Origin of the sequence: Parapedobacter brassicae (genome assembly GCF_051400755.1) — a bacterium.
Lineage (GTDB): Bacteria > Bacteroidota > Bacteroidia > Sphingobacteriales > Sphingobacteriaceae > Parapedobacter.
The window spans coordinates 346,029-394,981 of sequence record NZ_JBLFFL010000002.1; the positions used below are offsets into that span (position 1 = coordinate 346,029).

Annotated in this window: 46 protein-coding genes and 1 tRNA gene (1 of these 47 only partly in view); 32 read left to right on the plus strand and 15 right to left on the minus strand. The window is 51.2% G+C overall.

The genetic code is table 11. The features are described from left to right. From ACMGDE_RS06850 to ACMGDE_RS06895, 10 genes are all read left to right on the plus strand, one after another. On the plus strand, window positions 1–1,395 hold the end of the coding sequence (locus ACMGDE_RS06850; protein ID WP_436832027.1) for a GH92 family glycosyl hydrolase. 2,088 nt of this gene lie to the left of the window's left edge; the window shows 1,395 of its 3,483 coding nt (coding positions 2,089–3,483); the start codon falls outside the window, past its left edge; the stop codon is at window positions 1,393–1,395. A 31-nt stretch (window positions 1,396–1,426) separates the two neighbouring features. After that, on the plus strand, window positions 1,427–4,594 hold the full coding sequence (locus tag ACMGDE_RS06855; RefSeq protein ID WP_436832028.1) for a SusC/RagA family TonB-linked outer membrane protein: 3,168 nt from the start codon (window positions 1,427–1,429) through the stop codon (window positions 4,592–4,594). A gap of 25 nt (window positions 4,595–4,619) precedes the next feature. After that, the gene (locus ACMGDE_RS06860; RefSeq protein WP_436832029.1) at window positions 4,620–6,533 is read left to right on the plus strand and encodes a RagB/SusD family nutrient uptake outer membrane protein; all 1,914 of its coding nucleotides are present in this window, start codon (window positions 4,620–4,622) and stop codon (window positions 6,531–6,533) included. Between the two features lie 18 nt (window positions 6,534–6,551). Continuing rightward, the gene (locus ACMGDE_RS06865; protein WP_436832030.1) at window positions 6,552–7,766 is read left to right on the plus strand and encodes a DUF5000 domain-containing lipoprotein; all 1,215 of its coding nucleotides are present in this window, start codon (window positions 6,552–6,554) and stop codon (window positions 7,764–7,766) included. A gap of 8 nt (window positions 7,767–7,774) precedes the next feature. Continuing rightward, a complete protein-coding gene (locus ACMGDE_RS06870) occupies window positions 7,775–8,980 on the plus strand; it encodes a DUF4998 domain-containing protein (protein ID WP_436832031.1) in 1,206 nt (401 codons plus the stop codon). After that, window positions 8,980–9,660, plus strand: coding sequence for an SGNH/GDSL hydrolase family protein (locus ACMGDE_RS06875; RefSeq protein ID WP_436832032.1), 681 nt, complete (start codon window positions 8,980–8,982; stop codon window positions 9,658–9,660). Before ACMGDE_RS06870 ends, ACMGDE_RS06875 begins: the two co-directional genes overlap by 1 nt. 220 nt (window positions 9,661–9,880) lie before the next feature. Beyond that, complete coding sequence (locus ACMGDE_RS06880; protein ID WP_436832033.1) at window positions 9,881–10,543, plus strand: DUF6266 family protein; 663 nt, start codon at window positions 9,881–9,883, stop codon at window positions 10,541–10,543. 86 nt (window positions 10,544–10,629) lie between these two features. After that, window positions 10,630–11,562, plus strand: a complete 933-nt coding sequence (locus ACMGDE_RS06885) for an OmpA family protein (protein ID WP_436832034.1) — start codon at window positions 10,630–10,632, stop codon at window positions 11,560–11,562. Between the two features lie 205 nt (window positions 11,563–11,767). Then, entirely contained in the window at window positions 11,768–14,896 is a 3,129-nt protein-coding gene (locus tag ACMGDE_RS06890) for a SusC/RagA family TonB-linked outer membrane protein (protein WP_436832035.1), read from the plus strand. A gap of 10 nt (window positions 14,897–14,906) precedes the next feature. Continuing rightward, window positions 14,907–16,397, plus strand: a complete 1,491-nt coding sequence (locus ACMGDE_RS06895) for a RagB/SusD family nutrient uptake outer membrane protein (protein ID WP_436832036.1) — start codon at window positions 14,907–14,909, stop codon at window positions 16,395–16,397. 45 nt (window positions 16,398–16,442) lie between these two features. On the opposite strand, the gene ACMGDE_RS06900 is transcribed toward ACMGDE_RS06895, so the two are convergent. The 5 genes from ACMGDE_RS06900 to ACMGDE_RS06920 all read right to left on the minus strand — a co-directional run bounded on the left by ACMGDE_RS06900 (window position 16,443) and on the right by ACMGDE_RS06920 (window position 21,917). Beyond that, complete coding sequence (locus ACMGDE_RS06900) at window positions 16,443–18,569, minus strand: response regulator (protein ID WP_436832037.1); 2,127 nt, start codon at window positions 18,567–18,569, stop codon at window positions 16,443–16,445. A 106-nt stretch (window positions 18,570–18,675) separates the two neighbouring features. Then, window positions 18,676–19,668: a YihY/virulence factor BrkB family protein gene (locus ACMGDE_RS06905; RefSeq protein ID WP_436832038.1), complete on the minus strand. Its 993-nt coding sequence runs from the start codon at window positions 19,666–19,668 to the stop codon at window positions 18,676–18,678. Between the two features lie 8 nt (window positions 19,669–19,676). Continuing rightward, the gene (locus ACMGDE_RS06910; RefSeq protein WP_436832039.1) at window positions 19,677–20,084 is read right to left on the minus strand and encodes an acyl-CoA thioesterase; all 408 of its coding nucleotides are present in this window, start codon (window positions 20,082–20,084) and stop codon (window positions 19,677–19,679) included. After that, the gene (gene mltG, locus ACMGDE_RS06915) at window positions 20,084–21,127 is read right to left on the minus strand and encodes an endolytic transglycosylase MltG (protein ID WP_436832040.1); all 1,044 of its coding nucleotides are present in this window, start codon (window positions 21,125–21,127) and stop codon (window positions 20,084–20,086) included. Before mltG ends, ACMGDE_RS06910 begins: the two co-directional genes overlap by 1 nt. A 31-nt stretch (window positions 21,128–21,158) precedes the next feature. Next, a complete protein-coding gene (locus ACMGDE_RS06920) occupies window positions 21,159–21,917 on the minus strand; it encodes a PASTA domain-containing protein (protein WP_436832041.1) in 759 nt (252 codons plus the stop codon). 195 nt (window positions 21,918–22,112) lie between these two features. On the opposite strand from ACMGDE_RS06920, the gene ACMGDE_RS06925 reads away from it, so the two are divergent. Then, on the plus strand, window positions 22,113–23,117 hold the full coding sequence (locus ACMGDE_RS06925; RefSeq protein WP_436832042.1) for a D-alanine--D-alanine ligase: 1,005 nt from the start codon (window positions 22,113–22,115) through the stop codon (window positions 23,115–23,117). 21 nt (window positions 23,118–23,138) lie between these two features. On the opposite strand, the gene ACMGDE_RS06930 is transcribed toward ACMGDE_RS06925, so the two are convergent. After that, window positions 23,139–24,239 (minus strand): MBL fold metallo-hydrolase, encoded by a 1,101-nt coding sequence (locus ACMGDE_RS06930; protein WP_436832043.1) that lies wholly within the window; start codon window positions 24,237–24,239, stop codon window positions 23,139–23,141. Window positions 24,240–24,325: 86 nt separating this feature from the next. Then, window positions 24,326–25,162, minus strand: coding sequence for an alpha/beta fold hydrolase (locus tag ACMGDE_RS06935; RefSeq protein WP_436832044.1), 837 nt, complete (start codon window positions 25,160–25,162; stop codon window positions 24,326–24,328). 158 nt (window positions 25,163–25,320) lie between these two features. Between ACMGDE_RS06935 and ACMGDE_RS06940 the strand changes: the two genes are divergently transcribed. The 3 genes from ACMGDE_RS06940 (at window position 25,321) to obgE (ending at window position 27,043) form a co-directional block, all read left to right on the plus strand. Further along, window positions 25,321–25,394: transfer RNA gene (locus ACMGDE_RS06940), tRNA-Arg, on the plus strand. Window positions 25,395–25,457: 63 nt separating this feature from the next. Next, entirely contained in the window at window positions 25,458–26,042 is a 585-nt protein-coding gene (locus ACMGDE_RS06945) for an adenylate kinase (RefSeq protein WP_436832045.1), read from the plus strand. Window positions 26,043–26,044: 2 nt separating this feature from the next. Then, the gene (obgE, locus tag ACMGDE_RS06950; RefSeq protein WP_436832046.1) at window positions 26,045–27,043 is read left to right on the plus strand and encodes a GTPase ObgE; all 999 of its coding nucleotides are present in this window, start codon (window positions 26,045–26,047) and stop codon (window positions 27,041–27,043) included. Here obgE and ACMGDE_RS06955 read toward each other — a convergent pair. Further along, entirely contained in the window at window positions 27,040–28,512 is a 1,473-nt protein-coding gene (locus ACMGDE_RS06955) for a S10 family peptidase (protein ID WP_436832047.1), read from the minus strand. The two genes, obgE and ACMGDE_RS06955, sit on opposite strands and share 4 nt — an antisense overlap. Window positions 28,513–28,531: 19 nt before the next feature. Then, on the minus strand, window positions 28,532–29,347 hold the full coding sequence (gene panB / locus ACMGDE_RS06960; RefSeq protein WP_436832048.1) for a 3-methyl-2-oxobutanoate hydroxymethyltransferase: 816 nt from the start codon (window positions 29,345–29,347) through the stop codon (window positions 28,532–28,534). A gap of 89 nt (window positions 29,348–29,436) precedes the next feature. Here panB and ACMGDE_RS06965 point away from each other — a divergent pair, with 89 nt between their 5' ends. From ACMGDE_RS06965 to ACMGDE_RS07005, 9 genes are all read left to right on the plus strand, one after another. After that, the gene (locus tag ACMGDE_RS06965) at window positions 29,437–30,267 is read left to right on the plus strand and encodes a universal stress protein (RefSeq protein ID WP_436832049.1); all 831 of its coding nucleotides are present in this window, start codon (window positions 29,437–29,439) and stop codon (window positions 30,265–30,267) included. A 10-nt stretch (window positions 30,268–30,277) separates the two neighbouring features. After that, window positions 30,278–31,162, plus strand: coding sequence for a methylisocitrate lyase (gene prpB, locus ACMGDE_RS06970; RefSeq protein ID WP_436832050.1), 885 nt, complete (start codon window positions 30,278–30,280; stop codon window positions 31,160–31,162). Window positions 31,163–31,227: 65 nt separating this feature from the next. Next, on the plus strand, window positions 31,228–32,382 hold the full coding sequence (prpC, locus tag ACMGDE_RS06975) for a bifunctional 2-methylcitrate synthase/citrate synthase (RefSeq protein ID WP_436832051.1): 1,155 nt from the start codon (window positions 31,228–31,230) through the stop codon (window positions 32,380–32,382). Between the two features lie 34 nt (window positions 32,383–32,416). Then, window positions 32,417–33,877 (plus strand): bifunctional 2-methylcitrate dehydratase/aconitate hydratase, encoded by a 1,461-nt coding sequence (locus ACMGDE_RS06980; RefSeq protein WP_436832052.1) that lies wholly within the window; start codon window positions 32,417–32,419, stop codon window positions 33,875–33,877. 67 nt (window positions 33,878–33,944) lie between these two features. Continuing rightward, entirely contained in the window at window positions 33,945–34,148 is a 204-nt protein-coding gene (locus ACMGDE_RS06985) for a hypothetical protein (protein WP_436832053.1), read from the plus strand. Then, window positions 34,145–34,579 carry a PIN domain-containing protein gene (locus ACMGDE_RS06990; protein ID WP_436832054.1) on the plus strand — a complete coding sequence of 145 codons (435 nt, stop codon included), beginning with the start codon at window positions 34,145–34,147 and terminating at the stop codon, window positions 34,577–34,579. The genes ACMGDE_RS06985 and ACMGDE_RS06990 overlap by 4 nt, the downstream gene beginning before the upstream one ends. Before the next feature lie 120 nt (window positions 34,580–34,699). Continuing rightward, a complete protein-coding gene (locus ACMGDE_RS06995; RefSeq protein ID WP_436832055.1) occupies window positions 34,700–35,395 on the plus strand; it encodes an RluA family pseudouridine synthase in 696 nt (231 codons plus the stop codon). A gap of 33 nt (window positions 35,396–35,428) precedes the next feature. After that, window positions 35,429–35,707, plus strand: coding sequence for a hypothetical protein (locus ACMGDE_RS07000; RefSeq protein WP_436832056.1), 279 nt, complete (start codon window positions 35,429–35,431; stop codon window positions 35,705–35,707). Window positions 35,708–35,714: 7 nt separating this feature from the next. Continuing rightward, window positions 35,715–36,113 (plus strand): DUF983 domain-containing protein, encoded by a 399-nt coding sequence (locus ACMGDE_RS07005; RefSeq protein WP_436832057.1) that lies wholly within the window; start codon window positions 35,715–35,717, stop codon window positions 36,111–36,113. A gap of 12 nt (window positions 36,114–36,125) precedes the next feature. Here the strand turns inward: ACMGDE_RS07005 and rfbC are convergent, their stop codons facing one another. Both rfbC and ACMGDE_RS07015 read right to left on the minus strand, forming a co-directional pair. Then, a complete protein-coding gene (rfbC, locus tag ACMGDE_RS07010; protein ID WP_436832058.1) occupies window positions 36,126–36,674 on the minus strand; it encodes a dTDP-4-dehydrorhamnose 3,5-epimerase in 549 nt (182 codons plus the stop codon). Window positions 36,675–36,694: 20 nt separating this feature from the next. Continuing rightward, the gene (locus ACMGDE_RS07015; RefSeq protein ID WP_436832059.1) at window positions 36,695–36,988 is read right to left on the minus strand and encodes a DUF4286 family protein; all 294 of its coding nucleotides are present in this window, start codon (window positions 36,986–36,988) and stop codon (window positions 36,695–36,697) included. Window positions 36,989–37,155: 167 nt separating this feature from the next. Between ACMGDE_RS07015 and ACMGDE_RS07020 the strand changes: the two genes are divergently transcribed. The 9 genes from ACMGDE_RS07020 (at window position 37,156) to ACMGDE_RS07060 (ending at window position 45,979) form a co-directional block, all read left to right on the plus strand. After that, window positions 37,156–39,042, plus strand: a complete 1,887-nt coding sequence (locus tag ACMGDE_RS07020; protein WP_436832060.1) for a S9 family peptidase — start codon at window positions 37,156–37,158, stop codon at window positions 39,040–39,042. Further along, the gene (locus tag ACMGDE_RS07025; protein WP_436832061.1) at window positions 39,039–40,706 is read left to right on the plus strand and encodes a sensor histidine kinase; all 1,668 of its coding nucleotides are present in this window, start codon (window positions 39,039–39,041) and stop codon (window positions 40,704–40,706) included. The genes ACMGDE_RS07020 and ACMGDE_RS07025 overlap by 4 nt, the downstream gene beginning before the upstream one ends. Before the next feature lie 113 nt (window positions 40,707–40,819). Further along, window positions 40,820–41,512, plus strand: coding sequence for a winged helix-turn-helix domain-containing protein (locus ACMGDE_RS07030; RefSeq protein ID WP_436832062.1), 693 nt, complete (start codon window positions 40,820–40,822; stop codon window positions 41,510–41,512). 132 nt (window positions 41,513–41,644) lie between these two features. Further along, entirely contained in the window at window positions 41,645–42,118 is a 474-nt protein-coding gene (greA, locus tag ACMGDE_RS07035; RefSeq protein WP_436832063.1) for a transcription elongation factor GreA, read from the plus strand. Window positions 42,119–42,263: 145 nt separating this feature from the next. Further along, complete coding sequence (locus ACMGDE_RS07040) at window positions 42,264–42,677, plus strand: HIT family protein (RefSeq protein ID WP_436832064.1); 414 nt, start codon at window positions 42,264–42,266, stop codon at window positions 42,675–42,677. Between the two features lie 40 nt (window positions 42,678–42,717). Then, window positions 42,718–43,371: a DedA family protein gene (locus ACMGDE_RS07045; protein ID WP_436832065.1), complete on the plus strand. Its 654-nt coding sequence runs from the start codon at window positions 42,718–42,720 to the stop codon at window positions 43,369–43,371. A 23-nt stretch (window positions 43,372–43,394) separates the two neighbouring features. After that, a complete protein-coding gene (locus ACMGDE_RS07050; RefSeq protein ID WP_436832066.1) occupies window positions 43,395–43,946 on the plus strand; it encodes an inorganic diphosphatase in 552 nt (183 codons plus the stop codon). Continuing rightward, window positions 43,946–45,259, plus strand: coding sequence for a hemolysin family protein (locus tag ACMGDE_RS07055; RefSeq protein ID WP_436832067.1), 1,314 nt, complete (start codon window positions 43,946–43,948; stop codon window positions 45,257–45,259). The genes ACMGDE_RS07050 and ACMGDE_RS07055 overlap by 1 nt, the downstream gene beginning before the upstream one ends. Window positions 45,260–45,271: 12 nt before the next feature. Further along, entirely contained in the window at window positions 45,272–45,979 is a 708-nt protein-coding gene (locus ACMGDE_RS07060) for a 16S rRNA (uracil(1498)-N(3))-methyltransferase (RefSeq protein WP_436832068.1), read from the plus strand. A 14-nt stretch (window positions 45,980–45,993) separates the two neighbouring features. Here ACMGDE_RS07060 and ACMGDE_RS07065 read toward each other — a convergent pair whose 3' ends face one another. From ACMGDE_RS07065 to ACMGDE_RS07080, 4 genes are all read right to left on the minus strand, one after another. Beyond that, window positions 45,994–46,476, minus strand: a complete 483-nt coding sequence (locus tag ACMGDE_RS07065) for a hypothetical protein (protein WP_436832069.1) — start codon at window positions 46,474–46,476, stop codon at window positions 45,994–45,996. A gap of 4 nt (window positions 46,477–46,480) precedes the next feature. Continuing rightward, window positions 46,481–47,845 (minus strand): ABC transporter permease, encoded by a 1,365-nt coding sequence (locus tag ACMGDE_RS07070; protein WP_436832070.1) that lies wholly within the window; start codon window positions 47,843–47,845, stop codon window positions 46,481–46,483. Then, complete coding sequence (locus tag ACMGDE_RS07075) at window positions 47,842–48,504, minus strand: ABC transporter ATP-binding protein (protein WP_436832071.1); 663 nt, start codon at window positions 48,502–48,504, stop codon at window positions 47,842–47,844. Before ACMGDE_RS07075 ends, ACMGDE_RS07070 begins: the two co-directional genes overlap by 4 nt. 167 nt (window positions 48,505–48,671) lie before the next feature. Further along, the coding region (locus ACMGDE_RS07080; RefSeq protein WP_436832072.1) for a hypothetical protein at window positions 48,672–48,953 on the minus strand (282 nt) is incomplete at its 5' end.

Genomic DNA, 48,953 nt, shown 5'->3' on the forward strand with positions numbered 1-48,953 from the left:
GATTATTATCCAGGAAAAACATTTACCATCACTACGAAGAACAATGCACCTGAAAACCGATATATCCAATCCGCACGGTTGAATGGCAACATACTGGAACAATGCTGGTTCCATCAAGATGCGTTGAAAAAGGGCGGAACACTGGATTTGGTTTTAGGACCGCTGCCGAATGAATCATGGGGCTTGAAAAATCCACCACCTTCAGAAACCAAAGGCAATCCGGATTTTGTGTTATCTGAATTGTCCTATCCCAAAGAAGTCGGGGCTGGCGAGGCCGTAAATATTACCTATAAGGTCCGGAACACTGGCAGTGTGGGCACCTACTTTGGAAAAGTTATGCTAGGGCAACGGGTTATTGATCATCAGGAACAGATCATTCGGCCAAATGAAGAACACCAAATTAACTATGCGCTCCGATTGTACAATCCGGGCAGGCAGGAGCTTGTTATTGATGGTCAGATTTACCCCATCCGCATCGCGCACCGCAAAAGCAGTTTGGATTTGCAGCGTGTCGACCTGTACAATATAGGTGAGCAGATCTATGGAAGCGGCTGGCTATTAAATACGGGAAGTGATACGCTCGACAGAACGGTTGATGTCAAATCCAATAACGTTGTTGTCCGCCAGGAACGGATAAGACTGTTGCCCGGAGAGTCTAAAGAGCTATCGTTTACATATAACGCGCCAGCTTCCGGTATATATCGGATTATGATCAACGAGCAGGAACAGCCACCCCTTACAGTGGTGATTCCCGAGGAAAAACCCCAAGCCGGTATGGTCTTACACTACGATTTCGATAACTCGTCAACGCCATTGCTAGACCTCTCCGGCAACAAACATCATCCACAGCGGCAGCGTTTGCCTGACGTTGCAGATACCGACTTCAAGGGGGTTAAGTTTGAGAAAAATAACCACCTGAAAATAGGCAGTTCGGCTGACTTGAATGCGGATAATGCCATAGCCATCAGCTTGGTGCTGTATCCAACCAATTGGTATAGTTTCGGCCGTGTGCTGCAAAAAGGGGCATCAGATGACCAATTTATGATCTACCGAAACGGTGGAGAGGACCTGGAATTTAAACTCACCGGCGTCCATCAGGGGACAATTGCTGCAAAGCTACCAGCGGTCAACCGAGTGACACATTTGGTTTGCCAATACGATGCAAAAAAAGGCACGATCGAAATTTGGTCGAACGGCGAATTGGTCGCTCAAAAAGCGGCATCAGGAGCCATCCATCGGACAGATGACCCATTATACATCGGGGTGAAAAATGAGCGTACTGGTCTTGAAGATAGTTTCAGCGGCATCATGCAAGATCTCCGGATTTACAACCGAACGCTTTCCCAAGACGAAATAAAGGCCATTTACCGCATGGTGCAGGTCCCCAGAAAATAACTAAGGTTACGCAAATCCAATTATAAGCGATATGAAAAATACAGCGTTATTTTTAATAACATTTTGCCTGTCCGTGTTGTGTGTCTGCGGTGCCAATGCAACAGGATTTCACCAAGTGGACACCATTACCGTGGAGGGGCAGGTCACCGGACTGGAAGGCCCGTTGATGGGGGTCTCTGTTTTGCAGGAGGGAACCGATTATGGAACCAAAACCAATGAAGAAGGTCGCTTTTCAATAAAGGTGCCCGGAAACAGCAATTTAATCTTCAGCTCAGTGGGCTATCTTAGCCAGACGATTTCCGTAGAATACCGGGTATTGATCGATGTGCGGCTTGAACCGGGAGATCAGGCGTTGGACGAGGTCGTGGTAGTGGCATTCGGAAAGCAAAAGAAAAAAGAGTTGGTCGGAGCCTCCACCACCATTAGTCCGTCGGAACTTAAAGTGCCGTCGAGCAACCTTACCACCGCGTTAGCTGGTCGGTTGGCTGGCATGGTAGCCTACCAGCGCAGTGGCGAACCTGGCAGCGACAATGCCGAATTCTTTATCCGCGGGGTGACGACGTTTGGCTACAAGAAAGACCCACTCATCCTGATCGATAATGTGGAGGTTACCCCCACCGACCTAGCCAGAATGCAGCCGGATGATATTGCAAGTTTCACCATCATGAAGGATGCTACTTCAACCTCCTTATACGGCGCCAGGGGTGCAAATGGCGTTATCCTCATTACCACCAAGGAGGGCAAGGAAGGAGCTGCAAAAGTTTCCTTCCGTTTGGAGCAATCGCGGTCGACAAATACCCGTCAGATCGACCTGGCCGACCCGATCACGTACATGAAGCTATCCAACGAGGCCGTACTTACCCGCAATCCAATAGGGCGCCTCCCATATTCGCAAAATAGGATTGATGCCACCGCGGCTGGCGTAAATCCTTATCTCTATCCGGCTAACGACTGGATGGAACAGCTGCTCAACAAAACCGCGCTGACGCAGCGTGCTAACCTCAATGTGAGCGGTGGCGGTAAAGTTGCGCGTTATTTCATCGCGGGCTCCTATAATCAGGATAACGGTATTCTAAAGGTCGATAAGCGCAATAATTTTAACAACAATATCAATCTCCAAAATTTTCAACTTCGTTCAAACGTCAACATCAACATGACTTCCACTACTGAAGCCATTGTGAGGCTTTCTGGTGTTTTTGACGATTATAACGGGCCGATTGACGGGGGGGCGGGGATGTTCCGTAAGATCATCTCTTCCAATCCGGTGCAATTCCCGGCTTTCTATCCCTCCAGTGCGCTCTCCAGCGCCCGCCATATTTTATTTGGCAACAGCAGCGAAAGTCCAACAGGCGGCGGTACCAGCGGCATCCCGTCGGCCAATTATATCAACCCATATGCCGATATGGTGAAAGGGTATAAGGATTACACAAGGTCGCAGATGTATGCCCAGTTTGAGTTGAAGCAAAATCTAGGATTCGTCGTGCCGGGCCTATCGGCACGCATGCTTTTCAATACCTCGCGTTATTCTTATTTTGATGTTTCGCGGGCCTATAGCCCCTTTTTCTATAATGCAAACCCCATTGATCAATCGCATAGCCAGTATCGGCTGAGCCTGCTGAATGAAGCCAGTGCACGAGACTATCTTGACTATTCAGAAGGCGAAAAAGAAATCCGTACCATCACTTACTATGAGGTGGCTGTGGACTATAATCGTGCATTTGGTGACCATACCATCTCAGGATTGCTGGTTGGCATACGGCGCAACCAGTTGCTGGCCAATCAGGGTACGTTGCAGAAATCACTCCCTTACCGCAATGAGGGGGTTTCGGGTCGGCTTAATTATGGCTATAAAAGCCGTTACCTTGTCGAATTTAATTTTGGCCTCAATGGATCTGAGCGATTTTATAGGTCACAACGCTACGGCTTCTTCCCTTCAGCAGGCTTGGCATGGAACGTATCCAGCGAGCCCTTTTGGGAGCCGTTGAAAGATGCCGTGTCCGAACTGAAAGTCCGTGCTACTTACGGACTGGTAGGTAATGATGCCATTGGAAGTGCGGACGACCGCTTCTTTTATCTATCGGAAATCAATGCGGATAACGTCGACCGGGCCATGTATTTCGGTACGCTTTATAATTACGGCAGACCCGGCTTTACTGTATCCCGCTATGCCAATAACGATATTACATGGGAAGCAGCCCGAAAGTTGAACCTTGGAGTGGATGTTCAGGCCTTTAACGCATTTACATTTACAGCAGATTTCTTTACCGAAAGCCGGAGCAATATTCTGATGACACGTTCTTACATTCCGAGTACCATGGGATTAGCGGCATCCGTTAGGGCAAATGTCGGCGAGGCAAAGGCCTACGGCGTCGATGCCTCATTGGATTATAATAAAGCCTTCGGTAGTAATTGGTGGCTACAGGGGCGTCTTAATTTCACATACGCGCACAGTGAGTACTTATATTATGAAGAACCTGAATATCCGGATAATCTGAAACACCTCTCTAGAAACGGACAGCCCCTCAATCAGACCTGGGGGTATATTGCTGAGCGTTTGTTCATCGATGAATATGATGTCGTTAATTCGCCGCGGCAGAACTTTGGCGAGTATGGCGCGGGGGATATCAAATACCATGACGTAAACGGGGATAATGAAATTACGGAATTAGACCGTGTGCCCATTGGTTTTCCGACGGTACCTGAAATTATTATTGGTCAAGGCCTTTCGATAGGGTACAAGGCGCTCGATTTCTCGTTCTTTTTCCAAGGGTCTGCGCGTTCCTCATTTTGGATCGATCCGGTACGTACTGCTCCTTTCGTTCCAAACCCTGATTTGGGCAATGGCTCCCAAAATGCCCTTCTACAGGTATATGCAGACGATTACTGGTCGGAAGATAGTCGCAATTCCTATGCGCTATGGCCACGATTGAGCAGTACACAAAGCAACAACAATTCGCAGACTAGCACCTGGTTTATGCGCAATGGATCTTTTCTGCGGCTTAAATCCGTCGAATTGGGATACAGCATTCCTTCGCGTCTGCTGGATCGGATCCAATTGGACGGCATGCGGATTTACCTAAGTGGCACCAATCTGTTAAGTTTTAGCGGCTTTAAATTATGGGATATTGAAATGGGAGGACAAGGATTGGGATATCCCATTCAACGCGTATTTAACGCGGGCATCAATATAAATTTATAACAAGAGAACCTAGTCAAGTATATCGATGAAAACGATCAAACTTTTCTCACTGACGGTTGCGTTGGCCATGGTGGCCTCCTGCAACTACCTGGATGTCGTGCCGGATAACATCGCGACCATCGACAACGCATTCAATAGCAGGGCTGAAGCGGAGAAATTCTTGTTTACCTGCTATTCGTTCCTTCCCAAAGATGATCATCCCGAAGCTAATCCCGGTTTCAATGCCGGTGATGAATTTTGGATTTATTGGCCTATTCATATTCCGGATCGTTACGCACTCGATCCCTACAACATCGCGCGGGGCCTCCAAAATAAGGTCAACGTAAACCTCAATTATTGGGATGGAGGATTCGTGCCATCGCTTTGGCAGGGTATCCGGAATTGCAATATTTTTCTGGAAAATATCGATCGGGTGCCTGATCTGGATCCCTACATGAAAGACAGGTGGAGAGCGGAGGCCATTTTTTTGAAGGCTTATTATCACTGGTGTCTTTTCCGAATGTATGGGCCCATACCCATTATTGACGTCAATTTGCCCATCTCTGCCACGACGGACGAAGTACGCGTGAAACGGCAGCCGGTGGACTCCGTTGTCAACTATATCGCTGGTCTGATAGACCAAGTTACCGTAGGTGAACACCAAGATGCGCTTCCCAGCGTAATCACCAACGAAGCTATTGAGTTAGGCCGCATTACACGTCCCGCTGCACTGGCCATTAAGGCGCGTGTATTGGTGACAGCCGCCAGTCCGCTTTTTAATGGCAATCAGGATTTTGCCAATTTCAACAATAAAGATGGTGTGCCACTGTTTAATACCACGCCGGACCCGACCAAATGGGCAATGGCTGCCGAGGCCTGCCGAATAGCGATCGAAGCGTGCCACGCCGCGAATATTGAATTGTATGAATTCAATGCAGGTGTAATGGAGGTGAATGAAGCAACCGAAACCGAGATGAGTATCCGGAATGCGATCTGCGAGCCATGGAACAGCGAATTAATCTGGGGTTATACGTATTCAGGCGCAGGCGACCCGCTATTGCCATCCAAACTGTTGCAATTGTATACCTGTCCGCAACTCGACCCCAATAATATCAGCTTGAATCTGCGGGGACAGATGGTTCCCACATTGAAAATGGCCGAACTGTTTTATACGCGCAATGGCGTGCCGATTGAAGAGGACAAGGATTGGGATTACAGTAATCGGTATAACCTGCGCACCACGACTGCGGCAGACAGCGCAATGCAAACCGGGTACACCACCGTGGAATTGCATTTCGACCGGGAGCCCCGCTTTTATGCTGATTTGGCATTTGACGGCGCCAAGTTTTTCATGAAAAATGGTGTCTGGCCCATCCAAAACAAATCCGGTCAGACTTCTGGTATCAAGCAAAGTCGATTATATTCCATAACAGGGTACTACGCGAAAAAATTGATCAATTGGAATCTAATTCCCTATACAGGAGGGTTTGTGGCCATGGAGCTGTACCCTTGGCCGGTTATGCGCCTGGCTGATTTGTACTTGCTTTACGCCGAAGCATTAAATGAGTCCGGTCAGTCTGCTGAAGCCATACCTTATCTAAACCTGATCAGGGAACGTGCTGGCCTTCCTACAGTTGAGACCTCGTGGACCAATCATGCTAAAAATCCGGGCAAATATACCAACCAAGCCGGTTTACGCGCCATCATCCAACGTGAACGGCTTATCGAAATGGCGTTCGAAGGCAGCCGTTTTTGGGACTTGAGGCGATGGAAAGAAGCCGTTACGACGCTGAATCAACCAATCTATGGATGGGATGTGCTGGGAGAGGATTATGCGACCTACAATCGGAAAGTACTGCTTTTCGACCAACGCTTTGTGAGCCCGCGCGATTACCTCTGGCCGATAGCAGACAATTCCATCACGGTCAACCCGAATCTCGTGCAAAACCCAGGATGGTAACCTTACTCAAACTAGATTATGAATCACATCATTGAAAACAGGGATAGCATGAAACAGTTTAAGCTGATCACGATAGTGGGACTGAGTTTCATTATGGCCGTGGCCTGCCGCCAAGACAAATTGGAACCGATCGAAAATGATGGTAATCCACCAGGCGCGGTAAAACATGCGGAGGCCGAGCCACTGCCGGGGGCTGTTACCATTACTTATACACCGCCTGAAGACCCTGATTTGCTATACGTCAAAGCTACATATGCTACTAAGCAAGGAGTTATACGGGAAACCAAAGCATCCTATTATACCAACGAAATAACCGTCACCGGTTTCGCAGATACCAGCGTTTATGACGTTATGCTTTATGCGGTGGACAAGGGGGAGAATGTTTCTGAACCATACACCATTCAGGTAAAACCGCAGAAGCCACCATACCTGATTGTGCGTGACAGCATTAAGGCGCTTGCAGACTTCGGCGGGATCAATGTGAGTTTTGTCAATGAGCTGAAAGACAATATCGCTATCATCACCTTAGGCAATGACTCCCTTGGCAATTTCGTTCCACTAAACACCTTTTATACCAATGTAGAACGGGGCAACTTCTCTACCCGTGGATTCCCCGCCGAGCCGGCGACTTTCGGCGTCTGTGTGCGCGACCGTTGGAATAACGTGTCAGATACCGTGCTGTTCGAACTCACGCCTTACTTTGAAATGCGGCTAGACAAAAGCAACATAAAACCGCTGACATTGCCCAACGACGCGCCGCTGGGATATGGCGGAGATGTCGTCTATCTTTTTGACGATGTGTTTGGCAATGCCGGTTGGTACCATACTTCAGACCAATCGCGTATGCCGCAATGGTTTACGTTTGACTTGGGAGCGAAAGCTAAGCTCAGCCGTTTGGTATGGCGTATGCGCGATGGCGAATTTTACAATCTCCATAATCCGCGTACCGTAGAGATTTGGGGTTCGAATAATCCGTCACCCGATGGCAATTGGGATAATTGGATACTCCTTAAAGAACACGAACAGATTAAACCCTCGGGCCTCCCTCCGGGACAGCTTAGCCAAGCAGATACCGAGGCAGGGCTTGCAGGAGAAACCGTTACCTTCTCCTTGGATGTGCCGGAAGTACGTTACATCCGGTTTAAAACAGTTCGGAACTGGTCAAATGGAACGTATGTCAATTTTAATGAAATCACCTTATTTGGATCACCGGAACAGGCTCCAACCAATTGATTAAAGAAATGAAAACTGTCAAATTTTTCCTTAGCCTGTCATTGCTTTTTGCCGGAATGCTGTGGTTCTCGTGCAGTAAAATGGATGACTACAAAAAATACATAACGGACCGTAAATATACGGGGAAAGTGGATACCGTTATCGTTCAACCGGGTTATAAGCGTTTACAATTGTCAATGGTACTCAATAGCGATCCTTCCATCACGAAGGTATTGGCATATTGGGCCAATCGCAGTGATTCTCTCGAAATTGCAGTTCAGCCTACGTTGAACGCCGATACAGTGCGTATGATCATCAATGATTTGGAAGAAGGTAACCACAATTTCGAAATCATGACCATGGACGGTGCCGGTAACCGATCCATCGCTACGTCTGCATCCGGTCAGGTTTTTGGGGATAACTACGCGAGCACACTCAACAACCGTGTGCTTCGCAGCACATCCCTCACGGATGATGGCAGTAAGGTAATCCTGCAATGGTCGTCGCCATCGTCCGGTGAAATTGGTGTCGAAGTTCAATATCAAGACCAACAAGGGGTATCGCATAACATGACTGTTCCAGGTGATCAGCTAACGAGCGAGATACCGGACTGGAAAGAAGCCAGTACAATACGCTATCGGTCTGTTTACCTCCCAACCGTACTTGCTATTGACACGTTTGCCTCCAGCTATGCGACAGCTACGCTACCGTTATTTGAACGTAAAATGGATAAACGCCAGTTCAGACCCTTGGTGTTACCTACCGATGCGCCCGATGCATACGGTTGGGCAATGCCTTTTCTTTGGGATGAAAATTATGGGGAGCCGGGCTTCCATACCCCTCCTGGTGGGGGATTGCCCCGTTGGTATACCATTGATATGGGTGAGTCGACCAAGCTACATCGGATGAAATTCTGGCAACGGGTTGAAGGCAACTTCGTATTCGATCGGGGGAACCCCAAGCGATTCGAAATCTGGGGAAGTAACGATCCTGACGCCGATGGCGGGTGGAACCATTGGACCAAGCTGTTGGACGGCGAATCCATCAAGCCTTCGGGACTACCTTTGGGCACGGTCACCGATGCCGATATTGCGTATGCACGTGATGGAGATGAGTTTCTGTTTGAGGGGCAAATACCCGCTGTCCGGTATATCCGGTTCAAGGTGGTAGAAACCTGGAGCGGCGAGGACTTTACTCATTTACTTGAACTTTCGCTGTGGACAAGAGACAGGTAATGATATATGTTGTCAGTTGCGCATTAGGGGTTATCCTCTCCTTGTCGGCCGCATTTGGCCAATCGCGGCTTGTCCGCAACTTACGGCAGGGGAAGCCACAGGTACTTGTCGTGTATGGTACGAGCCTTTCGGCGGGCGAAGGGGGCAAAGTCTGGGTAGACACTATAGCCGATCAACTGAATAAGCGATACGGCAATCGACTTTCCTGCTATAATACAGGAAAGTCCGCAATGTGGTCCACCTGGGGCGTGCAACACCTTGAAGACAGTGTCGTCAGCAGGAAGCCTGATGCAGTGCTCATCGAATTTGCTATCAATGATGCCTTTATCCACTACCATACGTCACCGCAACTCGCGCAGCTTAACCTGGAATATATGATCCAGCGGCTGATGTTGGACAACCCCGACTGTGAAATCATCCTACAGATCATGAATCCGCCTATCGGCCAGCATGCCGCAGATCGGCCGGGATTAGCCGACTACAACGCTATCTACCGGAAGATAGCAAAGAAATATAAGCTCCTGCTCATCGACCACGAAGCATATTGGCAGGATATCCTGTTAGCCGGAACCGACGCTTTCCTTATCCAAGTGCCGGATGGCATACATCCCAATGCCGAGAGTGCCCAGTCGCTTATCGCACCTCATATTCTACGGGCATTGGAGAATACGAATCCTTAAATATGAGAAGACATCTATCCATCTCCTACTCTTCTCCGATACTGCTTTATGCTATTCACAAAAATAGTACGGAAATAAAACGTAGTTTATTCGGGGTTTGTTCGGAGATTATTCGATAAGCACTGAATCATCTCCAAATAATCTACAAATAATTTGACGCTAAATTTAAAATAATAATTAAATTTGGGTTAAAGAAGTTACAAATCAAACGTAAATCAATATGGGAAAACTAACAGATGGAATCCATGGTCATGTGCACGGAAAGGTAGGCGGCGTCGTTTTCTACACGGCGAACGGACAGAACATTGCACGTTCATTACCGCGTGCCACTCGGAAAAAACGCAAGCCGACGGCGCTGCAAGCGTTGCAGCGTGAACGCTTTAAAGTCATGCAGGATTGGCTCCGGCCACTGCTCAGGGTGGTTAAAGTCGGATTTGGCAAGTATGCGCCGCCCCGAACGGGGCACAATGCAGCGATGTCGTATAACCTCACCCACGCGGTGGTCTATAACGAAGAAGCATCCCGGTACGAAGTCAATCCCGAGGCATTTGCGTTCAGTGGCGGCCCGCTTGCGGCACCCCTGAATGCCAGTGCCGTGCAGGATGGAAATACCGTGCGGTTTTCTTGGGAGAATCCCGGCGGCCGGGATATCCGATATACCACGCGGACGATGCTGCTCCTGTGTAAGCCCGGCAGCGGCACCTGCCACTACAAAACCTATGGGAATGCCGCTGGCGTGGGCATGGATACCTTGGATGTCCGGGGATATTACCTGCCGGGGGATACCTGCCATGCCTATATGGCCTTCATCGATGAAGAAACCGGAGCGGTATCCGATAGCGTCTATGCCGGCAGCTTTGTGTTGGGGGATTTTGAAGCATGATCGGGCTGTTGCTCCCGCTAAAATGAGGAAAAAGTATTTTTGGCATAAAGTTAGCATAGTATTACTTGAAAAAAGTAAAAACTATTATGAAACGATTGTCAATATACGCAGGAGTGGCCTTTATGGCTGCGGCGTTGTTTTTGTCTGGGTGTGTGAGTAACAGGAAATTCAAGTCACTGCAGGCAAATTATGATGAGTTGAGCAAAAAAGAACAGGAGCTCAACCAGCGCTATCAGGATGCGCAGCAACAACTATCTTCTTCGGGTACTCGTGTAGAGAGCCTCGAAGATCAGATTGCCTCGGAGCGTGAAAATGTGAAAGCATTGCAGGATGCGCTCGACAAGTGTCTGGCGTCATCCAACCAAGGTGGCCTGAACATTTCGAAGCTGGTGGACGAGATCAATGCGTCTAACCGCTACATCCAGCACCTGGTGAACGCTAAAAACAAGAGTGACTCGCTCAACATGGTGCTGACCAACAACCTTACCCGCTCTCTGAGCCGGGAAGAGATGCAGGATGTGGATGTGCAGGTGCTGAAAGGGGTGGTCTATATTTCCCTTTCGGATAACATGTTGTACAAGTCCGGAAGTTACGAAATTTCGGAAAGGGCAGGGGAGACACTTAGCAAGATCGCGAAGATCATCATGGATTACAGCGATTATGAGGTGCTCGTAGAGGGTAATACCGATAATGTGCCCATATCACAACCCAACATCCGCAATAACTGGGACTTGAGTGCGCTGCGGGGCTCATCGGTCGTGCAAGCCTTGCAAACGCTGTATGGCGTGGATCCCAAGCGGCTTACCGCTGCCGGACGGGGGGAATATAATCCCATCGAGACCAACGACAGCGAAAGTGGACGGACGCGTAACCGCCGCACGCAGATCATCATTACACCCAAACTCGACCAGTTTATGGAACTGATCGATAAGGCGCCTGAAGGTGGCACTGCCACAGATACGGATACGGCACCTGCCGATACAGCTGAAGTATTGCCGATTCAACCGGTTCAGCAATAACGAAAAAAAAAGCTCATTTTTGTACAGCCCGCATACTCTGCGGGCTGTTTTTTTACAATTATTTTATCGTAATATTGCTTTTATTTTACATACGATCAATAGCTTTGCCCGATTAGCTTATCAAGTTCTGCATCGCCTTCATGTGGTCCGCTATCAACTATCCTTCAATCGACTGTGCTTAATTATACATTATGAACGATACATTATGAAAAAAAAATCGCCCGTTAAATTTGCACGCCTAAGCATCGTAATCCCCTGGGTCTTGGCTTCGGCAATAATCCCATGTAGTTATGCCCGCACGCTCTCCGCATCGGAAACCATTTTTCCCCCCGTTACTAAACCCATTCAGCAAACCGTTACCGGACGGGTCGTCGATGCCGCTGGCGCTCCGCTACCGGGAGCTACGGTAGGCGTAAAAAACACCAGCACACAAATACGTACCGATGAAGACGGACAGTTTTCCATCGCCGTAACCACCCAAAAGGCGGTATTGGTGGTCAATTATGTCGGCTATGAAACGGTGGAAGTACCCATGAGCACCACCTTTATGACCATTACCCTCAGCGAGCAGCAAAACGCGCTTGATGAAGTGGTGGTGGTTGGCTATGGCACACAGCGGCGAGCAGACCTTACCGGTGCCGTCGCGACCATTGATGCGGCGGAAGTAAACAGGGGCATCAACCAGACGGTTTCACACGCGCTGCAAGGACAGGCACCGGGTGTGACGGTCGTGCAAAACTCTGGGGAGCCCGGAGCCGGGGTGGAGATCAGGATCCGCGGCGCGGGATCAATCAATGACAACAGCCCGCTGTACGTCGTCGACGGCATCATCGGCAGCATAGGCAATCTGAATCCCGCCGATATCGAAAGCATATCTGTCCTCAAAGACGCCGCATCTGCCGCTATCTATGGCGCCCGCGGTGCAAACGGAGTGGTGATCGTCACCACCAAAAAGGGCACGAGGAATCAAAAGACCACCATCAGCCTGAACACCAACCAAGGGATACAGCAAGTGTGGAAAAAACCCGAATCGCTTCGAGCCGAAGACATGGTGCTGGTGCATAAAGAAGCGCTGACAAATGACGGTACACCCGCCAGCGAATCAATATGGGAGTACTACAACAATCCGCAAAACGGCATCACCCGCACCGATTGGTTCGATGAAGTATTCCGTACCGCCTACAGTTCCACGCAAGACCTGTCTTTTGCGGGCGGCACCGACCGCTCCAATTTCCTGTTCAGCATGGGCAATACCAATAACAACGGCGTGGTAAACGGTACATACTACAGGCGGTTCAACTTACGTATCAACAGCCAGCATGAGTTGTTCAAAAACTTTTCGGTGGGCGAAAACATCATGTTGGCCGTCACCACAGCGAAAGCAGCCGAATTGCGTGGGGCGTTTGATGGTGTACTCAGCTCGGCATATTTCAATATGCGGAATATCCCCGTATGGCAAGATGAGGCAAACGACATTTACGGTGCGCCATCGGGCGATTTCCCCAACCCGGTTGCCTCCCTCAATAGCCGGGACAACCGCAGCAGGGGCATCGATATCCGGGGCAATTTCTATGGCGAGTACAAGCTGCTCGACTTTATCACGCTCAAGTCGGACTTTGCCTACAGCCTGGGCCAGTCAAAAGGGAAGTATTTCCTGGCCATTGCCCAAAATGGCGGCCGCGGCTTGAATCAAAACAGTTTATCCGAAAACTTCAACAACAGCGACACCTGGATCTGGAACAATACCGTCAGTTGGGACAAGCAGCTTGGCGGCCACCACCTCTCCGGCACTGCCGGCATGTCATTGGAACGCGGGAACAACGAATGGACATCCAGCGGGACGGCCCAGCAATTCAGCAATCAAGATCCCAGCCTGCGCTATTTCGACAATGCCGGAGCGTTTCCGGACAACGTGGGCGGAAGCGCTGATGATTATTCGCTGATGTCTTATTTCGGCAGGGTATCGTATGCTTATGATGACAGGTACCTGCTGACGGCCAATATCCGCAGGGACGGTTCATCAAAGTTTGGCCCCAGTAACCGTTGGGGTACCTTCCCGTCCGTTTCTGCGGGATGGCGGATTTCAAACGAAGCGTTTTTCTCGCCGCTCCGCTCCGTTATCAATGAGTTCAAGATTCGGGGAAGTTGGGGCCAGCTTGGCAACGACAAGATTTCCAACTACCAGTATTACAGTACCATCAGTAGCGTAGGATCGCCTACCTTGAACGGAAGCATCGTCGCCGCAGTTGCCCAAAACCGGTTATCCAATCAATCCATCAAATGGGAAGTTACCACGCAATCCGATGTCGGCGTAGACATTGGCCTGCTGAACAATAGGCTATCGCTGGCGTTCGACTATTACGACAAGCTTACGGAAGATATCCTGGTGCGCGTGCCCCTGCTGGCCTCCTATGGGGTTTCCACCGCACCTTTTGTCAATGCGGGCGAGGTATCCAACAAGGGCTTTGAAGTGTCCGCGAGCTATTCGAGCACCAACAGTAAAGACTTCACATACCGCATCACCGGCAACGTCGGCCATGTCAAGAATGAACTGGTGTCCATGGGCGTTTCCGGATCCAATGCGATATTCCTGTCCGATTACAAAAATACCAGTGTAGGCCGGATGGCCGAAGGCGAGCCCCTTGGCCATTTCTATGTGCTGCGTGCGCTCGGCCTGTTCCAAAGCGAAGCGGAAGTTGCCGCGTATACGAACGCTTCCGGCGGATTGATACAGCCCAATGCGAGGCCGGGCGACATCCGATTCGAAGACGTCAATGGCGATGGCGTCATCAGCGCTGACGATCGGACGATCGCCGGAGACAGCTTCCCCTCACTCACGTATTCGGCAAATTTCGGGGCCGCGTACAAGGGGTTTGATTTCGATATGATGTGGCTGGGTAGCAGTGGCAATGAGATTTTCAACGGGTTGACATTGGGCGGCAAGCTCATGCAGGGCACCAGCTACAACAACGGTACGGACATCCTCAACCGGTGGACGCCAAGCAACACGGGTGCCGACGTTCCACGCGTATCCGTGCGGGACCTGAATAACAACCGGGCCTATAGCACATTCTTTATCGAAGATGGCAGCTTTCTACGGATGAAGTATGCCACCTTGGGCTATACCTTCCAAAACGGACGGGTCATCGGCGATCGCATCTCACGGCTGCGACTATTCATGACCGCGCAAAACCTCGTTACGTTCACTGACTATTCAGGTTTTGACCCCGAAGTCGGCGCCGACTCCGGAACGAGCGGCAACATGTACGGGGTAGACCGTGGCGCGTACCCACAAGCAAAATCGTTCATTTTTGGTGTAAACCTCAATTTTTAACGTTACAGTCATGAAAAGATACCTTCATATATTCCCTATTCTGATGCTCGCATTCGGTTCATCTTGTTCCGATAGTTTTCTGGAAAACGAGCCGCACGAACTGACCGATGCCGTATTTTGGCAGACTGCCGCCCAGGCCGAAAGTGCGTTGGCCGGGGTCTACACCCCCCTACAAGACGAGGAAGCCCTCGGTGGGGAGGAGTGGTGCGGCATGGAAGCCTTCAGCGATATCGGCTACATGAACGATAATTATTCGGATTTCATCGCCATGAGCGAGTTCCGCGCGCTCCAAAACACGGAAAACGACCTCAGTTTAAATAGCTACCGCTCCTATTTCCAGGTTATCAAACGGGCCAATGATGTCTTATACAACGTGCCCAACATCCAAATGGACGAAACCCAGAAACGGCGGATATTAGGTGAGGCCAACTTCTTGCTCTCCTATGCGTATTTTACATTGGTCCGGCGGTATGGCGGCGTGCCGATCTACCATCCTGAAAACAGCGACGCCGCGACGGTGAGGGGTTCAGCAGCTGACGTGTGGGCGGCGATAGAAAGCAGCCTCACAGCCGCAACAGGCCAGCTCGTGATGCAGCATGAACCAGGACGGCCCGGGCTAGGCGCCGCCTGGGGCTTATTGGCCAAGGTGTACGCCTACCAGGGGAAATGGGCCGAATGCCGAACCGCCGCTGAGCACGTCATCAGCGATGGTTTCCACAGCTTGCACAGCTCCTATGCCGAACTCTTCTCCCTTGAACATGAGACCGCAAGCGAGCACCTTTGGTCACTGGGCGCACGGTTTGGTTCCTATCCCATCACGCCCATCCTTTACCTGCCAAACGACGTATGGGGCGGCAATCACGAAGAACAATTGGGTGCCGGCTGGCGGTTGGTGAGCGCCACTAACGCGTTTTATGACAGCTATCAAGCCGGTGATATCCGGCGGCAGGCCACCGTGGCGAAGCGCAATGTCGACGTCGTCACCTACAACGGTACCACGGACGTGCTCCGCGCACCAAACAACCAGTCGAATGTCGTATGTATTAAGTTTATGCAGCCCTACGCCATCCGGTATGAAAACTGGGATCCCGGTCTGGACGTACCCGCCTTACGGCTGGCGGATGTCCTGCTCCTTCATGCCGAGGCCATCATGAACCTCAATGGCGGCGGCCCCACCAATCGCACGGTCGGCGTTGCCGAAGCCGCAGCGTCATTCAACCAAGTGCGCACCCGGGCAAATTTAACGCCTATCGACGCACCTACGTTCAACGACCTAATGTACGAACGCAAAATGGAACTTGCCTTCGAAGGCGGCGACCGGCATTTTGACCTCGTCCGGTGGGGCTTGGCGGCGGAGGTGTATAACAACGCACCCGCAGAAGGAAGCTATAAGCCTGCGCGGACGTTCAATCCGGCCGTGCACAGCCTGCTGCCCTATCCGCAAAACGAAATCGATGTCAGCAATGGCACGATTCTTCAAAACCCCGGATACCAAAACTGATAAGCATCCGGTCCACCAGGGGCTGTCTAAAAAGGCAGCCCTTTTTTATTGGGCCAGTGCTTTTAGTATGGTCTTGACGATCTCCGTCTCGGTAAAGGGCTTTTCAATGAAGCCGTCAAACGCTTCGGCATGGTTTTCTTCAGCATATTTCAAGGTCGACATGTCAGCGGAAATGGCCAATACCTTAACGGCCTTGAACCGTTCGTCGTTTCTGATTTTTTCAAGCAACTGCACACCGTTCATACCCGGCATATTAATGTCTGTGATGACCATGTCGAATGCGCGCTCGTCTAAAAGGGTTAATGCGTCTGCCCCGCTATTGACCGTATGCACATTTCCGATGCCTTTGAAGAACTGCTTCATGAATAGGATGTTTATCGGATTGTCATCCACCACCAATAACTGAAGATCAGCGGGTAGGTCCGCTAATGTGGCTATGCGTTGTTCCTGAGCTTCTATTCGGCTTTCTGCACACGGGATATCAGCAAAAAAAATGGAGCCTTTTCCATATCTGCTCTTCAATCCGATTGTCCCGCCCAATTCATCGACCATCATGTTCGTAATATATAGCCCCAGACCGATGCCCCCGGTGTGGGGATTGGCCGTGAAGTATTTGCGAAAAATCTGGCGTTTGTCTTGCTCCTTGATGCCTATACCGCTATCTTCAACTTCAATATGCAAGTAGGGTGTTCGGTTTATCTCCGATACGGAGGCCCTGAAAATGATCTCCCCTTTTTGTGTATATTTAATGGCGTTGCTCAAGAAATTCGATGCGACCTGTTTTATCCTGAATTCATTACTCAACAGGCTCAACCGCGGATCAAGGTCAATTTGGGTGTGAAGCAACAGTTTTTTCAGTTCAGCCTGGTCCCTGTGCAGGGCGACAAGGTCGTGAAATGACCCGCTTGGATAAAAGCTTTCTACGGCAATATTGCCTTTGTTCGCTGCTTCCAGTTTACTCAAACTCAATATATCCGAAACGTTGTTGCTGATGATGTTAATGCTATAGTAGGCCGAATCGATTAATTTTTCGTCGGCGTTATCGGATTTTGTTCGGTTTTTGAGCAAATCGATAATGCCGAGCAGGGAATTCAGCGGGGTGCGGATTTCATGGCTGATATTGGCCAATACGCTGGTTTTTTCCTCCGCTAACCGGGCGGCATAGTCTTTCTCGTCCCGCAGCTGGCGTTCATACGAGGTGGCATAAACTTGGTAGTACACCAAGGCTACGATCATCAGGAACATGAGGACCAACGCAAAGATCAGTTGTTTGCCGAATAGATTAGTGTTTTCTTTGTACAGCGAAAAGTCGTTTTCTTTGGCCTGGCGCAGCAGGTAATGATCCAAGTTTCTAATACTTTCTACACTTTCTTTCAATCCGTTAAGCAAATCGAGATTGGTGGTGATCAACTGCCGTTCCTTTTCCCGAAGGCGCAAAAATGTGTTTCGAAGCTGATTGATGTTGCTTACATAGGATTGTGTGAGTCCGGACTGCGCGACCGATAGGTTTTCTTTGAGTAAGGACACCTGTTTGACATCAAGTTTATGATACTCACTCGGTATGACGATCGTATCGTCTTTTGAATTGAAAATCCGTTGAAGCAAGCCGGGCCTTTTCCTGACGATGGTATCTCTTGTGGTGATTTTCGTGGTATCGATCAGCACCTGATCAACGATGGATTCGAGCTTAGGCCGCGCAGTCGGTGCTAGGTTGACGGTGCTGTTTAATAGGTTCAATGAATCATGGGTATGCAAGACCAGCATGTCGACCCGTTTTTTGAGTCTGGCGAATTCGAGGGCAATTCGTTGTTGATCTGCTACTTTCAGCGCTGAACTATTCAGTGGGTAGTTGACGATAGGCAGCGATTCCATCGAATCTACGAAAGCCTTGAGCAAGTTGAGCTTTTCAATATAGCTGTTATAGCTGCTATCACCGAAGTCTAACGTATATAAGCGGAAGTTATTTTCTGCTTCGCTGTAGGTCGAAAACAGGTAATTCAGATTCTCCGTGCCCGCTTGTCGATTTTGGTATGCGTCCTCCAGCCGGTTTTCGAGCGCCCGGTATTGGCCGTACTGGTATACGAAAATGGCCCCGATGATGAGGAACAGGATTATAAAGCAACACAGTAAAGCAATTCTTACCGTGGGGGTATTTTTAGTGTTTTGTTTCATGGTCAAGCGGTTGACGTATCTAGGCACGGCCAACTTACCGCTAAGGAGGGCAAAAGTATGCCAAAATTTCCTCTATCGCAAAAAAATTAATTGTGCGATGGGGGTTTTACCTACGCGCAGTATCTTCTTCAGCCGTTTTGCCCGATTTGAATGCGTTGAAGGGGCGGGGCCGCACAATCTTGATGCTTTGCTTGGAGAGGGCAATGGCGGCGTTGAGTTCGAATCCGACCAGCAGGATCAGTGAGTTGAGATACAACCAGACCATGATGACGATCAGGGTGCCAATGGAGCCGTAAAGCTTGTTGTACGCATTGAAGTTGTTGATATAAAAGGCAAAACCCGAAAAGGTCAGTATGGCTAAAATGGTGGCCAGCGTGGCGCCCGGACTGAAAAGCTTCCATTTCCTCGACGATGCCGGTCCGAATTTATACAGGATGCTGACCGTCAAAAAATAAATACCGAAAAGGATAAGCCAACGGGAAGCAGCGATGATGAATGCCCAAAATGCCGCGTTGAACTCGATATTCTTTCGCAAATAGCCAATAACATAATCGGCAGCGGTAAAGATGGTCATGCCGGTGGCCAATGCGATGACGATCATCAAGGTCAAGCCGATGGCTACCAAGCGCTGAAAGCCCCAGCTGCGGCTTTCGATAATCAGCGATGCCTTGTTGAAGGCGAGCATCAACGAACTCACCCCGTTGGTCGCAAAGAAGGTAGCCAAAATAAAACCAATGGATAGCAGTCCGCTATTTTGGTTCTTTACAATATCTTCCAACGTGGATTCGATCGCCAGGAATGCATTTTCAGGCATCACCACTTCCATGAAATCGAGCAGCTGCTGCTGAAAATTACGAATGGGGATGTATGGTATCAGCGTAAATACGAAAATGATGCCTGGAAAGATCGCCAGCATGAAGTTATAGGCCAGGGATGATGCTTTATTAAGGATAGACTCGCGGGCAATTTCCTGAAAAAAAAATGTCGCAACGGTATACAGGGGTAGCGAGCCGAACCCAGGCAGCACGGCGACCTTCGTCCATTCGATCAGAACATAGTAGGGCTTGAACCTCAATAATGTGCGATGCGCCCAATTCATTTGTTTGGTTATTCAAAATATGGCTGCAACTTACCGATGAAATCGGCAGGCGCCGGACAAGGTTTATTGCGCTTCATGTCCACGAAAACCAGTGTGGTGCTGCCCGTATTCAGCAACACCCCCTGTTGGTTGGACAATTCGTAGTCAAATCGGATCTTAACGGTGGGTTTTTCTTTCAAATGCACCGTTACGATAACTTCCTCATCATACCTCGCCGGTTTAAAAAAGCGCGAATGCAACTCGGTTACAGGCAGCATGATGCCGCTTTCTTCGAGTGCTTTATAAGAGAAGCCTAAGCTCCGAAACAGCTCAACCCGGCCCACCTCATAGTACGTTGCATAGTTGCCGTAATATACATACCCCATTTGGTCGGTTTCGGCATAGCGAACTCTCACTGTTGTCTCAAACGTATACATTAGCGCATGATGTTTCGTTCGTTGAGTGCTTGCTGGAATTTGCGGGCGTTTGCGTTGTGTTCAGCCTGTGTCACGGCAAAATTGTGATAACCCGAAAAATCATCCTTGGCGACCATATAAAGGTAATCATGCTGCCGGTAATTCAATACGGCGTCGATGGATGCGATGCTGGGCATCATGATGGGACCGGGGGGCAATCCCCTATATAGGTACGTGTTATAGGGCGAGTCCATCCGCAGGTGCTTATACAGCACACGCCGTATCGTGAAATCGTTGTTGGCAAAGATGACCGTCGGGTCGGCCTGGAGCAACATGCCCTTCCGCAGCCGGTTCAGGTACAATCCGGCAATGGTCGGCATTTCATCGGTGTGCAAGGCCTCGCCTTTCACAATAGAAGCCAATACACTGACCTCCTGTGGGGTCAGGTTGAGCTGGGCTGCTTTTTCCTTGCGCGCGGCGCTCCAGAATCTTTGGTATTCTTCATGCATCCGTTCCGCGAAACGTGCCGTCGACGTATTCCAGTAAAACTCATAGGTGTTGGGGATGAACATGCTGAAGAAGTTCTCGCGGTCGAATCCGTATTGCCCGGCGAGGGTGTCATTATTCAGCAGGTTGATGAACGCGAGGGAATCCGGTTCGAGCTGCCCCGCCAAGACCGCCGCCAGGTTTTCCTTAAGCCTGACATTCTCGAAGCGGAGGTTCACCGGTTCCTGAAAGCCCCCGCCCAGTTTGTTGACCAGCGTCCGGTTATTCATGCCGGGTTCCAGCTTGTATTTTCCCGGCTTCACACGGGTGGGATAGTCCATCTTTGTGGCAGCCCAGCGGAAAGCGGCCGTATCTTCCACCGCATGGAGTTCCCCGATGCTCGTCATCACATCTTCAAAGTCCCAATGCGTATAGACGTACAGGTATTCGGTTTCCGCCGTGACATTAGGCGCGAAAAAACCTTTATAATATCGATAGGCGACGATGCCTCCGGCAACCACCACCACGGCGGCGATCAGCAGCAGCACCCTTACACTTCCTTTTTTCTTCTTTTCCATATATCATTTATACCCATTCACCGATCACCCATCACTGATTCGCCAGCGCGATATTAATCGGCGTACCGATGCTCACGTTGGGGTCTTCCGGTGTAGGCGTCTGCGTGATCACCACTGCGCTGAGGCTGTCAGAGATCAGTCCCATGTAATTGACGTTTCCCAGGGTCAGCGAATTTCCCTGAAGCGTAAAACGTACCTGTTCCAGTGTTAGACCGGTCAGGTCAGGCACCGGCACTTCGCTGGACCCCCGGCCATCGCCCAAGACCAAATCGATGGTAGATCCCTTTGGGATCGGTCGCCCGGCATTCAGCCGTTCGCCGCCGAACTTCACGTCGAGCACCACATCGCGCGCAATATCGGGGATGTAGGTGGTGTCGCCCAGTTTAAGGCCATAGCTGTTGATGACCGCTCGGGCTTCGACGAACGTTTTTTCCACCAGGTCGGGGAAGGCCACTTCCGGTGCGGTGCGGGTGATGATCGTCAGGTAAAGGGTACGGTTTTTCTTTACTTTGGTGTTGGGATCGGGGTCTTGGTCGATGACCGTACCGGGCCGTGCATCTACCTGATACACCGAGTCTACTTCGTATTCAAAGCCCTGGGCGCTCAATTTTTTTACAGCCTCGTCAATGAGGATGCCCTTTAATTCGGGCACCGGCACCGATTCGTTGTGACGCGTATATTGGCGGAGGCTGAAAACGATGAGCAGAAAGAAGACCGTTAGCCCAATGAGTGCGGCAATGAGGTTTTTCCTAAACGTCTCTGTCCGTAGGTACTCGAAAAATTTTACCATGGTTTAATCCTATTCATATCGGCGCTGTGCGCTATTTCGTCTACCATTTAGCAATATTAGCGCCATACTTTGCCCGCCGCTATTTAAAACAGTATAGCCGCAGCAAACTTAGATAAAGTTGCTTTGATATGCAAGTATACCGGAGGGCTTCTGCGGCTTGCATATCACCGTCAAGTTAGCTAAGTTTGCCGAATTATGAAGACAAAAATTGCCTTGATCACCGGCGGGTACACAGCCGAATCCGAAGTTTCACTGAAGAGCGCATCATTTGTTTACCAACAATTAGATAAGTCGAAATACGAGGTTTATCCCATCACCATCACGACCACCAGCTGGTTCTATGTAGCGGATAATGGGGTAAAGTATACCATTGACCGTGATGATTTTACACTCCCGTTGGACGGGCAGGTCATCCGTTTTGACCTCGCCTTTATCATGGTGCATGGCTCGCCGGGAGAGGATGGCCGTCTGCAAGGGTACTTCGACCTGGTGGGACTGCCTTACACGTCCTGCGATGCACTGACCTCGGCCCTGACGATGAACAAGGCATATACGAAGGCCGTGTTGGCAGGGATACCGGAGTTGCACCTTGCCAAGTCGGTACAGTTGTTTGAATCCCAGCGCGCGGAGGCTGCCGCCATCGTGCTGCGGGAACTGTCATTGCCCTATTTCGTGAAGCCGAATGCAGGGGGAAGCAGCATCGGGATGACCAAGGTGAAGGCGGCGGACGAGCTGGCTGAAGCCATTGAAAAGGCCTTCAATGCGGAGAATACGGGTAAACAGGTGATTGTGGAAGAGTTTGTAGAGGGGAGGGAATTTTCTGTCGGGGTGTATCGGCGCGCGGATGGCCTGTTTGTGCTGCCGGCGACGGAAGTGATCACCGAGCGGGAATTTTTCGATTTCGAGGCGAAGTATACACCGGGACTGACCGAGGAGGTGACCCCCGCAAACCTGTCACCGGAGCAGCGCACCCGCGTCGAACGATTGGTGAAGGCGATTTATACCCGGTTAAACTGCGGGGGCATGGTGCGCATCGATTATTTCCTGGAAAAAAATACCGACCGTTTCTTTTTTATCGAAATCAACACCGTACCCGGACAAACGGCCCAAAGCTTCATTCCGCAACAGGTCCGGGCAGCCGGTATGACGGAAACCGAATTTTATGGCGAATTGATCGAACAATCGCTCCGTGGTCACTAATCACCGACCACCGGTCACCAATTACCGCACCTGTTCCCACCAGGGGGCAAATACCTGCGTGCTATCCTGAAGGTAAACGGGTTGGCCGATCATGGGGGTCAGCAGCGATGCACCGGCGGCTTTGCCTGCTGCTGCCACGCGGATCAAGGGCTCATCCCACGCATGCATAGCCAACGAAAATTTGCTGTTATGGACGGGCAAAAGACGCTTGGCACGCAGATCTTTCGCCGCGAGCAGTACTTGTTCGGGGAGCATGTGGATGTATATCCAGGACGGGTTATACTGTCCGTCTTCGAGGATCGCCAGATCAAACGGACCGTATTGCTTGCCGATGGTTTCAAAATGGTTGCCATAGCCACTGTCGCCGCCGATGAAGATGCGGTAGGAAGGACTATTCAGCACAAAAGAAGCCCATAAGGAGCCATTACGCGTGAAACCGCGACCGGAAAAATGCCTGGCCGGTGCAGCGGTTAAGCTAAATCCGGCATCCAACGATGTTTGCTCATGCCAATCGAGTTCCGTGATCTTGGAGGCCGGATAACCCCAGTATTCGAGGTGCGCCCCTACGCCAAGCGGACAGATCACCCGCTTCACCCGCGGCACCAATTTTTTCACCGTATTGTAGTCGAGGTGATCCCAGTGATCATGCGTGATGATCAGGTAATCAATGTCGGGCATGTCTTCGGCGTGATAGCTGGTGGTGCCGGGGAAGCTCTTTGTGGTAAACGATACCGGCGATGCGTTGCCATTGAAGACCGGGTCGACCAAAAACCGCTTGCCATCGGCTTGGAGAAAATAGGACGAATGCCCAAACCAGATCAGCGCGTCCGTTTGCAAATCGAGTGCGTGGAGGTCGGTTTTAACATGCGGAATGGGGTCTACGGGCACCTGCCGCGGTGTTTTGTCAATCAGAAAACTCCATAAGACGGTCAGCATATTAGCCCCTTCGGCAAGGCTCGGCGTATTCTCCAGGTTTTGGAAGCGCCCGTTTTTGAAGTTAGGTGAATTTTTCATCCGTTCCAAGCGTTCGCCTGTAGGCGCTTTGCCAAAGGGCGGCTGCCGGGTGAAAATAAAGACAATAAGCGCAAAAACGGCGAGAACAGCAAAAAGGTATAGCAACATTCGCTTGATGGTTTTTATCATGTCGGGGTAAGGCATCGGCACAAATTAACCATACGCGGGTAAAAAACAATGGATACAGCGGATTTTTACATTGGGTTGATACGATGCAAAAAAGCATTCATCTCCGCATTGAAGCGATCGGTGTCTTCCAGGTTGGGCAGGTGACCGCATTCAGGAAATTCGACATAGGTGGCGTCCGGTATCTGCGATACCAGGATGTCGGCCTGTTCCCGAGTGCATAGTTTATCCTCCTCACCGCGGATGACCAACGTAGGAACAGCGATATCCTTCAAGCTGTCTGTGGTATCGGTGCGCGAGGCCAGCGCAAGCAAGGTAGCGCAGACGCTGCTCTCCGTATTCCGGCGTATGCTGCTTTTGATCAGGTCCACGGCCATGCCGTTTTCCGCAAGGCTTTTTTGGGAAAACACATTATTGACAAAACCGATGGAAAACGCGCGGTTGCCGTTCTTAAGGACGGATTGGATGCTGTCAAATCGTTTTTGTTTAGCAATGTTGTCATCCGCCAGGGAGTTGGTGTCACTCAGGATGAGGCCAGCGAAGGCATCCGGCTGGATCTGATAGGCCCGCAAGGCGATGTATCCACCCATGGAGACTCCGCAAAGCACGGTCCGGGCAATCCCCAATTTCCGCAGGAACACCAGCAGGTCCTTTGCAAAGACATCGATACTGAAAAAACCATGACCCATCGTACTGTTGCCATGGCCGCGCACGTCTATCGCGATACCCATCGTATCGGCGGGCAGCGATTCCAGTTGCGGTATCCACATGTTCTTGTTGAAGGGGAAACCGTGTACGAAGACGATTGTTTTTTCGGGTTTAGCGGCTTCTTTGGATAAATAGCTTATGCTGATGTCTCCGATGCGAATGCGTTTTCTTTTGATTAGGTTTTTATTGTATTCCATGTGTGTGACAACAACAAATGAGCAGATTAGTTTTAGCTCTTTAAAAGTAATAAAATCAGCGCAATGATCCAATATAATTCCATTAATACCCTGTTTTTTCCAAAAATATTTCAGTTATATCAATCAAGTTTCTATCTTTGCAGACCGATTCGGGAAATGCGCTTGTAGCTTAATTGGATAGAGCACCTGACTACGGATCAGGAGGTTAGGGGTTCGACTCCCTTCAAGCGCACATGTTTCACTCAGATAGCCTAATCAGAATTGCGGTTAGGCTATTATTATTTACGCGCAGACTATGCTAAACCTTGTTTTATTTGGCCCTCCGGGAGCAGGGAAAGGTACGCAATCGCAAAAGCTTATCGATCACTATCAGTTGGTGCACATTTCAACCGGCGATTTATTCAGGGCACACATCAGCAAACGGACCGAATTGGGACAGCGGGTGAGCCAGCTGATCGCCGATGGCGAATTGGTGCCCGATTCGATTACCATTGCCATGCTGGAAGAGGAAATCGATAGGAATCCCCAAGCGAAGGGTTTTATCTTCGATGGGTTCCCGCGTACCGTGGCACAAGCCGAGGCGTTGGACCGTTTCCTGGAGTCGAAACGCAGCCGTATCACCGGTGTGATCGCGCTGGATGTTACGGAGGAAGAATTGACCGAACGCATTGCCAAACGCAAAGCCACCAGCAACCGCGCCGATGACGACAGCGAAAAGCTGAAAAAACGGATCGAAGAGTATTTCAGCAAGACCATTCATGTACTCCCCTATTACGAACAGCAGGGCAAGCTGACGAAGGTAAACGGCATCGGTGAGATCGAAGCCATATTTGGCGAAATAAGGACAATCATTGATCGGTGGTCGGTGGCCATCACATAAAAATGCCACAGGGTTCAAATTTTGTTGATTACGTAAAAGTATGCTGCCGCTCGGGAAAAGGGGGGGCTGGCTCTGCGCATTTGCATCGCGACAAATTTACGGCTAAGGGCGGACCCGATGGCGGCGATGGCGGCCGGGGCGGTCACATCATCTTAAAAGGAAATGCGCAGCTGTGGACCTTGCTTCACCTGAAATACCGCAAACACATCATTGCAGAAGATGGGTTGCCGGGAAGCAGTGCGTTGAAACATGGCGCCAACGGCAAAGATGAGGTGCTGGAAGTGCCGCTCGGGACGATTGCCCGGCACGCCGATACCAATGAAGTCTTATTTGACATCACCGAAGATGGTGAAACGAAAGTGCTGACCGCAGGCGGAAGAGGTGGATTGGGCAACTGGCATTTCAAGGGGCCTACGCAGCAGACCCCCCGATTTGCGCAGCCGGGCGAACCGGGTAGCGAAGAGTGGATGATCCTCGAACTGAAGGTGTTGGCCGATGTGGGCCTGGTCGGTTTTCCGAATGCCGGCAAATCCACGCTGCTCTCGGTGGTATCCGCCGCGAAACCCGAGATCGCCGATTACCCGTTCACCACGTTGGTGCCCAATCTAGGTATCGTTTCCTATCGCGATAACAAGTCGTTCGTCATGGCAGATATTCCCGGCATCATCGAGGGGGCATCCGAAGGGAAGGGCTTGGGGCACCGGTTTCTGCGCCATATCGAGCGCAATTCGGTGCTGCTGTTTATGATTCCGGCGGATACCAACCGAACCATCGCCGAAGAATATGGGATTTTATTGAATGAACTGATCGCTTTTAATCCCGAGTTGAAGGACAAACCCCGTATCCTGGCCATTACCAAATCGGACATGCTGGATGAAGAACTCCAGCGGGAAATGGAGCGGGAACTCCCTCAAGGAATTCCCGTGGTCTTTATCTCCGCAGTCGCCGGTAAAAATATCCAGCAGCTCAAAGACCTGATCTGGCAGACCATCACGGGTTAATATTTGGCGGGTGCACCTTTTTCGGGTGTGCTTGCCTTGATAAAGCTACGGATATCCTCATTTCCCTTTTCAAGATCTTCCTTGCGTAAGTACATCATGTGGCCGCTGCGGTATCCCACGAAGCTCATCCGGTCTGCCAGCTTCCCTGACGGGTCCATCTGCCACAGGTTATATTGGGCATTGAAGTAATCACAGGCGCCATCATAGTAGCCCGATTGCACCATCACATGCAGGTAAGGATTTTGCGCCATGGCCTGCCGCAGGTTTTCGCCCGTATGGTCGTCGCTCCCGTCCCATGGGTGCACATCGCCGAACATGTTGTATTTCACATCCGTTTTGAAGTTGAGCTCGTTGCGCATGTAATGGTTGATGGCCGGCGTAAAGGCATGCAGCCAGGTGGTCAGTTCCGCATTGAAATCGGGGCGTTCGCCTGCATCCCGTCGGTCGATACCCAGGTAGCGCGAATCCAACCGCCCTACCGTATATCCACTGTCGCGCAGGAGTTCCTTCCAGAAGAGGGAGGTCGAGATGTCCAGGTTGTTTTGAAGGATGACCTTTTCGGGCAATCCTGAATAGTGCGCTATCTTGGCTGCCGCGGCCTGTTTTTCAGCTGGGCTCAGTGTGCCCCCTTTTACCAGGGCAGGCAGCAACTCGTTGACCGCATACTGTTCTACCCCGGGCAACATATCGGTGAGGTCCTGTTGCTGGAGTTCGGCAGGCAGCCGCTTATGAAACCAAGCGGTAGCCGCAAAATAGGGGAGCCGCAAGGCCACCTCGACGGGACCGCCCCGCTCAATGCCCAAGTCTGTCGGGGAGACGAGGATGACGCCGTTGAGGTACATCCATTGGCTGCTTTGCAGTTCCAGCGCCAGTCCAGATACGCGCGTGGTGCCATAACTCTCGCCGATGAGGTATTTGGGAGAGGGCCAGCGGTTCTGGCGGGTGACGAAGGTGTTTATCCACTCCGCCAAGTATTTGATGTCGGCGTTTACCCCGAAAAACGTGGATTTATCCGCTTCCTTGTCGAGGATGCGTGAGTATCCGGTGTTGACCGGATTGATAAAGACAATGTCTGCCACATCCAATATGGAATAGGGATTTTTCTTGATGCCATAGGGTTGGATGGGATACCCTTCATCATCTATTTCGAGCAGTGCGGGACCGGTATAGGCGATTTCCATCCATACCGAAGCCGAACCCGGACCGCCATTGAAGGAAATCACCAGCGGGCGTGTTGCCCGGTCGGCGATGCCATCACGTTCGTAATAGGTGTAATCGACTGTGGCGATGGCCTTCCCATCTTTGTTCCACACCGGTTGGGTACCTTTGTAGGCCGTGTAGTTGATGCGCTGACCTTTGATGCTGGTTTCATGTTTGGTCATGATCACCGAATCTGCTGGTATTGTCGGTTGCGCGAATGTAAGCAGGCTCACCGATACGGCGAGCAGCGTGGTTAGGTGGTACTTCATATCGTTAATTAATGCTGTTTCAATACTGTTCGTTTTCATTCGGAAATGCCGAAGACTTCACATCGCCGATGTACCGGCCTACCGCGTCGCCGATTGCTTCATACAGGTTGAGGTATTGACGCAGGAACTTAGGCTTGAATCCTTTATTGATGCCCAGCATGTCGTGCACCACCAATACTTGTCCGTCGCAACCGGCACCAGCACCGATACCGATGGTCGGTATCTGGAGGCTATCGGTCACTTCGGTGGCCAGCGCTGCCGGAATTTTCTCCAACACGATGCCGAAACAGCCGGCGTCTTGCAGCACCTTGGCGTCTGTCCGGAGTTTGTCGGCTTCCGCTGCTTCCTTCGCCCGGACGGTGTAGGTGCCAAATTTGTAAATGGACTGGGGTGTCAGGCCGAGGTGGCCCATCACGGGGATGCCTGCATTGACGATGCGCTGCACCGCTTCCCGGATTTCGATACCCCCCTCTACTTTGAGCCCATGGGCGCCCGTTTCTTTCATCACCCGCACGGCGGCTTTCAGCGCATCACTGCTATCGCCCTGATAGGTGCCAAAAGGCAGGTCTACGATGACCAGTGCGCGCTTGGCGGCGCGGACCACCGCCGATGCGTAAAACATCATCTCTTCCAGCGTAATGGGTACCGTGGTTTCGTACCCGGCCATCACGTTGGCAGCCGAATCACCCACTAAAATGATATCGATCCCCGCATCGTCCAATATTTTGGCCATGGAATAATCGTAGCCGGTGAGCATGGCTATTTTTTCGCCACGGGCCTTCATTTCACGGATGGTATGGGTGGTGATACGTTTGATTTCTTTGTTTACAGACATGACACAAACGTAGCAAAAAAACAGGAATCCCCGATTTTTTGCGGTATCTTTGTTAACACAAAACTTACCATTTAGTTGTAATACAGACCATGAATACCATATTAGTCCCTACTGATTTTTCAGAAAATGCGTTTGTGGCGGCGGAGTACGCCTGCGCATTGGCCAACGCGACGAAGCAAAAAGTGCAACTGTTGCATGTCTATATCGCCCTGTATTCGGGCTATGGAGAAGAGGGTAATAGTGTCAAGCAAATCAAATGGGCGGAGACCGAATCGGTCGAAGTGATGAAGGATTTGGTGGAGACCCTGGTGAAGCAGTTTCCCGGCGTGGAGATCGAAGGGGAGTGTGCCAAGGGGTTTATGATCGAGGTGGTCACCGAAAGACTCAAGAAAGGCGGAATTTCGCTGGTCGTGATGGGGACCAAAGGGGTGACCAACATTACCGAAAGTATCTTGGGAAGCACCACCTATGAGGTGCTCAAGAAGTCGCCCGTACCGGTGCTGGTTGTTCCGATCAATACACCGGATTTTGCGTTCCAGCGCGTGGGTTTCTTCACGGCTTATGATGATGATGAGCTGGATGCCCTGTTGGCACTCCAGCAGGCGGTCAACCTCCGGCCGCACCTGTCCATGCTGCACTTTTACCGAGAGGGGGAGGCAGCGCCAGAGAAGGAATTGGAGCGCTGGCGGCGGAAGGTGGAAGAGGCGTATGCCGACTGGGGCGTTTCCTGTAAGGCCATTCCGGTCGAGAAGGCCGACATCAACGCCGTCACCCAAGCCGCCAAATCCGAGCACCTGGATCTATTGGTGTTTGCGCGGCCGCACAGGTCGTTTTTCCAAAAGATTTTCGCGCCCAGCCTGACCAAGGCCGTGGCGAATTATCCGACGGTTCCGTCCTTGTTTATCAAGACGGGGCACTAATTAGTCCATCATGAACCGCAATTTATCATCCGCCGGTGCGCGCTGGCGCGCCGCCATGAACGTCGAACGACCGCTGCAGGTCGTTGGTGCGATCAATGCCAATCATGCACTGTTGGCCACGCAGGCGGGGTTCAAGGCCATCTACCTTTCCGGCGGAGGCGTAGCCGCAGGCTCGCTGGGGGTGCCCGATCTTGGCATTTCGACGTTGCATGATGTGCTCATCGACGTGGAGCGCATCACCAATGTGTGTGACACGCCTTTACTGGTGGATGTCGATACGGGGCTCGGTCCTTCGGCCTTCAATGTAGCCCGCACGGTGAAAAGCTTGGTCAAGGCGGGCGCCGCGGCGTTGCACATGGAGGACCAAGTAGGCGCGAAGCGCTGCGGCCACCGGCCGAACAAAGAGCTGGTCAGCAAAACAGAGATGGTAGACCGCCTGAAAGCGGCGGTAGACGCCCGTACCGATGAGCAGTTTGCCATCGGGGCACGTACGGATGCCCTGGCGAATGAAGGGCTGGAAGCGACGCTGGAGCGGGCGAGGGCCTATGCCGAAGCAGGGGCCGATTTCATCTTCGCGGAGGCCGTCTCCGAATTGACGCAATACCGTGCGTTCGTCGACGCAACGGGACTTCCCATCCTGGCCAATATTACCGAATTTGGGATGACGCCACTGTGGACGGTTGCCGAATTGGCCGATGCGGGCGTGGCCTTGGTGCTGTATCCGCTATCGGCGTTTCGGGCCGCCAATAAGGCAGCGTGGAATGTCTACGCACATATCCGGCAGGACGGTACGCAGCAGCGCGTGCTGGATACCATGCAGACCCGCGCCGAATTATACGATAGCATCGGCTATTATGATTTTGAACGAAAGTTAGATGAACTGTATGGCCGATGAAGGGTGGTCGGTGAAGGGTGGTCGGTGGTCGGTGATGGGTGGTCGGTGAGCAAAATACAAAAATGATGAGCGATAACAAGCAGCAAACGGCGTTCAAGCCGAAGAAATCAGTGGCCTTGTCGGGTGTAGCGGCGGGCAATACCGCCCTGTGTACCGTGGGCAGGAGCGGCAACGACCTGCATTACCGGGGATACGATATCCTGGATTTGGCCGAGGGGGCATCCTTCGAAGAAGTGGCTCATCTGTTGATCCATGGGAAGTTGCCGAACAAGGCGCAGCTGTTGGCGTATCAAAATAAACTGAAGGCATTACGGGGACTGCCCCAGATCGCAAAAAAGGTGCTGGAGCAAATACGGGCTGCCGCACATCCCATGGATGTGCTTCGCACGTATACATCACTGCTTGGAACCATCTATCCGGAAAAAGACGACCATCATCCAGTGGGCGCCCGGGACATCGCCGATAAGCTGTTGGCCTCCTATGCATCGGCATTATTGTATTGGTACCATTATGCCCACCACGGCAAACGCATCGACGTGGAAACCGATGATGAATCGACCGGTGCACATTTCCTGCACCTGCTGCACGGCAAGGTACCTTCCTCGGCCTGGGTCGATGCCATGGCCATATCCCTCAATCTTTATGCAGAGCACGAGTTTAATGCCTCTACATTCACCGGGCGGGTCATAGCGGGCACGGGATCGGATATTTATTCCTGCATTACGGGAAGTATCGGTGCCCTGCGGGGCCCGAAGCATGGTGGCGCCAATGAGGTGGCTTTTGAGATCCAGAGCCGCTATGCAGATGCCGAAGAAGCGGCGGCCGACATTAAACAGCGGCTCGAGCGAAAGGAGGTCATCATCGGTTTCGGCCACCCGGTATACACCATCGCCGATCCGCGGAATGTGGTCATCAAAAAAGTGGCCCGGCAGCTGTCGGAGGCATCGGGCGACATGAATCTGTATGCCGTTGCCGAGCGGCTGGAAACGCTCCTATGGGAAGAGAAAAAGATGTTTCCCAACCTGGATTGGTTTTCGGCTGTATCCTACCACCAGATGGGCATACCGACGGCTTTTTTTACGCCGCTTTTCGTCATTGCCCGGGTCACGGGCTGGAGTGCCCATGTCATTGAACAGCGGGAGGACGGCAAGATCATCCGGCCCAGTGCAAATTATGTAGGACCCGATAACCAGTCATTTACCCCACTCGAGCAGCGATAACCAATCACTATTCAACAATCACCATTCACCACTCATGTCTTCACCCATTTCAAACGTCCGTCCGGAAACAGATCGAGTTATTACCGATGTGGTAGACTACACACTCGGCTATGAGATCAGGAGCGATCTCGCCTTCAAAACAGCACATTACTGCCTGCTGGACACGCTGGGTTGCGGGTTTGAGGCGCTTACCTATCCGGCATGTACCAAGCTGCTGGGTCCCGTCGTCAGCGGAACCGTCGTGCCGCACGGTGCCAAGGTACCCGGTACACCGTATCAACTGGATCCCATACATGCGGCCTTCAACATCGGGACCATGATCCGGTGGCTGGATTTCAACGATACCTGGCTGGCCGCGGAATGGGGACATCCATCGGACAACCTGGGCGGTATACTGGCTACCGCCGATTGGCTATCGCGTACGGCCGTAGCCAACGGCAAGGCGCCCCTGACGATGCGCGAGGTTTTAGACGCGATGATCCGTGCACACGAGATACAGGGGGTGATGGCCCTGGAGAATTCGTTCAACAGCGTCGGCCTGGACCATGTGCTCTTGGTGAAGCTCGCCTCCACGGCGGTGGTGGGCAAGCTCTTGGGCCTGAGCCGCGATGAGCTGATCAACGCGGTGTCGCTCGCCTTCGTGGACGGGCAAGCCCTGCGCACCTACCGGCATGCACCCAATACCGGGAGCCGCAAGTCCTGGGCCGCGGGCGACGCGACCTCCCGCGGGGTGCGGTTGGCCCTCATGGCGCAGACGGGGGAGATGGGCTACCCCTCCGTGCTGACGGCAAAGACCTGGGGTTTTTACGATGTGCTTTTCAAGGGGCAGGCGTTCCGTTTCCAGCGGGCGTATGGCGCCTACGTGATGGAAAATGTGCTATTCAAGATATCGTTCCCGGCGGAGTTCCACGCGCAGACGGCCGCGGAGGCGGCGATGACGCTGCATGGCAAGCTCAGGGAATTGGGTAAGACGATCGCAGATATCGAGCACATACGCATCCGCACGCATGAAGCCGCCATGCGCATCATCGATAAGAAGGGGCCTTTGCATAATCCGGCCGACCGCGACCATTGCCTGCAATACATGATCGCGGTGCCGCTGATTTTCGGCAGGCTGACCGCGGCAGACTATGAAGATGCTGTGGCGGCAGACCCGCGTATCGATCAGCTGCGCGACAAGATGAACACCGTCGAAGACCCGCAGTTTACGCGCGACTACCATGACCCCGAGAAGCGGTCCATCGCCAATGCGCTGACGGTGACGTTGACGGATGGATCGGTATTGGATGAGGTGGTTGTCGAATACCCCATTGGCCATAAGCGTCGCCGGGAGGAAGGCATGCCGGTGTTGATTGAAAAGTACAAGACCAATCTGGCCCGGATATTTTCAACCAAACAGCAGCAGCGGATTCTCAACGCTTCCCTGGATATCGATCGACTGGCCGCGATGCCGGTGCACGAGTTTGTGGACCTGATGGTGGTCGGCGGCCGGTGATGGGTGGTCTTTGATTGGAGAATCCCTGCTTGATTTTGGTACTTTATTTTATTATCTTTGTTTCACTATGGTTATCGAGCGTACAGACAAAGAAATCATTTTCCGATTACCGGTGGACACCGATATCCGCGGTTTACAACGCATTGTCAATTATTTCAAGTATAAAGAAACAGTCAAGGCAAGCGAAGGAACGGAAGAACAGGCCAACAAGCTTGCCAACGAATCAAAAAAACGTTGGTGGGCCGAAAATAAGCAACGCTTCATTAAATGAATATCGTTGTAGACACTAATATCGTTTTCAGCACGCTCCTCAACCCTAAATCTTCCATCGGGGAAATCCTGATGAACCTACAAGACAAATTCATATTTTTCGGGCCGGAATTGTTGATTGATGAGCTGCAAAGATATGCACCCAAAATAGCCGCATATACCAAACTTACTCCGCATCAGCTTACTCAAATGGAACAATTGGTGCTATCTAGTATCACACTGGTCTCGGAAGAACTCATTAGCGAACGGTCTTGGACAACTGCTTACGAGCTTGCTAAAGATATTGACGAGGATGATACGCCATTTGTCGCTTTGGCATTGGAATTAAATACCAAACTATGGACGGGCGACAAAGTCCTTGCCAAAGGACTGCAGAAGAATGGATCGGACCTTGCCATCACTACGACAGAAATGAAGAATATTTTGAAATAAAGGTTAGTTACTATACTGCACTTATGCTTTTTGTTTTTCGGGTATGTCCAGCGTGATTGGTCATTGATGGACTGACCAAAAACCATTATCTTTGCCGGCGTAACGTGAAGATACTGAACTATGCCTATTACCGATAAAGACGTCATCTACGAAGATAATCACTTGCTTGCGATCAATAAGCGCGCCGGATACCTCGTGCAAGCCGATACCGGCGGTGATGAATCCATGGAGCAGATGATCAACCGGTACCTTACCCAAAAGTATAGCAAACCCAACGGAGCTTTCGTGGGCGTGGTACACCGGCTTGATCGTCCGGTAAGCGGCTTGATCCTATTTGCCAAAACCAGCAAGGGTTTGGAGCGGATGCAGGAGCTTTTCAAAGATCGGGAGATTCAGAAGACATATTGGGCGGTGGTGCGCCAGCCGCCCGCGGAACCGGAAAATAAATTGGTGCATTGGCTGTCGCGCGACCGTACGCAGAACATCACCAAGGTGCATGCCGAGACAGCCGAGGGCCGCGTGTATGCAGAGCTGTCATACAAACTGCTGGGGGAACTGGGGGGCTACTACCTGATCGAGGTTTATCCGGTGACCGGCCGCACGCATCAGATACGTGCCCAGCTTGCATCGATGGGATGCCCCATCGTGGGCGACCACAAATATGGCTACCCGAGAGGAAGTTTGCGGCGGACCATCTGCCTGCACGCTAAAAAGTTGTCGTTTGTCCACCCGATCAGGAAGGAGCCGATGGAGCTCCATGCGCCGCTGCCAAAAGATGGCTTCTGGGACCGTTTTGAGGTATTCGATGACAAGTAGGTGATTCTGATGAAATAATTGTACCTTTGTGATATGAACACAATCAAGCGGTTTTTAGGTGTATGGATGATGGTGTTTGCGCTGCTCGCGGCAATGCCCGATACCGCCCGTTCGCAATGTGCGATGTGTACGCTTACCGCCGAAAACGCCACGGAAAACGGCAACACCCAAGGCAAAGGGCTGAACAAAGGAATCTTGTTTTTGCTGGCCATCCCGTATCTCGCGGCGCTGGGAATCGGGGTGTTGTGGTATAAGAAATACCGCGGTAAGAAGACGGTCAACGTAGACAATGACCCCATCGTGCTGAATTAGTCCCCTAATGGCTGCGCATACCTCCAAGATCAACGCCGTCGTCGGTTCCAAATGCCCGAAATGCCGGGTTGGGAGGATGTTCGTCGGCAATACCTATGGCTTTAAAAAGCAGCGGATGAATGATGTGTGCCCGCATTGTGGTTTTCGGTTTGAGATCGAACCGGGATATTTCTACGCCGCGATGTATGTGAGCTATGCACTGTCGGTGGCCCAGGGGGTCACCGCCGGGATGCTGACATACCAACTCACCAAAAGTGAATCGCCATGGATATACCTCGGCGTACTGCTGGCCACCATCCTGATTTTTGCACCCTTCAATTTCCGGTACTCAAGGCTTATCCTCTTGCATTACCTGACCCCCAAAATTAAATATGATCCCCGGTATGAGGATGAACTCCCGGAGTAAGGGGGAAAGAAATCAAAAGGGGTTTGCGATATCGCGCAGATAGGGCAATTGCTGGTCCTTCTCGGAGACGATAAGCGCACCCTTATCCATCGGCCACTCGATACCCAGGTCGGGATCGTCCCAGCGGACACCCACCTCACCTGCCTTATCGTAAAATCCCGTCACCTTATAGGCAAATAAGGTGTCGTTTTCGAGCGCCAGAAAACCGTGTAGAAAGCCCGGGGGTATCCATAGCGATTTGGCATTATGTTCGTCGAGCACGAGGGAAAAGTGCTGCCCATAGGTGCTGGAGTCTTTCCGTATATCCACGGCCACATCCAGCACACTGCCGCGCAATACCCGCACCAACTTGCCTTGCGCATTTTCTCCGGCCTGGGCGTGCATGCCGCGCAATACGCCGCGATGCGAACTGGATAGGTTGTCCTGCACGAAAGTCTGGGCGATCCCCTGTGCTTCGAAGGGCCTCGCATTATAGGTTTCAATAAAAAATCCACGGTCATCTTTCCACACCTGCGGTTCGATGACGATCAGATCCGGTATTGGAGTAGGGGTAAACTTCATGATATAAATGCTTATTGAGCTTAATCCTTGAGGTATTTCATCATGCTATCGAAGAAGAGGACTTTCCCTGGATACTCCGTGGTGGCCAATTGTTGGATCGCTATGAGTTGATCCTTTTGGAAAGTTGCGATTTCTTCCTTATTTTCAGCGCGCAGCTGAACACAATACGTGGTGCCTTCATGCGGAGCATCCAGCAGTTGAAGCAAGGCGATGGAAGCATCCGCTTTCCGCTCGCCAAGCAACGCTTGTAAGCGCTGTCTGAGGGCTTCGTGGATGTCATCTTCAGCGATGATGGTAACGTTGTATAAATACATTCGGCGAAGATAATTAATCTGGCCAAAATAACCGCGTTACACGGGTGGATTTAGGGTTGGGACGGGCGATTGGCCGCGTAAAATTAACCGTGTAAAATTAAGGTTGCATAAAAGGCTTTTACGGTAAATTTTTCCACCTTTGATAAAACGAGGGGAGCATCGTCTATATGATACGGAATGTTGTGTTTTTGTTATTGGTGGGAGGCATCGCGGGCTGTTTGGGGAGCTGCGAGAGCCGCAAGGGACGTGTTATACCGGTCGAGGATTTTTTCTCTGAACCCGAAAAAACCGATTTTCAGCTATCGCCCAACGGCAAGTATATCGCTTATTTAAGGCTGTATGAAGGGCAAAAGAATATTTTTATCCTGCATCCCGATGAGCAAAACCGGGAGCAGCGCATCACGTCTGATCGCGATCTCGGTATTCAATCGTATTTTTGGGCGAATGATGATGAGTTGATCTTCACCAAGGACAAGAAGAACGATAGTCTCCAAGTGTTTGCGGTCAATCGGGCGACATCTGCTGCACGGCACCTGATGCCCCCTTCAGCGGTGAAATTGCGTTGGATCTCGCCTTCGAAAGTCATCAATAACGGGTTTCTGATTTCGCTCAATGAACGCGATTCTTCCGTATTTGACGTTTATCGGCTCCGCACAGACGCCTGCAAAAAGGAGCTGGTCGCCAAGAACCCCGGTAATATTATCCGGTGGTATGCCGATCTCAACGGCGAGTTGCGGCTGGCGATGGCCAGCGACAGCGTGAAGGAAACCGTGTTGTATCGGGCTCGCGAACAGGATGTGTTTAAGCCGGTCATGAGCAACAGCTTCCGGAATTCCATCATGCCCCTCGGGTTTTCTGCCGGTAACAGGAGCCATGTATTTGCACTTTCGAACATCAACCGGGATAAGATGGCCTTGGTCGAAATAGATATGGAGACCGGTAAGGAAGTCCGGGTAATCTATAGTCATCCCGATGTAGATATCGACCATGAGGGATATTCCGGCAACCGGGGGGAGATGTCTTATGCAAGCTATGCCACCTGGAAACAGCAACGCCATTTTCTGAACCAAGAGACCGAAAAGGTGTATCAAGCGATCGGCAAGCGGCTGGCGGGCTATGAGGTAAGCATATTGGATCGGGATACGGCCCGCAGTCGGTTTATCGTCCGTTCGTATACCGATAAAGATCCGGGCGCGATATACTACTACGACATGTCCAAGGATGAACTGGTGAAATTGACCGACAACAATCCGGCGCTGAAAGACTGTATGCTCGCGGAGATGAAGCCGGTCACCTATCGATCGCGCGACGGACGGCAGATACAGGGATATCTGACCATGCCTCCGAAATCAAACGGTAAGCAGGTGCCCGTCATCGTGTACCCCCATAGCGGTCCGTTCGATCGCAACCGATGGGGATTCGATCCGGAGGTACAGTTTTTTGCCAATCGGGGCTATGCCGTATTTCAGGTCAACTACAGAGGATCGACAGGCTATGGAAAAGAATTTTGGTCGGCCGGATTCAAGGAATGGGGCGGAAAGATACAGGACGACATCACCGATGGCGTACGATGGCTGATTGACGAAGGCATCGTCGATTCCGCGCGCATCGGCATTTTCGGTTCCGGTTTCGGCGGCTATTCCGCCTTGCATGGCGCCTGCTTCCATTCCGATCTATACGCCTGTGCAGCCTCCTATTCGGGTTTTACCAACCTGTTTACGTACCTCAAGGAATTTCCGCCGCACTTCAAGCCCTATTTGCAGATGTATTATGAGATCATCGGCAATCCCGAAACGGAGTCCGATCTGATCAAATCCATGTCGCCGGTATTTCATTCCGAAAACATCGATATTCCCGTGTTCATCGCGCAGGGGGGCAAAGACAGCAAGAGCACGCCCAATGAGATGAATCAATTTGTGCAGAAACTGAAAAAGCGGAAGATTCCCATCACCTATATCCTGCACGAAGAAGAAGGGCGATATTTCCGCAATGAGGAAAACCGTATCTCGTTTTACACGGAGTTGGGTACGTTCTTTGAGCAGTATCTGAAATGAAGCCCCAACGCAATACGTACCGCGCAAACTACCTATTGGTTGGCGCTTTTATTGTCGTGGTCGCTGCGTCGTTTGTATTGGCTATTTTTCTTGCGCGGGATTTGACCGATACCTATGTCGAAAACGAATTTGCATCCCGCAAGGTAGAAGTGCTGGAACACAACATCGGCACATTCAATGACTTTTTTCATAACCGGCTCCCGGAAATTTCATTCTATCAAGGCTATTTGGATTCCGCCACGGCAGCCACGTATGCAGATAGTGTGCTGCGAACCTATGCGTTCGTCGAGCACATCGTATTTTATGACGGGGCGCTTAGCAATAACGACAGCATCGATTATGGGTTTTCTGCCAATCATTTGGTCATCTATCCCAAAGGTGTTTACCAGTTCAGCCATCCGGCCGGGAGTGACAGCCTGTTATCCAAAACGAACGGGGGCGGACACCTGCCATTGGCCTTGTCCGACGACTTCAATAACATGGCGGTAAAATTTGCGGCATTTGTTGAGCGGGTCGATACGGCCAAGGCACTGCGCGACGATGACATCTTCAAAGTGTTTTATTCGGTCACGCCAGGCAAGATCTCCTACATGAATATTCCGCGCAGGGATGACCTGAAAACGTATAAGGAATTGATGTACGGGCAGCAGGTGCATGATGCGGCGTATGAGCAGGACATCCTGACCTATTCCATCAACCCGAATAAGCTGATGCTCACGAATACGGTGCCTGAGTTATATCAACACGTGCAGATCCAGCCGCTGGTGTACGAATCGATTGACACCGACCCGGATCTGCTCACGACGGAGACACCCCTGCCGGGCGCATTGGCCGATTATAAGATCTATTTCAGTTCGAGCCGATCGTTCCTGCAAACGGAAATCAACAGGCGGTTTATGCCGGTGATGGCAGGGGTGGTGACGATCTACCTGTTGCTGGCGTTAATCGCCTACCTGATCTATCGAAACCTGTATGTCAACGAACGCCTGTTCAAGCTGCAATACGATTTTATCAACAACCTGACCCATGAATTCAAGACGCCGGTGAGCGTGATTAAGATCGCGGGCAACAACATCGGGAGTGCCAAGCAGCTTTCGGACAAAGAACGGATGCATTATGGTAGAATATTGGACGAGGAAGCGGATAAACTCAATAATTTGATGAATACGCTGCTGTCTTTTACACAGATCGAAAATAAATCGATAAAAATAAAACGGGAGGAAGTCGATTTGCACGAATTTTGTGATAAAGTGTTGGCTGCTTCCAGAATCAAATATGTAGATTTGGATATCCGGTGCAAGGTAAATGCCACCAAAACGCTGTATATTGACCCGGTGTTATTGGGAAGTATCTTTCAAAACCTGATAGACAATGCGTATAAGTATTCCAAACCGGACAATAAGGTGCTCGATATACAAGTGACCCAGACAAAAAAACAGGCGACCATGCATTTTGCAGATAAGGGGATCGGTATTGCAAAAAAAGAATTGCCCCATATTTTCAAAAAATTCTACCGTGTGCAAAACCAATATAACCAGCAAGGCAGCGTGGGGCTTGGCTTGGCATTCTGCAAGGAGCTGGTCAATTTCATGGGGGGCGATATCACCGTCGAAAGTGAATTAGGCAAGGGGACGACGTTCAGGATTGTGTTGCCTGTGGATTGAGACGGGAGACGGGAGACGTGAGACGTGAGACAACAGACATGAGACGTGAGACAACAGACGGGAGACATGAGACAATAGACATGAGACAACAGGCATCAGACTTTATATAGGATATGTATAAGAATATTAAAATAGCGGTCATTGAGGACGATGAAAATTTACGTTTTTTGGTGGCTCATCGGCTCGAATCGGAAAATTACCAGGTCGTGCAGACTGGTAATGGGGACGAAGCGGAAAAACTGGTGTTGGAGCATCGGCCGGATATCGTATTGCTGGATTGGATGCTTCCCGGCAAACAGGGCTCGGAAATATGCACCAGCCTGCGCAAAGCGGGTTTTACCAACCTGATCATCATGATGACAGCCAAGTCGCAAGACGTGGATAAGATCGATGCGTACAGCTTCGGTGTTTCTGATTACATCACCAAACCGTTCAGCATGGATGTGTTGGTGGCCATGATTGAGAACAAGATCAAGTATTTTCTCAATAGCCAAGCAGCAGACCTGTATACATTCGGCGATACGGAGCATCATCCCAACATTCATTCGCTGGTGCGCAATGGCAAGAAAATCGAGCTGACCATCTTGGAAAACCGGATTTTGCTCTATTTCTTGCAACATACCGGACGGGTGATCAGCCGGGACGAACTGATGCAGGTGGTATGGGGATACAGCTCTAATGTAAACACGCGGACCTTGGATATGCACATCGTGCGTTTACGGAAGAAAATCGAGCTCAATGCCGATAAACCGGCTTATTTGCAGACGGTGCGGGGGATGGGATATAAGTTTGTGGATAATCCCTGATTATTCGCTTTCTTTTTGTTTATTCAAAAACAATTCCTACCTTCGTATGAACGAGCAAGGCCATACCACTCCAGAAGGTATGGTCTTGCTTCTTTTTTTGGACTTTATTTTTTATTAAATAGCGAGTAGATTATGGCAGATGTAACGTATTACACCAAAGAGGGATTGGAAAAACTCAAAGAGGAGTTGCAGTATCTCAAAACGGAAGGCAGGGCAAAGATTGCCAGGGCTATTGCAGAGGCGCGCGACAAGGGAGATTTGTCGGAAAATGCGGAATACGATGCAGCAAAGGAAGCCCAGGGACTGCATGAGGCCAAAATCGCCAAATTGGAAGAGACCTTGTCCAATGCCCGGATCATTGATGAGTCGACGTTGGATGCTTCCAAAGTGTTGGCGTTGTCGATCGTCAAGCTTAAGAATGTGAAAAACGGCGCGGTGATGACCTATCAGTTGGTCTCCGAAACGGAAGCCGACCTCAAAGCCGGTAAGATATCGGTGAAATCACCCATCGCGCAGGGGCTGCTGGGCAAATCAATCGGAGATAAAGCCCAGATACAGGTGCCGGCGGGCGAGGTGGAGCTGGAGATCCTGGATATTTCCAGGTAACGATACGTGTCGGTTATGTGCGGGTTTGCCATAACCGCACATCCCGAAAATAACATACGCGAACGGCTGTTGAGAAAAGGCAGCCGTTTTTTTATGCAAGCAAATTTGGCTAAGTTTGCAGGTAAGCAACATAAAGAAGTTAAACATGTCCACGATATTCTCAAAAATCCTCAACGGTGAAATACCGGCGTACAAGGTAGCCGAAAGCAACGACTACTTGGCTTTTTTGGACATCAATCCGCTGGTTAAAGGCCACGTATTGGTCATTCCTAAGCGAGAGACCGATTATTTATTTGACATGGAAGACGATGGCTATATCGGGCTTTGGATGTTTGCCAAGATCGTTGCGCAGGGCGTTAAGGCCGTATACCCATGCGAAAAAGTTGGCGTGGCCGTGATCGGCTTGGAAGTGGCCCACGCGCATATCCACCTGATCCCGATCAACCAGGTGAGCGACATCAATTTCAGCAGACCAAAACTCAGTCTCCGTCCCGAGGAGCTTGCCGAAAGCGCAGAAGCCATCAAAAATGCGATTCTAACGGTCACCCACAAATCCTAACACGCCTTCATTTTATATTCGTACTTTTGTAGCAGATACTATGCAAGAGTTTTGGGAGTCATTTTCACAGCTGCTGGATGCTGAGGCGCTGATAAGGTCTGGAGGCTTCTATCTTGTCATATTTATCGTATTTGCGGAGACCGGGCTTTTTTTTGGATTTTTTCTGCCCGGCGACTACCTGTTGTTTTTGGCGGGCCTGTTTTGTGCATCTGGACTGTTGGATGTTGATATCACCACGCTCTGCTTGGGCCTTTTCGCTGCCGGCGTGGCGGGCAATTTTACCGGATATTGGTTTGGTTGGCGGGCAGGTCCCATGCTCTTCAAGCGAAAAGATACCTGGTTGTTCAAACGGCGCTACGTGGTCATGGCCGAAGAGTTTTATCATAAATATGGCGGACCAGCCTTGATTATTGGCCGTTTCATGCCGATAATTCGTACCTTTGCGCCGATACTGGCGGGTGTTGTGCAGCTGAATTTTCGTAAATTCGTCTTATACAATCTCTTTGGCGCGGCCATTTGGGTCTGTCTGCTGACGTTATCCGGCTATTTCCTGGGGCGCGAGTTTCCGCAGATAAGCCATTACATCGAGTATATTATTGCAGGTTTTATCACCATTTCATTTACACCCATATTGATAGCGCTGATCAGGCGAAAATTACAATCGAACAGAAAAAAGGCCGAAATAGAAGAGTAACAAACCATAAATTACCATCCATAATGAGCAAGACACATCCTTGGCATGGCATATCTCCGGGCGATGATGTTCCGTCCGCGGTCAATGCCATCATCGAAATCCCAAAAGGTTCAAAGGCAAAGTATGAAATAGATAAGGAAAGCGGACTGATCAAATTGGACCGCGTTTTATTTTCATCGGTCATGTACCCGGCCAATTACGGCTTCATCCCCAAAACCTATTGTGATGATAAAGATCCGCTGGATATCCTGGTGCTTTGTTCGGTAGATGTTTATCCCATGAGCATCATCGAGGCCAAGGTCATTGGGGTGATGCACATGATCGACAATGGGGAGCAAGACGACAAGATCATCGCGGTAGCCAAGAACGACATGTCCGTCAACTACATCAATGACCTCTCGGAGTTGCCCCCTCACACGATGAAGGAGATCGTCCGTTTCTTTCAGGATTATAAAATACTGGAGCGGAAGAACGTGACCATTGAGCGTCTTTTTGGTCGGTCATACGCTTACCAGGTGATACAGGATAGCCTTGACTTGTACCAGAAGGAATTTGCTAATCTAACGACTACCTAATGGGCTGGGAGATTTTCTGGACATTTTTTTTGGTATTTGCCAACGGCTTCTTCGTAGCGGCTGAGTTTGCGATTGTCAAAGTGCGGGCATCGCAAATCGAAATCAAGGTCAAAACGGGCAGTCAGGTTGCGCAGGTAGCCAAACACATTACCAGTCATCTCGACGGCTACCTAGCCGCTACCCAATTGGGCATTACGATATCATCCCTCGCCCTGGGTTGGGTGGGTGAGGCCGTGATGACCGACATTGTGACCATGGTATTCGGATGGTTCAATGTGGAGCTCACGAGCGTCTTGGCCAAAAACCTGGGGCATGTGTTGGCCTTCAGTATCATCACCGTATTGCACATCGTATTCGGCGAGCTGGCCCCCAAATCCATCGCGCTCCAGCGCCCTGTAGGCACCACCATGAGCATCGCGCTGCCCCTGCGATTTTTCTACGTGGTCTTCAGACCGATTATCTGGGTGTTGAATGGGTTTGCCAATCTGCTGCTCAGGCTCATGGGGTTCCAGGTCAACATGGGCGAAGCCCATCATTCATCCGAGGAGCTGCAGTACCTGCTGGATCAAGGACGCGAAAGCGGTGCATTGGATACCGTGGAGCATGAGCTGATCAAAAACGTTTTTGATTTCAACGAGCGGATCGTGAAGAACATCATGGTACCGCGTACCAAGATCTCGGCGATCGAAATGAATTGCCCGATTGATGCCTTCATCGAGCAGATCACCAAAGAAGGTTATTCGCGCATACCCATCTATGACGACAACATCGACCAGATCATCGGCATCGTGCATACCAAGGATATCCTGCCCATCATTGCCAAAGGGAAGGAGCTCGTCTTGCGGAACATTATCCGCAAGCCCTATTTTATTCCTGAAACCAAGAAGATCAATGATCTGATGGCCGAGTTTCAGCAACGGCGCATCCAGATCGCCATTGTGCTGGATGAGTTCGGCGGTACGGCAGGCATGGTGACCTTAGAAGATATCGTCGAAGAGCTGGTCGGGGAGATCCAGGACGAATACGATGAAGAGACGCCCGTGGTCGAAAAGATCTCTGACACCGAATACATGGTCGATGCCAGCGCCAGCGTGCACGACGTCAACGAATTCTTGCCCAAAGAATTGCCGGAGAGCAATGATTATGATACCATTTCGGGCTTGGTGAGCGACCTGTTCGATAAAATACCCGATGTGGGCGAACATGCAGCGTTTCACGGATACAACTTCATCATCATGAAAAAGACCCAGCAGAACATCGAATTTGTGAAGCTGGAGCTTATTGAAATGCCTGACAGCAACGAAACGGAATAAGCGATCGCAACGGTGCACCTGTTTTATACCCCCGACATATTGCCCCACCACCGCAATTTCGTGCTCAACGAGGAGGAAAGCAAGCACGCCGTACGCGTGCTGCGCATGACCGAAGGCCACCGGCTCCAGTTGGTGGATGGCCGGGGCGGACTGTATACCGCGGCGATCATGGATGCCCATCCCAAACGCACCGTGCTGGAAATTTTGGAAGTCATACCCCACTATGGCAAACAGCGGTATGCCCTTCACATCGCCATCGCGCCAACGAAAAATATCGACCGGGTGGAGTGGTTTCTCGAAAAGGCCGCAGAGATCGGCATCGATGAGATCACCCCCGTCATCTGCGAACACTCTGAGCGTAAGGAAGTAAAAACCGAGCGGTTGACCAAGGTGCTGGTGGCCGCCATGAAGCAGTCGCTCAAGGCCCAGCTACCCAAGCTGAACGAGGCCGTGCGGCTGGGTGATTTTTTGGCACGGGATGGGAGTGGGCAGCAGTTCATCGCCCATTGTGCCGAAGGCGAAAAGCAGTACCTGAGCCAGCTGGTGCAACCAGCGGGGCATTATACCGTTCTGATCGGACCTGAAGGGGACTTCAGCGCGCCGGAGATCGACGCTGCGTTGGCGGCAGGATATCTGCCCATTACGCTGGGCGATGCGCGCTTGCGCACCGAAACGGCGGCACTGGCGGTGTGTCTGGAAGTAGCCGTGTTGAATCGGTAGAATCGGGTGAGCCGTCAGTTGATCAGCTCCGCATCCAAGATCTGTATTTCCGAATTACCCTCTTGCGTATTGGGGTTGAGGCGCACCCGGCCCTTGATTTTGATCGGCTCTTCCGTGAAGCGCACTTTGGTGCCTTTTTTCATGAAGATCTCGACCATGGGCGGCACGTCTCCCTGTCCGCAAAACATGCACTGCATGATGGGCAGTACCGAGAGCATAAACGTCTCGTGATCGCGCCCCCCCTGCATGGGTACCAAGTAGCCCGGGAGGTCGACCGTTTTCTTATCGATGGCTTTCAGCTCATCCGGAAAATGCGGTGTATACACGGTTTGATTATCCTTGTAGGTCACCTTATACATCAGTTTATTGATGGTTTCCCAGGTTTGGTTCATCATAGGCGTATGGTCGGGCACCTCCCCAAATGGGTTATCCTGCTGCGCGTTTGCCAACTGCACCCCCAATGCGATGAAAATAAAAAGAATGAATTGCTTGATCATGTGTCTAATTTCCTGATAACGTTTGCGATATCGAAGTCTTATATGCTTTGATGGCCGGGATCACGGCCGCCACGAACCCGATGGATACGCCGATGAGTACCAGCCAACCTTCCTGCGGCAACAGCAGGAACGCCTGCAATAATGTTGCCGTGCCACCGGTACTGGCGCCGATCAGGTAAAGGGCAATGTGGCCGATGATAATACCTGCTATCGCGCCTACAAAGGTAAGCAATATTCCCTCTGCAATCACAATGCCGAAGAGTTTTCCTTGCGAAGCGCCGAGCGTGCGCATGATGGCCAAATCATATTTGCGGCTCTTGAGCGCATTATACAGGCTGATAAAAACACTCAATGCCGCCATGAGCATGATCACGTAGGCCAATACCTGCAACGAATCGATGCCGATACCCAGCAGTGAAAACAACCGTGCACTTTCAATCGCGGGCGAAGCAGCCTGCAAGGCCGTATTTTGATTTACCAACCGCGGGAACATCCCGATCGCCGCGGGGTTGCGGTATTGGATCAGCATGCTGGTGATCTCCCGTTCACCGGAACTGAGATCGCCCATGATGCTTTTGACCAGGGTGGGTTCTTCATGGTGATCGGTGGTTGGTGACGGGTGATCGGTTTCGTCATCATCGTCATGCTGTTCGCCGTGATGGTGTTCATGCTCTTCCACTCCGACCACGTCGTGCTGGTGGTCAGCTTCATGGTCATGTTCCTCATCTCCATGTTCATGTTCCTCATCTCCATCATCCCCATGCATGCGCCACACACTGGCCAAGTTGGTCAGCACCAGGCGGTCGGCGATATGATGCGCAGGTTTGAAAATCCCCGTGATCGTGTAGGCATGCTCGTCATGCGCATGTCCTTCGCTGCTCAGGCCATGGGCCCCATAGATTTTGTCTCCGATGTTTAACTGATGCTTCTGCGCCACCTCGGCGCCGATCACCGCTTCGAAATCAGCCTGCCATATGCGGCCCTCGGCCAGTTCTAATCCGTATAGCTGCATGAACGTACTATCCGTGCCGACAATACGGTGCCCCCGGTAATTATCGCCCAATGACAGCGGCACCGCCAGCCTGACCATGGGATTCGCCGCCAGTTTCTGTGCCTCGGCGAGCGTGATGTTCCCCGTGGGGTTATCCATGTGATAGATGCTGCTCAGGATAAGCTGTATGGGGCTGCCCTTGGCACCCACCACCAGATCGATGCCCCGGCTGTTGTTGTCAAGCTGTTCCTCAATCTGGTGCGACGTCAGCAGCAGCACGCACAGTATGCCCGTTCCGAAAGCGGTGAGCAATATGCCCAGTATCGATGTTGCCGGGTTTTGGCGGATATTCTTCCAAGCGATTTGCGGTACATTCATGATCTGCCCTCCATTTCATAAGCATGGGCGATGCGCGTCTTTACGCGTTTATCGTGGGTGGCGATCACCAGTGTCGCCCCTTGCTGTTCCGCCTGGGTGAGCAGCAAGTTCAGTACACCCGCTGTATTGCGGTCATCAAGCGAAGCCGTCGGCTCATCCGCCACCAGTATCGCCGGTTTATTGATCACCGCGCGGGCGATCGCGGCCCGCTGCATTTGTCCACGGCTCAATTTGCCCGGATAGCTATTCGCCTTTTGTTCAAGGTTGAGCAATGTCAGTACCTCGTTTATCCGGTCATTATCGACCTTGGCACCCGCGAATCCCTGAGCGATTTGCAGGTTTTCCCGCACGGTCAGGCTTTTCACCAGATGCGCCTCCTGAAAGATCAAGCCGATGCGTTGTCCGCGGAACTCGTCCAGTTTGCGCGCAGGCAATTCATAGAGCTGCTGTCCGTCAATTTGGACTACCCCCGTCTGGGGTTTGAGCAGCCCGCTGAGGATGTGCAACAACGTCGTCTTGCCGCTGCCCGAATCGCCCAATATCAAGGTGTGTTGCCCCGTGGGTACTTCGAGATCGGCGAAACGCAACGACTCTCCCCGTGGGTATTGGTAGGTGATGCCGTTCAGGCGGATGACCGTATTTGCATGGTTGTCCTGCATGGTAATCGTGTTAAGTAAACCCAACGGACCGCGCCTGTTAGGTCACGCAAGTTTAAGGTATTCCGTTTAAATTTACAGCTTATTAATGCAACTTTATTGATATTGTTAGTGGGAGTGTTTTAGTCCATTGCTCCACGTCTGGATCCGGGGCGCTTCGCTTCCGTCTCCTAGGCCGTGTCTGTTTTACGTCCATTGCTCCACGTCTGGATCCGGGGCGCTCCGCTTCCGTCTCCTAGGCCGTGTCTGGTTTTATGTCCATTGCTCCACGTCTGGATCCGGGGCGCTCCGCTTCCGTCTCCTAGGCCGTGTCTGCAATGGACGTAAAACAGGTGGGGATGTGATGGTTGGTGGGGGTGTTTTAGTCCATTGCTCCACGTCTGGATCCGGGGCGCTCCGCTTCCGTCTCCTAGGCCGTGTCTGCAATGGACGTAAAACAGGTGGGGATGTGA

What these genes read in the sequence shown, in the direction of transcription:
- ACMGDE_RS07045 (WP_436832065.1), top strand. Translation starts at nt 42,718, where the DNA reads ATGCAAGAGTTTTGGGAGTCATTTTCACAGCTGCTGGATGCTGAGGCG.
- rfbC (WP_436832058.1), bottom strand. Translation starts at nt 36,674, where the DNA reads ATGAAGTTTACCCCTACTCCAATACCGGATCTGATCGTCATCGAACCG.
- ACMGDE_RS07055 (WP_436832067.1), top strand. Translation starts at nt 43,946, where the DNA reads ATGGGCTGGGAGATTTTCTGGACATTTTTTTTGGTATTTGCCAACGGC.
- ACMGDE_RS06935 (WP_436832044.1), bottom strand. Translation starts at nt 25,162, where the DNA reads ATGGAATACAATAAAAACCTAATCAAAAGAAAACGCATTCGCATCGGA.
- prpB (WP_436832050.1), top strand. Translation starts at nt 30,278, where the DNA reads ATGAACCGCAATTTATCATCCGCCGGTGCGCGCTGGCGCGCCGCCATG.
- obgE (WP_436832046.1), top strand. Translation starts at nt 26,045, where the DNA reads ATGCCACAGGGTTCAAATTTTGTTGATTACGTAAAAGTATGCTGCCGC.
- ACMGDE_RS06855 (WP_436832028.1), top strand. Translation starts at nt 1,427, where the DNA reads ATGAAAAATACAGCGTTATTTTTAATAACATTTTGCCTGTCCGTGTTG.
- ACMGDE_RS06870 (WP_436832031.1), top strand. Translation starts at nt 7,775, where the DNA reads ATGAAAACTGTCAAATTTTTCCTTAGCCTGTCATTGCTTTTTGCCGGA.
- ACMGDE_RS06925 (WP_436832042.1), top strand. Translation starts at nt 22,113, where the DNA reads ATGAAGACAAAAATTGCCTTGATCACCGGCGGGTACACAGCCGAATCC.
- ACMGDE_RS06990 (WP_436832054.1), top strand. Translation starts at nt 34,145, where the DNA reads ATGAATATCGTTGTAGACACTAATATCGTTTTCAGCACGCTCCTCAAC.
- ACMGDE_RS07005 (WP_436832057.1), top strand. Translation starts at nt 35,715, where the DNA reads ATGGCTGCGCATACCTCCAAGATCAACGCCGTCGTCGGTTCCAAATGC.
- ACMGDE_RS06860 (WP_436832029.1), top strand. Translation starts at nt 4,620, where the DNA reads ATGAAAACGATCAAACTTTTCTCACTGACGGTTGCGTTGGCCATGGTG.
- greA (WP_436832063.1), top strand. Translation starts at nt 41,645, where the DNA reads ATGGCAGATGTAACGTATTACACCAAAGAGGGATTGGAAAAACTCAAA.
- ACMGDE_RS07040 (WP_436832064.1), top strand. Translation starts at nt 42,264, where the DNA reads ATGTCCACGATATTCTCAAAAATCCTCAACGGTGAAATACCGGCGTAC.
- ACMGDE_RS06995 (WP_436832055.1), top strand. Translation starts at nt 34,700, where the DNA reads ATGCCTATTACCGATAAAGACGTCATCTACGAAGATAATCACTTGCTT.
- ACMGDE_RS06945 (WP_436832045.1), top strand. Translation starts at nt 25,458, where the DNA reads ATGCTAAACCTTGTTTTATTTGGCCCTCCGGGAGCAGGGAAAGGTACG.
- ACMGDE_RS07025 (WP_436832061.1), top strand. Translation starts at nt 39,039, where the DNA reads ATGAAGCCCCAACGCAATACGTACCGCGCAAACTACCTATTGGTTGGC.
- ACMGDE_RS06890 (WP_436832035.1), top strand. Translation starts at nt 11,768, where the DNA reads ATGAAAAAAAAATCGCCCGTTAAATTTGCACGCCTAAGCATCGTAATC.
- ACMGDE_RS06985 (WP_436832053.1), top strand. Translation starts at nt 33,945, where the DNA reads ATGGTTATCGAGCGTACAGACAAAGAAATCATTTTCCGATTACCGGTG.
- ACMGDE_RS06900 (WP_436832037.1), bottom strand. Translation starts at nt 18,569, where the DNA reads ATGAAACAAAACACTAAAAATACCCCCACGGTAAGAATTGCTTTACTG.
- ACMGDE_RS06965 (WP_436832049.1), top strand. Translation starts at nt 29,437, where the DNA reads ATGAATACCATATTAGTCCCTACTGATTTTTCAGAAAATGCGTTTGTG.
- ACMGDE_RS07020 (WP_436832060.1), top strand. Translation starts at nt 37,156, where the DNA reads ATGATACGGAATGTTGTGTTTTTGTTATTGGTGGGAGGCATCGCGGGC.
- ACMGDE_RS07030 (WP_436832062.1), top strand. Translation starts at nt 40,820, where the DNA reads ATGTATAAGAATATTAAAATAGCGGTCATTGAGGACGATGAAAATTTA.
- ACMGDE_RS07065 (WP_436832069.1), bottom strand. Translation starts at nt 46,476, where the DNA reads ATGATCAAGCAATTCATTCTTTTTATTTTCATCGCATTGGGGGTGCAG.
- ACMGDE_RS06885 (WP_436832034.1), top strand. Translation starts at nt 10,630, where the DNA reads ATGAAACGATTGTCAATATACGCAGGAGTGGCCTTTATGGCTGCGGCG.
- ACMGDE_RS07015 (WP_436832059.1), bottom strand. Translation starts at nt 36,988, where the DNA reads ATGTATTTATACAACGTTACCATCATCGCTGAAGATGACATCCACGAA.
- ACMGDE_RS06875 (WP_436832032.1), top strand. Translation starts at nt 8,980, where the DNA reads ATGATATATGTTGTCAGTTGCGCATTAGGGGTTATCCTCTCCTTGTCG.
- ACMGDE_RS06880 (WP_436832033.1), top strand. Translation starts at nt 9,881, where the DNA reads ATGGGAAAACTAACAGATGGAATCCATGGTCATGTGCACGGAAAGGTA.
- mltG (WP_436832040.1), bottom strand. Translation starts at nt 21,127, where the DNA reads ATGGAAAAGAAGAAAAAAGGAAGTGTAAGGGTGCTGCTGCTGATCGCC.
- ACMGDE_RS07050 (WP_436832066.1), top strand. Translation starts at nt 43,395, where the DNA reads ATGAGCAAGACACATCCTTGGCATGGCATATCTCCGGGCGATGATGTT.
- ACMGDE_RS07000 (WP_436832056.1), top strand. Translation starts at nt 35,429, where the DNA reads ATGAACACAATCAAGCGGTTTTTAGGTGTATGGATGATGGTGTTTGCG.
- ACMGDE_RS06930 (WP_436832043.1), bottom strand. Translation starts at nt 24,239, where the DNA reads ATGTTGCTATACCTTTTTGCTGTTCTCGCCGTTTTTGCGCTTATTGTC.
- ACMGDE_RS06980 (WP_436832052.1), top strand. Translation starts at nt 32,417, where the DNA reads ATGTCTTCACCCATTTCAAACGTCCGTCCGGAAACAGATCGAGTTATT.
- ACMGDE_RS06920 (WP_436832041.1), bottom strand. Translation starts at nt 21,917, where the DNA reads ATGGTAAAATTTTTCGAGTACCTACGGACAGAGACGTTTAGGAAAAAC.
- ACMGDE_RS06895 (WP_436832036.1), top strand. Translation starts at nt 14,907, where the DNA reads ATGAAAAGATACCTTCATATATTCCCTATTCTGATGCTCGCATTCGGT.
- prpC (WP_436832051.1), top strand. Translation starts at nt 31,228, where the DNA reads ATGAGCGATAACAAGCAGCAAACGGCGTTCAAGCCGAAGAAATCAGTG.
- ACMGDE_RS06865 (WP_436832030.1), top strand. Translation starts at nt 6,552, where the DNA reads ATGAATCACATCATTGAAAACAGGGATAGCATGAAACAGTTTAAGCTG.
- ACMGDE_RS06905 (WP_436832038.1), bottom strand. Translation starts at nt 19,668, where the DNA reads ATGAATTGGGCGCATCGCACATTATTGAGGTTCAAGCCCTACTATGTT.
- ACMGDE_RS07075 (WP_436832071.1), bottom strand. Translation starts at nt 48,504, where the DNA reads ATGCAGGACAACCATGCAAATACGGTCATCCGCCTGAACGGCATCACC.
- ACMGDE_RS06910 (WP_436832039.1), bottom strand. Translation starts at nt 20,084, where the DNA reads ATGTATACGTTTGAGACAACAGTGAGAGTTCGCTATGCCGAAACCGAC.
- ACMGDE_RS07070 (WP_436832070.1), bottom strand. Translation starts at nt 47,845, where the DNA reads ATGAATGTACCGCAAATCGCTTGGAAGAATATCCGCCAAAACCCGGCA.
- ACMGDE_RS06955 (WP_436832047.1), bottom strand. Translation starts at nt 28,512, where the DNA reads ATGAAGTACCACCTAACCACGCTGCTCGCCGTATCGGTGAGCCTGCTT.
- panB (WP_436832048.1), bottom strand. Translation starts at nt 29,347, where the DNA reads ATGTCTGTAAACAAAGAAATCAAACGTATCACCACCCATACCATCCGT.